This window comes from Kitasatospora sp. NBC_00039, from assembly GCF_045160625.1.
In the GTDB taxonomy this organism is placed as follows: domain Bacteria; phylum Actinomycetota; class Actinomycetes; order Streptomycetales; family Streptomycetaceae; genus Kitasatospora.
This window is the reverse complement of the sequence record NZ_CP108289.1, coordinates 1,585,532-1,642,396: the sequence shown is the minus strand read 5'-3', so window position 1 is coordinate 1,642,396 and position 56,865 is coordinate 1,585,532. Positions and strand designations below refer to the sequence as shown.

General features: G+C 73.5%; 46 protein-coding genes, 3 pseudogenes and 2 riboswitches (2 of these 51 only partly in view). Of the genes and pseudogenes, 28 read left to right on the top strand and 21 right to left on the bottom strand.

Going from position 1 to position 56,865, the window contains the following annotated elements:
- Positions 1-699, top strand: the 3' end of a protein-coding gene (locus OG286_RS07455) for a DNA polymerase IV (RefSeq protein WP_396322587.1). Its footprint begins 699 nt before the window's first position; 699 of the gene's 1,398 nt are visible here — the last part of the coding sequence; its start codon lies off the left edge, out of view; its stop codon occupies positions 697-699.
- A 142-nt stretch (positions 700-841) separates the two neighbouring features.
- Here OG286_RS07455 and OG286_RS07450 read toward each other — a convergent pair whose 3' ends face one another.
- From OG286_RS07450 to OG286_RS07440, 3 genes and pseudogenes are all read right to left on the bottom strand, one after another.
- Positions 842-2,332 (bottom strand): MFS transporter, encoded by a 1,491-nt coding sequence (locus OG286_RS07450; RefSeq protein WP_396322586.1) that lies wholly within the window; start codon positions 2,330-2,332, stop codon positions 842-844.
- Between the two features lie 192 nt (positions 2,333-2,524).
- On the bottom strand, positions 2,525-3,490 hold the full coding sequence (locus OG286_RS07445) for a DUF2382 domain-containing protein (protein ID WP_396322602.1): 966 nt from the start codon (positions 3,488-3,490) through the stop codon (positions 2,525-2,527).
- A 21-nt stretch (positions 3,491-3,511) separates the two neighbouring features.
- Positions 3,512-3,886, bottom strand: a pseudogene (locus OG286_RS07440) (PRC-barrel domain-containing protein); the annotation flags it as partial.
- Between the two features lie 223 nt (positions 3,887-4,109).
- Positions 4,110-4,213, top strand: a riboswitch (glycine riboswitch).
- Positions 4,214-4,453: 240 nt separating this feature from the next.
- Between OG286_RS07440 and gcvP the strand changes: the two are divergent.
- A complete protein-coding gene (gene gcvP / locus OG286_RS07435; RefSeq protein ID WP_396322585.1) occupies positions 4,454-7,354 on the top strand; it encodes an aminomethyl-transferring glycine dehydrogenase in 2,901 nt (966 codons plus the stop codon).
- Between the two features lie 119 nt (positions 7,355-7,473).
- Here the strand turns inward: gcvP and OG286_RS07430 are convergent, their stop codons facing one another.
- Together OG286_RS07430 and OG286_RS07425 are read right to left on the bottom strand one after the other, a co-directional pair.
- Complete coding sequence (locus tag OG286_RS07430) at positions 7,474-7,665, bottom strand: DUF5999 family protein (RefSeq protein ID WP_396322584.1); 192 nt, start codon at positions 7,663-7,665, stop codon at positions 7,474-7,476.
- Positions 7,666-8,071: 406 nt separating this feature from the next.
- Positions 8,072-8,644 carry a hypothetical protein gene (locus OG286_RS07425; protein WP_396322583.1) on the bottom strand — a complete coding sequence of 191 codons (573 nt, stop codon included), beginning with the start codon at positions 8,642-8,644 and terminating at the stop codon, positions 8,072-8,074.
- A gap of 367 nt (positions 8,645-9,011) precedes the next feature.
- Here OG286_RS07425 and OG286_RS07420 point away from each other — a divergent pair, with 367 nt between their 5' ends.
- Both OG286_RS07420 and OG286_RS07415 read left to right on the top strand, forming a co-directional pair.
- The gene (locus OG286_RS07420) at positions 9,012-10,517 is read left to right on the top strand and encodes a glutamate--cysteine ligase (RefSeq protein WP_396322582.1); all 1,506 of its coding nucleotides are present in this window, start codon (positions 9,012-9,014) and stop codon (positions 10,515-10,517) included.
- 93 nt (positions 10,518-10,610) lie between these two features.
- Positions 10,611-11,399 (top strand): CPBP family intramembrane glutamic endopeptidase, encoded by a 789-nt coding sequence (locus tag OG286_RS07415; RefSeq protein ID WP_405362609.1) that lies wholly within the window; start codon positions 10,611-10,613, stop codon positions 11,397-11,399.
- Here the strand turns inward: OG286_RS07415 and OG286_RS07410 are convergent.
- The 6 genes from OG286_RS07410 to OG286_RS07385 form a co-directional block, all read right to left on the bottom strand.
- Positions 11,377-11,910, bottom strand: coding sequence for an HAD domain-containing protein (locus OG286_RS07410; RefSeq protein ID WP_396322580.1), 534 nt, complete (start codon positions 11,908-11,910; stop codon positions 11,377-11,379). The two genes, OG286_RS07415 and OG286_RS07410, sit on opposite strands and share 23 nt — an antisense overlap.
- 100 nt (positions 11,911-12,010) lie before the next feature.
- A complete protein-coding gene (locus tag OG286_RS07405; protein WP_396322579.1) occupies positions 12,011-13,288 on the bottom strand; it encodes an MFS transporter in 1,278 nt (425 codons plus the stop codon).
- Positions 13,289-13,349: 61 nt separating this feature from the next.
- Positions 13,350-14,051, bottom strand: coding sequence for a dienelactone hydrolase family protein (locus OG286_RS07400; RefSeq protein ID WP_396322578.1), 702 nt, complete (start codon positions 14,049-14,051; stop codon positions 13,350-13,352).
- A gap of 64 nt (positions 14,052-14,115) precedes the next feature.
- Positions 14,116-15,621 carry a sugar porter family MFS transporter gene (locus OG286_RS07395; protein ID WP_405362612.1) on the bottom strand — a complete coding sequence of 502 codons (1,506 nt, stop codon included), beginning with the start codon at positions 15,619-15,621 and terminating at the stop codon, positions 14,116-14,118.
- 25 nt (positions 15,622-15,646) lie between these two features.
- On the bottom strand, positions 15,647-16,279 hold the full coding sequence (locus tag OG286_RS07390) for an FMN-binding negative transcriptional regulator (RefSeq protein ID WP_396322576.1): 633 nt from the start codon (positions 16,277-16,279) through the stop codon (positions 15,647-15,649).
- 13 nt (positions 16,280-16,292) lie between these two features.
- Positions 16,293-16,955, bottom strand: a complete 663-nt coding sequence (locus OG286_RS07385) for a pyridoxamine 5'-phosphate oxidase family protein (protein WP_396322575.1) — start codon at positions 16,953-16,955, stop codon at positions 16,293-16,295.
- 34 nt (positions 16,956-16,989) lie between these two features.
- On the opposite strand from OG286_RS07385, the gene OG286_RS07380 reads away from it, so the two are divergent.
- A complete protein-coding gene (locus OG286_RS07380) occupies positions 16,990-18,327 on the top strand; it encodes an aminotransferase class I/II-fold pyridoxal phosphate-dependent enzyme (protein ID WP_396322574.1) in 1,338 nt (445 codons plus the stop codon).
- Positions 18,328-18,483: 156 nt separating this feature from the next.
- Positions 18,484-19,692: a GDSL-type esterase/lipase family protein gene (locus OG286_RS07375; RefSeq protein WP_396322573.1), complete on the top strand. Its 1,209-nt coding sequence runs from the start codon at positions 18,484-18,486 to the stop codon at positions 19,690-19,692.
- Positions 19,693-19,835: 143 nt separating this feature from the next.
- Here the strand turns inward: OG286_RS07375 and OG286_RS07370 are convergent, their stop codons facing one another.
- Complete coding sequence (locus tag OG286_RS07370; RefSeq protein ID WP_396322572.1) at positions 19,836-21,194, bottom strand: NAD(P)/FAD-dependent oxidoreductase; 1,359 nt, start codon at positions 21,192-21,194, stop codon at positions 19,836-19,838.
- 319 nt (positions 21,195-21,513) lie between these two features.
- On the opposite strand from OG286_RS07370, the gene OG286_RS07365 reads away from it, so the two are divergent.
- The 5 genes from OG286_RS07365 to purB all read left to right on the top strand — a co-directional run bounded on the left by OG286_RS07365 (position 21,514) and on the right by purB (position 25,653).
- The gene (locus OG286_RS07365) at positions 21,514-22,269 is read left to right on the top strand and encodes a HipA family kinase (protein ID WP_396322571.1); all 756 of its coding nucleotides are present in this window, start codon (positions 21,514-21,516) and stop codon (positions 22,267-22,269) included.
- Positions 22,266-22,685: a DUF3037 domain-containing protein gene (locus OG286_RS07360; protein WP_396322570.1), complete on the top strand. Its 420-nt coding sequence runs from the start codon at positions 22,266-22,268 to the stop codon at positions 22,683-22,685. The genes OG286_RS07365 and OG286_RS07360 overlap by 4 nt, the downstream gene beginning before the upstream one ends.
- Positions 22,686-22,767: 82 nt before the next feature.
- Positions 22,768-23,223 (top strand): MarR family winged helix-turn-helix transcriptional regulator, encoded by a 456-nt coding sequence (locus OG286_RS07355; RefSeq protein ID WP_396322569.1) that lies wholly within the window; start codon positions 22,768-22,770, stop codon positions 23,221-23,223.
- Between the two features lie 33 nt (positions 23,224-23,256).
- Positions 23,257-24,198 (top strand): hypothetical protein, encoded by a 942-nt coding sequence (locus OG286_RS07350; protein ID WP_396322568.1) that lies wholly within the window; start codon positions 23,257-23,259, stop codon positions 24,196-24,198.
- 24 nt (positions 24,199-24,222) lie between these two features.
- Positions 24,223-25,653, top strand: coding sequence for an adenylosuccinate lyase (purB, locus tag OG286_RS07345; protein ID WP_396322567.1), 1,431 nt, complete (start codon positions 24,223-24,225; stop codon positions 25,651-25,653).
- A 57-nt stretch (positions 25,654-25,710) separates the two neighbouring features.
- On the opposite strand, the gene OG286_RS07340 is transcribed toward purB, so the two are convergent.
- The gene (locus OG286_RS07340; RefSeq protein WP_396322566.1) at positions 25,711-27,249 is read right to left on the bottom strand and encodes an MFS transporter; all 1,539 of its coding nucleotides are present in this window, start codon (positions 27,247-27,249) and stop codon (positions 25,711-25,713) included.
- A gap of 311 nt (positions 27,250-27,560) precedes the next feature.
- Positions 27,561-27,720: riboswitch (cyclic di-AMP (ydaO/yuaA leader) on the top strand.
- Positions 27,721-27,724: 4 nt separating this feature from the next.
- Between OG286_RS07340 and OG286_RS07335 the strand changes: the two genes are divergently transcribed.
- The gene (locus tag OG286_RS07335; RefSeq protein WP_396322565.1) at positions 27,725-28,777 is read left to right on the top strand and encodes a peptidoglycan DD-metalloendopeptidase family protein; all 1,053 of its coding nucleotides are present in this window, start codon (positions 27,725-27,727) and stop codon (positions 28,775-28,777) included.
- A 390-nt stretch (positions 28,778-29,167) separates the two neighbouring features.
- Here the strand turns inward: OG286_RS07335 and OG286_RS07330 are convergent, their stop codons facing one another.
- On the bottom strand, positions 29,168-29,887 hold the full coding sequence (locus OG286_RS07330; RefSeq protein WP_396322564.1) for a DUF2470 domain-containing protein: 720 nt from the start codon (positions 29,885-29,887) through the stop codon (positions 29,168-29,170).
- Positions 29,888-30,082: 195 nt separating this feature from the next.
- On the opposite strand from OG286_RS07330, the gene OG286_RS07325 reads away from it, so the two are divergent.
- A complete protein-coding gene (locus OG286_RS07325) occupies positions 30,083-31,330 on the top strand; it encodes an MFS transporter (protein WP_405362620.1) in 1,248 nt (415 codons plus the stop codon).
- A 147-nt stretch (positions 31,331-31,477) separates the two neighbouring features.
- Here OG286_RS07325 and OG286_RS07320 read toward each other — a convergent pair whose 3' ends face one another.
- Genes OG286_RS07320 through OG286_RS07310 form a run of 3 tightly spaced genes read right to left on the bottom strand, consistent with a single transcriptional unit; the run spans position 31,478 to position 33,819 of the window.
- Positions 31,478-31,894, bottom strand: a complete 417-nt coding sequence (locus tag OG286_RS07320; protein ID WP_405364907.1) for a RidA family protein — start codon at positions 31,892-31,894, stop codon at positions 31,478-31,480.
- A 27-nt stretch (positions 31,895-31,921) separates the two neighbouring features.
- Positions 31,922-32,674, bottom strand: a complete 753-nt coding sequence (locus OG286_RS07315; RefSeq protein WP_396322561.1) for an IclR family transcriptional regulator — start codon at positions 32,672-32,674, stop codon at positions 31,922-31,924.
- Positions 32,671-33,819: a sugar kinase gene (locus tag OG286_RS07310; protein WP_405362623.1), complete on the bottom strand. Its 1,149-nt coding sequence runs from the start codon at positions 33,817-33,819 to the stop codon at positions 32,671-32,673. The genes OG286_RS07315 and OG286_RS07310 overlap by 4 nt, the downstream gene beginning before the upstream one ends.
- A gap of 128 nt (positions 33,820-33,947) precedes the next feature.
- On the opposite strand from OG286_RS07310, the gene OG286_RS07305 reads away from it, so the two are divergent.
- The 5 genes and pseudogenes from OG286_RS07305 (at position 33,948) to OG286_RS07285 (ending at position 40,162) form a co-directional block, all read left to right on the top strand.
- Entirely contained in the window at positions 33,948-35,261 is a 1,314-nt protein-coding gene (locus OG286_RS07305; protein WP_396322559.1) for an amino acid deaminase, read from the top strand.
- A 59-nt stretch (positions 35,262-35,320) separates the two neighbouring features.
- Positions 35,321-36,992, top strand: a pseudogene (locus OG286_RS07300) (amidohydrolase family protein).
- Positions 36,989-37,636: a bifunctional 4-hydroxy-2-oxoglutarate aldolase/2-dehydro-3-deoxy-phosphogluconate aldolase gene (gene eda / locus OG286_RS07295; RefSeq protein WP_396322557.1), complete on the top strand. Its 648-nt coding sequence runs from the start codon at positions 36,989-36,991 to the stop codon at positions 37,634-37,636. Before OG286_RS07300 ends, eda begins: the two are co-directional and overlap by 4 nt.
- A gap of 287 nt (positions 37,637-37,923) precedes the next feature.
- On the top strand, positions 37,924-39,546 hold the full coding sequence (locus OG286_RS07290; protein ID WP_405362625.1) for an alpha-amylase family glycosyl hydrolase: 1,623 nt from the start codon (positions 37,924-37,926) through the stop codon (positions 39,544-39,546).
- 82 nt (positions 39,547-39,628) lie between these two features.
- Entirely contained in the window at positions 39,629-40,162 is a 534-nt protein-coding gene (locus tag OG286_RS07285; RefSeq protein ID WP_396322555.1) for a hypothetical protein, read from the top strand.
- Between the two features lie 16 nt (positions 40,163-40,178).
- Here the strand turns inward: OG286_RS07285 and OG286_RS07280 are convergent, their stop codons facing one another.
- Positions 40,179-41,405, bottom strand: coding sequence for a CaiB/BaiF CoA transferase family protein (locus tag OG286_RS07280; RefSeq protein ID WP_405362627.1), 1,227 nt, complete (start codon positions 41,403-41,405; stop codon positions 40,179-40,181).
- Between the two features lie 563 nt (positions 41,406-41,968).
- The gene (locus OG286_RS07275; RefSeq protein ID WP_405362629.1) at positions 41,969-43,168 is read right to left on the bottom strand and encodes an IS110 family transposase; all 1,200 of its coding nucleotides are present in this window, start codon (positions 43,166-43,168) and stop codon (positions 41,969-41,971) included.
- A 213-nt stretch (positions 43,169-43,381) separates the two neighbouring features.
- Here OG286_RS07275 and OG286_RS07270 point away from each other — a divergent pair, with 213 nt between their 5' ends.
- Positions 43,382-44,341: a hypothetical protein gene (locus OG286_RS07270; protein ID WP_396322553.1), complete on the top strand. Its 960-nt coding sequence runs from the start codon at positions 43,382-43,384 to the stop codon at positions 44,339-44,341.
- Positions 44,342-44,968: 627 nt separating this feature from the next.
- The gene (locus OG286_RS07265) at positions 44,969-45,766 is read left to right on the top strand and encodes a FadR/GntR family transcriptional regulator (protein WP_396322552.1); all 798 of its coding nucleotides are present in this window, start codon (positions 44,969-44,971) and stop codon (positions 45,764-45,766) included.
- 158 nt (positions 45,767-45,924) lie between these two features.
- Here OG286_RS07265 and OG286_RS07260 read toward each other — a convergent pair whose 3' ends face one another.
- Complete coding sequence (locus OG286_RS07260) at positions 45,925-46,653, bottom strand: (2Fe-2S)-binding protein (protein WP_396322551.1); 729 nt, start codon at positions 46,651-46,653, stop codon at positions 45,925-45,927.
- Between the two features lie 512 nt (positions 46,654-47,165).
- Between OG286_RS07260 and OG286_RS07255 the strand changes: the two genes are divergently transcribed.
- The 3 genes from OG286_RS07255 to OG286_RS07245 all read left to right on the top strand — a co-directional run bounded on the left by OG286_RS07255 (position 47,166) and on the right by OG286_RS07245 (position 50,073).
- Positions 47,166-48,548 (top strand): sensor histidine kinase, encoded by a 1,383-nt coding sequence (locus tag OG286_RS07255; RefSeq protein ID WP_405362632.1) that lies wholly within the window; start codon positions 47,166-47,168, stop codon positions 48,546-48,548.
- Positions 48,549-48,804: 256 nt separating this feature from the next.
- Positions 48,805-49,224, top strand: a complete 420-nt coding sequence (locus tag OG286_RS07250; RefSeq protein WP_396322549.1) for a hypothetical protein — start codon at positions 48,805-48,807, stop codon at positions 49,222-49,224.
- A 153-nt stretch (positions 49,225-49,377) separates the two neighbouring features.
- Positions 49,378-50,073, top strand: a complete 696-nt coding sequence (locus OG286_RS07245; protein WP_405364905.1) for a response regulator — start codon at positions 49,378-49,380, stop codon at positions 50,071-50,073.
- 446 nt (positions 50,074-50,519) lie between these two features.
- Here the strand turns inward: OG286_RS07245 and OG286_RS07240 are convergent, their stop codons facing one another.
- The gene (locus tag OG286_RS07240; RefSeq protein ID WP_405364903.1) at positions 50,520-52,379 is read right to left on the bottom strand and encodes a helix-hairpin-helix domain-containing protein; all 1,860 of its coding nucleotides are present in this window, start codon (positions 52,377-52,379) and stop codon (positions 50,520-50,522) included.
- 558 nt (positions 52,380-52,937) lie between these two features.
- Here OG286_RS07240 and OG286_RS07235 point away from each other — a divergent pair.
- The 5 genes and pseudogenes from OG286_RS07235 to OG286_RS07215 form a co-directional block, all read left to right on the top strand.
- Positions 52,938-53,558, top strand: a complete 621-nt coding sequence (locus OG286_RS07235; RefSeq protein WP_396322547.1) for a hypothetical protein — start codon at positions 52,938-52,940, stop codon at positions 53,556-53,558.
- Between the two features lie 119 nt (positions 53,559-53,677).
- Positions 53,678-54,343 carry an ArsR/SmtB family transcription factor gene (locus tag OG286_RS07230; protein ID WP_405362636.1) on the top strand — a complete coding sequence of 222 codons (666 nt, stop codon included), beginning with the start codon at positions 53,678-53,680 and terminating at the stop codon, positions 54,341-54,343.
- Positions 54,344-54,417: 74 nt separating this feature from the next.
- Positions 54,418-55,674 carry an MFS transporter gene (locus OG286_RS07225; RefSeq protein ID WP_396322545.1) on the top strand — a complete coding sequence of 419 codons (1,257 nt, stop codon included), beginning with the start codon at positions 54,418-54,420 and terminating at the stop codon, positions 55,672-55,674.
- A 190-nt stretch (positions 55,675-55,864) separates the two neighbouring features.
- Positions 55,865-56,071, top strand: a pseudogene (locus OG286_RS07220) (acyl carrier protein); the annotation flags it as partial.
- Between the two features lie 147 nt (positions 56,072-56,218).
- Positions 56,219-56,865 carry the 5' portion of a thioesterase domain-containing protein gene (locus OG286_RS07215; RefSeq protein ID WP_405366038.1) on the top strand. It continues 193 nt past the right edge of the window, so the window shows 647 of its 840 coding nt (coding positions 1-647); its start codon is at positions 56,219-56,221; its stop codon lies off the right edge, out of view.

The following is a 56,865-nucleotide window of genomic DNA, read 5'->3' as shown; positions in this document are numbered from 1 at the left end:
GCCGGCGTCCACCAGATGTCGACAGGGGTGGACGACCGGCCGGTCGTCGCCGACCAGGACGCCAAGTCGGTGTCGGTGGAGGACACCTTCGAGGTGGACCTCGCGGACCGGGACCGCGTGCTACGCGAGGTCGATGTCCTGGCCGCGCGGTGCGTGCGGCGGCTCCGCGCAGCCGGCCGGTCGGGGCGGACGGTGGTGTTGAAGGTGCGGCGGTTCGACTTCTCCACGCTGACCCGTTCGGAGACGCTGCGCGGCCCGACGGACGACGAGGCGGTGATCACCGAGACGGCCCGGCGGCTGGCCTCGCAGGTGGACATCACCGGCGGGGTGCGGCTGCTCGGCGTCGGGGTCTCGCAGCTTGCCGACTACACCCAGGAGGACCTGTTCGCGCAGGCCGTCCGGGAGGAGGCCGCCGAGCACGAGGTGGTGGAGGGCGAGGAGGAGGACGAGCCGGAGCCGGCCGGGCCCGCGGTGCGGCACTGGATGCCGGGGCAGGACGTGCGGCACGGCGAGTTCGGGCCCGGGTGGGTGCAGGGCAGCGGGGTCGGGCGGGTGACGGTGCGGTTCGAGACGCCGTGGAGCGGGCCGGGCCGGGTGCGGACCTTCGCGGTGGACGACCCGGCGCTCGAACCCGCGCGTCCGCTGCCGTTGCGGGGCCGCGAGGGCGGGGGCGCAGACGGGGGCCCGGGGGAGGGCTGAGCGCACGAAACGGCCCCACCCGGCAGGGGAACCGGGTGGGGCCGTGTGAAGTGCCGGCCTCGGATGGTCGCGATGCCCTCGTCGACCGTTCGGGGACCGGTCCCCCGCGCCCTGTCCCTGGGCGCGGGGGGTGGACGCCTCGTCAGGCGTCGGTCTTGGCCAGCGCGGGGCTGGAGTTCAGGTCCGCGACCTCGTTGCCGGCGGCGACGGTGGCGGCCGGCTTGACGGAGCGGATCAGGAACGGGACGGCGCCGGCGATCGCGCAGACCACTGCGGCGGTCCAGAACGCGTGCTTGTAGGCGTCCAGGGTGGGCAGCGAGACCGGGATCGGCAGCTTCATGGTGTCGCCGGTCAGGATGGCGGCCATCACGGCGGTGCCGATCGCGCCACCGACGGTACGCAGCACGGCGTTCATGCCGTTGGCGATGCCGCTCTGCTCGACCGGGACGGCGCCGTTGATGTAGGCGGGCATCGCCGAGAAGGCGAGGCCGATGCCCAGACCGAAGATCGCCGAAGCGGTGTAGATGTCGGCCTCGTGGCTGTGGCGCGCGGCCAGGTAGGCCATCGCGATCGCGCCGAGCACGCCACCGAGGACCAGCGGCAGGCGCGGGCCGCGGCGGGCGATGAGCAGGGCGCCCAGCGGGGCGGCGACCATCGAGCCGATGGCGGACGGCAGCAGCATGACGCCGGCGTGCAGCACGGTGGCGGTGAAGCCGTAGTGCGTGAACTTCTCCGGGGTCTGGGCGAAGTTGCTGATCACCATGAACGAGCCGTACATGCCGAAGCCGATCAGCAGGCCGGCCAGGTTGGTGAAGGCGACGGCCGGGCGGGACATCATCTTCATGTCCACCAGCGGGTGCTTCACCTTGACCTCGATGACGCCCCAGATCAGGGCGACCACGGCGGCGACGGCGAACAGGCCGAGGGTCTTGGTCGAGGTCCAGCCCCAGTTGTTGCCCTGGCTGACCGCGACCAGCAGGGCGGAGAGCCAGCCGGCCAGGGTGATGGCACCGAGCGGGTCGGCGCCGCCGTCCTTGTCGGTGACCGGGTCGCTGGGAACGCGCAGGGCGACCAGGGCGACCGCGATCAGGCCGAAGACCAGGCCCATCCAGAAGATCGACTTGTAGCTCCAGTGCTCCAGCAGGAGACCGGTCGCCACCAGGCCGAGGCCGGAGCCGACGCCCATCGAGGCGCTGATGGCGGCGACGCCGCCGGTCACCTTCTGCTTCGGCAGCTCGTCGCGGACGATGCTGATTGCCAGCGGCAGCACGCCACCGCCGGCGCCCTGCAGGACACGGGCGACGACCAGCCAGGTGAAGGAGTGGGTGCTGACCGCCAGCGCGGAGCCGGCCACCAGGCCGGTCAGCGAGATCAGCAGCATCGGCTTGCGGCCGCGCAGGTCGCCGAAGCGGCCCAGCAGGGGGGTCAGCACGGCGGCGGAGAGCAGGTTGGCCGTCATCAGCCAGGTGATGTTGGAGCCGGAGACGCTGAGCTCCTTGGCCAGCGAGGGCAGGATCGGGACGACCGCGGTCTGCACCACGCTGAACGACAGCATCGCCAGGATGAGGGCCGGCAGGACCCGGGCGCTGCTCTGCTTCTCGGCCGCGGTGGTGGGCTGTGGTGCCTCACTCACGGTTGCTTCCTCCCGTACATAGTGAATGAACTGAAATAACCATGCAGGGAGATACTTCAGTGTGTCAAATATCGATTGGTGAAGCTTTGGCAAAGTCGAAGGACCGCGGCCCCGAAGGCCGGGGTCGCGGGGTGGAAAACACGAAGGGCCCCGGGCCGTGGGCGGGCCCGGGGTCCTCGGTGAGCTGCTCTGTCAGGCGAGAGGCCTGAGGGGGGCCGGGCGGGACGGCTCGTCGGCCGATGCGGGGGTGTGGGCGTAGGCGGGCGGCGTTGCGGGGGCCGGGGTCGGGGTCGGGGTCGAGGCGGTGTTGTCGTGGACCTCGACGTGCTCGCGGCGCAGCTCGTCGCGGATCACCTCCTCGGCGGTGTACCGCTCGACCACCAGGCGCACCCGCTCGATCGGGGCCAGGTACTTGCGGACCACCGGGTGCTCCTCGCGCAGCGTGACCTCCTCCACCGCCTCGGCGATGTCCTTCTCGCTCAGCGAGGCCCGCTCCGCCTCGCCGACCGGCATCCGCTCCACCCGCACGCGCTCGCGGACCACCGGGACGCGGCGCTCGACCGGCTCGCTGGTCACGTACTTGCGCAGCTTCGCTGTGCCGAGGACGTGCCACTCGGTGGTGATGTCCAGGCGCTCCTCGCGGCAGGTGATCTCCACCGGGCCGCTGGGCGCGGACGAGGCCGGCGCGGATGTGGAGGCGGCCGGGGTGGACGTGGAGGAGGCCGGGGTGGACGTGGGCGTGGCCGGGGTGGACGTGGACGTGGCCGGGGCGGCAGGGGCGGCCGGGGTGGACGTGGACGTGGCCGGGGTGGACGTGGAGACGGCCGGGGCGGCAGGGGCGACCGGGCCGGTGGTGGCCGGCGCGGCCTGGGGGCGCGACTCGGGGGTGACCGGCGCCGTGGGGGCGGCGGGTGCGGAGGTGCTGAGGGTCCGCACGTTGGCCTCCGTGGCGGGTTCGGACGGCTTGCCGAGGTCGGCTGCCGGGGTGGTGCGGGGGGAGGCGGCCGGGGTGTCGGCCGAGTGGAAGGCGAGCGGCTTCGCGACGGGCGCGGCCGGTCCTGCGTTCGGGGCCGCCGGGGTGTCCGCGGGCGCCGGCGCCGTGTGCGTGGCCGCGGCCGCCACGGTGCCGGCGGCCGCCACGGTGCCGGCGGCCGCCATCGGGGCCGCCGCCGGGACGGAGCCGAAGTCGTGGTCGGCCGGATCGGAGCCGGAGCCGTCGCCCGCCGACGGGCGGCCGTCCATCGGGGTGTCCAGCCCGTAGTAGCGGTACAGCTGGAGCTCCTGGGCCGGCGACAGGTGCTGGCCGACGCCGAAGTCCGGCGACTCCTTCACCAGTGACTTGTCGTACGGCACCCGCAGCTCGTCGCCGGAGAACTCGCTCGTGGTCAGGGGGACGAAGGCGTCCCGGCCGAAGATGCCGGTCCGGACGGCCGCCCATTCGGGCTGTCCGGTGGCGTCGTCCAGGTACACCTCGTCGACCGTCCCGATCTTGTCTCCGTTGCGGTCGACCGCCTTGTGGCCGATGAGGTCCCGGGGGTCGATATCGGTCTGCACTCTTTCCTCCAGTGCGCTGCGCCTGCGGAACTCCCGCAGGCCGACGGCCGGCCCGCCCGTTCCATCCGCCACTTCACACCAAAAGCCATGAACCGGACGCCCGCGACCGGGGCGGGGCCGGACGGGCCCGGTGCTGCGCCGTCCGGGTCACGGGGCCGCCCCGGGATCGACCCGACGCACCCGTGATCGAAGGGCCTCCCGCTGGTACCCTGGGCGCGACCGCCGAGCCCGCTCGGGAGAGTCCCCGACAGCGAAAACCACTGGTCGGGGCGCCGAAGGAGCAACTCCTCCCCGGAATCTCTCAGGCATCCGTACCGTGTGGGATAGGTCACTCTGGAAAGCAGGGCAGGACTGCCGGCGAGGGAGCCGGTGGCCACCACCCTCACCGACGGTGCAAGCCGGCGGCGCGCCCACGGCGTGCCGCGCGGGCGAAGCTCTCAGGTCCCGATGACAGAGGGGGAGGCCTGTTGGGTCCGCCCGCCCAGGCCCTTCCGCTGTTGTCCACAGCGGTGGAGCCGTACGGCGTGCGTACCCCCGCCGGTCCGTGACCAGGAGGCCTCGACCACCATGAACGCCCAGCCGAACGAGGGACGCCCCACCGGCGCCCCGACCCTCACCGAGCTTGAGCTGGCCAGTCCCTTCGAGAACCGCCACATCGGCCCCGACGCCGCTGCGCAGGAGAAGATGCTGGCCCAGGTCGGCTACGGCTCGCTGGACGAGCTCGCCGCCACCGCCGTGCCCGAGGCGATCCGCTCCATCACCGGCCTGGACCTGCCCGCCGGCCGCAGCGAGGCGCAGGTCCTCGCCGAGCTGCGCGAGCTGGCAGGACGCAACCAGGTGCTCCAGCCGATGATCGGCCTGGGCTACTACGGCACCTTCACCCCGCCGGTGATCCTGCGCAACGTCCTGGAGAACCCGGCCTGGTACACCGCGTACACGCCGTACCAGCCGGAGATCTCGCAGGGCCGCCTGGAGGCGCTGCTCAACTTCCAGACCCTGGTCTCCGACCTGACCGGCCTGCCCACCTCCGGCTCCTCGCTGCTGGACGAGGGCACCGCGGCCGCCGAGGCGATGGCGCTGGCCCGCCGCGTCACCAAGGTCAAGGGCGGTGTCTTCCTGGTCGACGCCGAGACCCTGCCGCAGACCATCGCGGTGATCGAGACCCGCGCCGAGCCGACCGGTGTCGAGGTCGTCGTCGCCGACCTCTCCGCGGGCATCCCCGCCGAGATCGCCGAGCGCGGCGTCTTCGGTGTGCTGCTGCAGTACCCGGGCGCCACCGGTGTGGTCCGCGACCTCGCCCCCGTCATCGAGCAGGCCCACGGCCTCGGCGCGATCGTCGCCGTCGCCGCCGACCTGCTGGCGCTCACCCTGCTGAAGTCCCCGGGCTCGCTCGGCGCCGACATCGCCTGCGGTACCTCGCAGCGCTTCGGTGTGCCGATGGGCTTCGGCGGCCCGCACGCCGGCTACCTCTCGGTGCGTGCCGAGTACGCCCGCTCGCTGCCCGGCCGCCTGGTCGGCGTCTCCGTCGACGCCGACGGCACCCGCGCCTACCGCCTGGCGCTGCAGACCCGCGAGCAGCACATCCGCCGCGAGAAGGCCACCAGCAATATCTGCACCGCCCAGGTGCTGCTCGCCGTGATGGCCTCGATGTACGCCGTCTACCACGGTCCGGACGGCCTGGCCGACATCGCCCGCCGCACCCACCGCTACGCCGCCGCCCTCGCCGAGGGCCTGCGGGCCGGCGGCGTCGAGCTGCTCCACGGCGAGTTCTTCGACACCGTCACCGCCGTCGTCCCCGGCCGCGCCGCCGCGATCGCCGAGGCCGCGCGCGCCCACGGCATCAACGTCCACCAGGACGGCGAGGACCGGATCTCGGTCTCCACCGACGAGACCACCACCCGCGAGCACCTGGCGGGCGTCTGGGCCGCGTTCGGCGTCGAGGGCGTGGAGGCCGCCGAGAGCGCTGACGCGCTGCCGGCCGCGCTGCTGCGCGAGGACGAGTACCTGACCCACCCGGTCTTCCACAGCCACCGCTCCGAGACCGCCATGCTGCGCTACCTGCGCCGCCTGTCGGACCGCGACTACGCGCTGGACCGCGGCATGATCCCGCTGGGCTCCTGCACCATGAAGCTCAACGCGACCACCGAGATGGAGCCGGTGACCTGGCCCGAGTTCGGCCAGCTGCACCCGTTCGCGCCGATCGAGCAGGCGCAGGGCTTCCTGACCCTGATCCGCCAGCTGGAGCAGCAGCTGGTCGAGGTGACCGGGTACGACGCCGTCTCGATCCAGCCGAACGCCGGCTCCCAGGGCGAGCTGGCCGGCCTGCTGGCCGTCCGTGCGTACCACCACGCCAACGGCGACACCCAGCGTGACGTCTGCCTGATCCCGTCCTCCGCGCACGGCACCAACGCGGCCTCCGCCGTGATGGCCGGCATGCGCGTGGTCGTGGTGAAGACCCTGGTCGACGGCGACGTCGACGTGGACGACCTGAAGGCCAAGATCGAGCAGCACCGCGACCAGCTCGCCGTGCTGATGGTCACCTACCCGTCCACCCACGGCGTGTACGAGACCGAGATCACCGACATCTGCGCGGCCGTGCACGAGGCCGGCGGCCAGGTGTACGTGGACGGCGCCAACCTGAACGCCCTGGTCGGCCTGGCCAAGCCGGGCAAGTTCGGCGCGGACGTCTCGCACCTGAACCTGCACAAGACCTTCTGCATCCCGCACGGCGGCGGCGGCCCGGGCGTCGGCCCGGTCGCGGTCCGCGCGCACCTCGCGCCGTACCTGCCCAACCACCCGCTCCAGGCGGAGGCCGGCCCGGCCACCGGCGTCGGCCCGATCTCGGCCGCGCCGTGGGGCTCGGCGGCCATCCTGCCGATCTCCTGGGCGTACGTCCGGCTGATGGGCGGCGAGGGCCTCAAGCGCGCCACCCAGGTGGCGGTCCTGAACGCCAACTACATCGCCAAGCGCCTGGCCCCGCACTTCCCGGTGCTCTACACCGGCCCCGGCGGCCTGGTCGCCCACGAGTGCATCATCGACCTGCGCCCGCTCACCAAGGAGACGGGCGTGACGGTGGACGACATCGCCAAGCGCCTGATCGACTACGGGTTCCACGCGCCGACGATGTCCTTCCCGGTGGCCGGCACCCTGATGATCGAGCCGACCGAGTCCGAGGACCTGCACGAGATCGACCGGTTCTGCGACGCGATGATCGAGATCCGCGCCGAGGTCGACAAGGTCGGCTCGGGCGAGTGGACGGCCGAGGACAACCCGCTGCGCAACGCCCCGCACACCGCCGCCACGCTGGCCGGCGACTGGGCGCACGGCTACTCGCGGCAGGAGGCGGTCTTCCCGGCGGGTGTGAACCCGGCGGACAAGTACTGGCCCCCGGTCAGCCGCATCGACGGCGCGTACGGCGACCGCAACCTGGTCTGCTCCTGCCCGCCGCTGGACGAGTACGGCAACTGAGCGAGCCGAGCTACGGCAGGGCCCCGGCGGAGCTCTCCCAGCCTTCGGCTGGGAGGTGCTCCATCACCGGGGCCCTGCCCGTTCCTCGACGTCTGTCGGCGGCTGCCCCCGCCTGCGGGTCAGGCCGCGTGGGCGACCGGGCGGCGCGGGGCGATCACCCGGCCGTCGGGCAGCAGTTCGCCGGTGTCCTCGAAGAGCAGGACGCCGTTGCAGAGCAGGCTCCAACCCTGCTCCGGGTGGCAGGCCACCGGTACGGCCGCCTCGCGGTCCTCGGACTCGGCCGTCGGGCATTCAGGACGGTGCTGGCACATACGTACCCTCGCTTCGCTCTGCGATCCTCCCCGTGGTGCGGCGCCGTCGGATGCCCGTCGGGAGCCGCCGCGGTAGTCGGATCCTGTCCGGCGCCGGACAGGTGTAGACCGGCGCTCAAGTGGGTAGGACAGGTGGTCCTTCCACGCTGGTTCCCAGTGTCGGCATCCCGGGACGATCGCGCAGCAATTTGGTGACATGCGCCACAACCCGAGGGCAGAGATCACCCGTTCAGGCGGCTGCGGCTCGGAAAAGCCCCCGGACGGGCCATCAGGCGGCTGGCCTTTCAGGGCCATGCCCGATGGCCCGTCCGGGTGGGGCTGGCAGATCGGTGCCGGCGCGGAGCGCGCCGGCGGGGCGATCGGTGAGGGAGCGGCCGGCGAGGGGAGCCGGCCGGCGGGGGAGGGCTCAGGACGAGCCGAGCAGCAGCGCCCGGCCCAGCGGCGCCCGGGCCAGCACCGGCAGCAGGTCGGCGGCCGGGTAGGCGCGGTGCGCGGTGACCCCGAGCGGGGCCGGTGCCAGCGGGATCAGAAGGTCCGCCCCCGGGTCGGCGTCCGGACTGTGCAGCCAGAGCGCCGTCGCGTACTGGCCCGGGAAGGTCAGCAGCCGGGGCTGCCGGCGGGCTCGTGACGTCTGGGTGAGCTGCCAGGCCTGGCGCAGCGCCCGGACGGTCGAGTCCAGGTAGGGCCCGGCGGTGAAGTGGGAGAAGGTGTGGCCCTCGACGCCCTGCACCACCTCGGCCGCGGCGGCCACCTCGGTGCCGTCCTTGATCAGGAAGCGCCAGCCCGTCCGCCGGGCGGCGGTGAGCTCGGGGCGCGGCCCGTCCAGGACGTGGACCGCGAGCGGGTGCGCGGGGAGCAGCGGTCCGGTCGGATGACGCAGCGCTGCGGCGGCGGGCTGGCGCAGCGCGTCCTCCGAGTCGAGCGCGGCGAGGACGGCGCGCAGGGCACTGGGCGGGGGCTGGGGGGTCTGCAGAGTCATGGCGGGGTCGCCTCTCCGTGCGAGATCGGCGTGCGAGTGCGGCATACCGGCATGGCGCGGTGTGTCGTCGGTGACGGGACCTGGCCATGTCCGGTTGTGCATGATCGCGGTGCGGGTGCGGCCGCCGCCGTCGACGAGGGTTTCGGAGCGGCAGCGGGCCGGCCTGGGCGCAGTGCGAATTCTATCGAACAGGTGCGCAGGGTGACCTGTTTATCACAGGCGGTGGCGCCGGGCAAGTCGGCGGATGTGCTGAAAGGCCGTCAGTTTCCTTGCATTGCAAGCCGTTCGAAGCAATCGGGTATCGATCTTCGAGGTGGGCATGATGCATGCACGGTCGCTCGGCCGGGCGGCTCAGGAGGAGGGGATCATGGGCGAGAAGGTCGTGGCGACGCGCGCGGACCTGTCGGACCGGCAGCTGTACCGCCGCAAGCTCCAGTCCTGCCTCGACGCGCTCGGGCGGATGCTGCGCGAGGACCGCTTCGACCGGCCCCGGGCGGTGATGGGCCTGGAGATCGAGCTCAACCTCGCCGACGAGCAGGGCCTACCGGTGATGCGCAACGCCCAGGTGCTCAGCGCGATCGGCTCCAGTGACTTCCAGACCGAGCTGGGGCAGTTCAACATCGAGGTCAACATCACCCCGCACCGGCTCTGCGGCCACGTGTTCGAGGAGCTGCGCGAGGAGATCGACACCGGGCTGCGCTACGCCGACCGCAGGGCCGCCGAGGCCGGTGCGCGGATCGTCATGGTGGGCATCCTGCCGACCCTGGAGCACGACCACACCGGGCTGGACGCGATGTCCCACAACCAGCGGTACAGCCTGCTCAGCGACCAGATCCTGGCCGCCCGCGGCGAGGACATCACGCTGGACATCGAGGGCGTCGAACGCCTCCAGCTGGAGTCGATCACCATGGTCGCCGAGGCCGCCGCGACCTCGTTGCAGCTGCATCTGCAGGTCACCCCCGAGCGGTTCTCCTCGGTCTGGAACGCCGCCCAGGCGATCTGCGGCCCGCAGCTCGCACTCGGCGCCAACTCGCCGTTCCTGTTCGGGCGCGAGCTCTGGCGGGAGACCAGGCCGGTGCTCTTCCAGCAGGCGTGCGACACCCGTTCGGCGGAGCTCAAGGCCCAGGGCGTGCGCCCGATCACGTGGTTCGGCGAGCGGTGGGTGGACTCGGCGTACGACCTCTTCGAGGAGAACCTGCGGTACTTCCCGGCGCTGCTGCCGATCTGTGACGACGAGGACCCGGTCAAGACGCTCGCCTCCGGGGGCGTGCCGCGGCTCGCCGAGATGCGGCTGCACAACGGCACCATCTATCGCTGGAACCGGCCGGTGTACGACGTCAGCGACGGCGTGCCGCACCTGCGGGTGGAGAACCGCGCGCTGCCGGCCGGCCCGACCGTCGCCGACACGCTGGCCAACGCGGCGTTCTACTACGGCCTGGTACGGGTGCTGGCCGAGCAGCCGCGGCCGATCTGGAACAGGCTGCCGTTCGAGCGGGCCGACGAGAACTTCCGGCAGGCCGCCCGGTACGGCATCGACGCGGTCTTCCAGTGGCCGCGGCAGGGCCGGGCCGGTCGCGGCGGCGGGCTCACCACCGTGCCCGCCGTCGACCTGATCATGAACGAACTGCTGCCGATGGCCCACCAGGGGCTGGACGAGTGGGGCGTGGAGCCCGCCGACCGGGACCGCTACCTCGGCATCATCGAGCAGCGCTGCCTGCGCCGGGTCAACGGCGCCTCCTGGCAGAGCGCCACCTTCCACCGGCTGCGCGAGCAGTTCGGGATGGACCGGCCGGCCGCGCTGGCGGCGATGACCCGGCGCTACGCCGAGTACATGCGCGGTGGCGAGCCGGTGCACACCTGGCCGGTGGGCTGAGGGTCCGACCGCCCCTTCACCGCCCCTGTGGAAGGATGACCGCTCCGGCGGTCGGCCGACGGCCGGAGCGATGCCGGACCGCTGGAGCACGCCGTGACGACCGCCTCGACCGAACCGGAGACCGCGAAGCCCACGCGCCGGCTGCTCGGCGTCGAGCTGCTGACCGTTCTCGGCCTCTCCCTCGGGGCCAGTGGCATCGGCGCGCTGATCAGCTTCACGGGATCGCTCACCGAGACGCTCAGCCTCGGCCAGCAGGTCGCCACCCTGAACTCCTCGCGCGCGCCCGGCCGGCCCTGGCTGGACCTCGCCTGGCAGCTCTACTACATCGGGCGCGGGCTGATGCCGGTCGTCCTGGTCGGCTACCTGCTGGTGCGCGAGGGCACCTCGCTACGGGTGATCGGCTTCGACCTCGGGCAGAAGCTGCGCGACCTGGGCCGCGGAGCCGTCGTGGCCGCCGCGATCGGAGGCTCCGGGCTGGCGCTCTACCTGCTCTCGCAGGCGGCCGGGTACAACCTGACGGTGGCGCCGTCCGGGCTGCCGGACGTCTGGTGGCGGATCCCGGTGCTGGTCGCCTCCGCCTGGCAGAACGCGATCCTGGAGGAGGTCGTCGTCCTCGGCTACCTGCTGCGCCGGCTCGGGCAGCTGGGCTGGTCGTGGCAGGCGGCGCTGGTGGCCAGCTCGGTGCTGCGGGGCTCGTACCACCTGTACCAGGGGGTCGGCGGGCTGGTCGGTAACATGGTGATGGGCGCGGTGTTCTGCCTGCTGTACCGGCGGTGGGGCCGGGTGATGCCGCTGGTGGTGGCGCATGCGCTGATCGACACGGTGGCCTTCGTCGGGTACGCGCTGCTGTCCGGGCACGTCAGCTGGCTGCCCACCGGCTGACCAACGGCGGGACGGCGAGCGCGCGGGGCGGGCGGGCGAGCAGCCGGTCGACGTGCGGGCGCTCCAGGCCCTGGCCCGGGTCGATCGGGAGCAGGAGGCGGTCGCGCCGCCAGAGCGAGTTGCGGACCAGGCGGCCGGGGATGACGTCGTCGACCCAGGCGAAGGGCCGGCCGGCGGCGTACCGCAGCAGTGGGGCCCACTTGTGGGCGGAGAACAGCTCCATCAGCGACACCTTCGGGTCGCCGGGCTGCGGGACGTAGCCGGTGAAGCGGACCACCGGCAGCTCGGGCAGGCCGATCGCCGGGGCGATGTGGGCGTTGGCCTGCTCCTCCCAGGTGGTGGCCCAGACGAGCTCGTACGTACCGGCCAGCTCGCGCAGCCAGGTGCCGTGCCGGGCGGAGAGCAGCACGGTGTAGCCGAGCAGGGTGTGGGCGTCGAAGTCGGCGTCCGCTTCGGGGCAGACCGGGTTGAGCACGCCGTCGACGTCGAGGAACAGCAGTGGCTTCGGCATCGGGCGCCCCCCAGGTCTGACTCCGTCGTCACCTGGTCGGACGAGCGGCGCCCGCCGGTGGTTGCCCACGGGAGGGCGCACGCGGGGCGCACCGGGCGCGTCAGCGGGTGGTGGCGGGCTCCGCGAGCGGTGCGGACGGCCGGTCGGCGGTACGCCGGGAGAGACGGCGGACCTGGGGTTCCAGCAGGACGACGGCGCTCAGCAGCAGGCAGAGCGCCGCACACGCCCAGAGTGCGCCGGAGAGGCCGAGTGCGTCCGCTGCGGGGCCGGCCAGGGCGGTGCCGACCGGGGCCAGCGAGAGTGAGCCGAGCTGGTCGTACGCCGAGACCCGGGAAAAGGCCTCGGCCGGGATCTCCTGCTGGAGCGCGATCATCCAGTTGACGCCGAAGACGGTGACCCCGGCGCCGGACAGGAACATCGCCACCACCAGGGCCGGCAGCGGCACGGCCAGGGCGAGCGCCAAGGCGGGCAGGCCGAAGAGGAAGACGCCCCAGTTGCCGATCAGCAGGATCCGGCGCGGCTGCCAGCGGACCATCACCAGGCCGGTCACCACCAGGCCGATGCCGTGCGCGGCCAGTGCCAGGCCCCAGTCGCGGGCCCCGTCGAGCCGCTGCTCGGCGACGATCGGCCCGTACACCGCGTCCACGGCGGTGATGCAGGCCATCAGCACGGCGAACTGGAGCACGATCACCCAGAGCCAGCGGCGGGAGGCGAACTCCTGCCAGCCCTCGCGCAGGTCGCGCAGCATTCCGCCGCCGGGCTCGGCCGGAGCGGCCGGCTCGGCCTCCAGGAGGAAGCGCAGCGAGGCGGCGAGCAGGAAGCAGCCGGCGTCCAGCGCGAGCACCCAGCCGGGGCCGACGGCGGCGGTGAGGGCGCCGCCGAGCGCCATGCCGCCGATCTGGGCGGAGTTGAGCGCCATCCGGAAGACCGAGAAGGCCCTGCCGGCGTGTTCGGCCGCCACGCTCTGCATGATGATGCCCTCGGATGCGGGGGCGTAGAAGGCGTGGCCGGCGCCGCCCGCCGCGGAGAGCAGCATCAGCTGCCAGAGCTGGACGTTCCCGGCCAGCACCAGGGCGGCCAGCACGGCCTGCGAGACGGCGCTGAACAGGTTGGCTGCGACCATGACGTGGTGGCGCGGCAGACGGTCGGCGAGCGCGCCGCCGACCATCAGCAGCAGGACCACCGGGACCAGCCGGGCGGCGGTGACATAGCCGACCTCGGCCGTGGAGCCGCCGTTCTCCATGACGGCGAACGCGGTGGCGATCGGGGCGCCGGCATTGCCGAGACCGCTGATCACGGTGGCGGCGGTCTGGATGCGGTAGTTGCGGCCGGCCCAGGGGAAGCGGCGCCGGTGCGGGGGTGGGGGTTGGCTCTGCACCCGGCGACTATGGCCGGGGAACTGTCAGCTGTCCAGCGCGTTTCGGCCCTTACGGCCTCCGTCAGCCGAGATGGCCCCAGAGGAAGCTGAGCGTCCGCCGCCAGGCGATCCGGGCCTGGAGCGCGTCATGGGTGCCGAGCAGGTTCTCGTCGTTCATGAAGGCGTGCCCGGCCGGATAGAAGTGGATCTCCGGGCGGACGTCGGTGGCTTCGCCGATCCGGATCGCCGCCTCGTCCACGGCGGCCATCGGGATCGAGCGGTCGTGCTCGGCGTAGTGGCCGAGGACGTGGGCGGTCAGGCCGCGGTAGTCGAAGTCCGGGTCGGGCGGCAGCCCGTAGAACGGGACCACCGCGGCCACCCGGTCGCCCTCGGCGGCGGCCAGCAGCAGGGCGAAGCCGCCGCCCATGCAGAAGCCGACCACGCCGACGGCGTCGCCGACCACGCCGTCCAGCCCGAGCAGGAAGCCGACCGCGCCGCGCAGGTCCACCACGGCCTGCCCGACCGGGAGTTCGCGTTTGAGCCGGGCTGCCTCGGCGGCGTCGTGGGTGGTCGTACCGCCGAAGAGATCCGGCGCGAGGACGGTGAAGCCGGCGGCGGCGAAGCGGTCCGCCATCGCCGCGACGTGCGAGGTGAGGCCCCACCACTCCTGGACCACCACCAGCCCGGGTCCGACGCCCTGCGGCGGCCGGGCCAGGTAGCCGTGGGCCTCGCGGCCGTTGCTGGGGAAGGTGACGTTCTGCCGGGAGCCGCCCTGCTCAGGCATGGCTTCCTCTCGGTGGGACGGGCCGCGCGCGGCGGCGTGGACGGCGGTGCCGCGGACGGCGGGCTCAGCCCATCTCCTCCAGGGCGCGGCCCTTGGTCTCCTTGATGCAGAAGACCACGAAGGGGATGGAGAGCAGCGCGAAGACCGCGTAGATCACGTACGTCGCCGACAGGTTCCAGTCGGCGAGGTCGGGGAAGCTGACGGTGATCGCCCAGTTGGCGATCCACTGGGCCGAGGCGGCCACGGACAGGGCGAGCGCCCGGATCCGGTTGGGGAACATCTCGCCGAGCAGGACCCAGACCACCACGCCCCAGGAGAAGGCGAAGCAGAACACGAAGACGTGCGCGGCGACCAGGGCGACGGTGGCGTGGGCATCGTCCAGGGTGGCGGTGTCACCGGTGCCTTGCCGGTAGGAGAACGCCCAGGCGGCGGTGGCCAGCGAGAGCGCCATGCCGGCCGAGCCGGCCAGTGCGAGCGGCTTGCGGCCGATCCGGTCGACCAGCACCATCGCGACCACCGTGCCGATCACGTTGACGATCGAGGTGGAGAGGCTGATCAGCAGCGAGTTGGCCTCGTTGATGCCGACGGACTGCCAGAGGAACGAGGAGTAGTAGAAGATCACGTTGATGCCGACGAACTGCTGGAACACCGAGGCGCCGATTCCGACCCAGACGATCGGCAGCAGCCCGAACCGGCCGCCCAGCAGGTCCTTGGCGCGCGGCTTGTGCGTGGACTCCAGCACGGCGCGGATCTCGGCGACCCGGGCGTCGAGATCCACCTCCTCGCCCTCCACCTCCAGCAGCACCTCGCGGGCCTGCGCCTCGCGGTGGTCGGCGATCAGGTAGCGCGGGGACTCCGGGATGGCCAGCGCCATCAGCCCGTAGACCAGGGCCGGGATGGTCTCCACGCCGAGCATCCACTGCCAGGCCTGGATGCCGCCGAGGTGGCCGGTGGACTCGCCGCCGGCGGCCTGGTTGAGCGCCCAGTTGGCGAGCTGCGAGATGGTGATGCCGAGCACGATCGCCATCTGCTGGAAGGAGGCGAGCCGGCCGCGGTAGGCGGTCGGCGCGACCTCGGCGATGTAGGTCGGCGCGATGACCGAGGCGATGCCGATCGCGACCCCGCCGACCACCCGCCAGGTGGCCAGCACCTGGATGGTCGGCGGGAACATCGAGCCGATGCCGCTGATCGCGAACAGCACGGCGGCCAGCAGCATGGTCCGGACCCGGCCCAGGTGGTCGGCGAGCCGGCCGGCGGCCACCGCGCCGGCCGCCGAGCCGAGCAGCGCGATGGCCACCACGAAGGCCGTCTCGCCGTTGCCCACCCCGAAGTGCTTCTGGATGCCGGTCACCGCGCCGTTGATCACCGCGCTGTCGTAGCCGAACAGGAAGCCGCCCATCGCGGCGGCCGCGGAGATGAAGACGGCGTGCCCGAGGTGCGCCTCACCGGCGGCCGGATGGGTGTGGGTTGTGGACACGCACGCTCCCCGAGTGGACGGGCCCGCCGGCACGGCCGAGTGGGCAGGACTCGTCTCACATTCGATCAGCGGCCGTGGTGGCCCGCCCGGCATCGGGGCCCGAACGGGTGACTTTGCGTCAGTGCCGCGACCCCGTACGGCGGGCGTTGCGCCGGAGCAGCTGGGCGCGGACGCCCGCGTCCAGGCCGTGCCCGCGCTCGGCGAGCCGGTCCGCGAGGGCGTACTGCTCGTCGGCGGGCTTCTTGTCGTCGTACTTGAACTTGGCCCGCACCTCGCGGACCGCCAGCCGCAGCCCGCGCAGACCCGGCAGGAGCGGGCCGAACGGGCGCTCGCCGGGGGCGACCCGGGTGTCCGGCGTCTCCGGCTGGAAGTGCGCCAGCTGACGGTTGAGGATCTCCGCCTTGCCGGCCGCGTCCTCGACGACCGAGGCCGTGCAGTGGAAGTGCACCGAGGCGTAGTAGCTGGTCGGCGTGCCCGGCTCGCCGCGCCAGTGACCGGGCGCGAAGGCGTAGTCGTCGGTCACCGCCAGGGTGACCGCGGGGTCGGCGCGGACGGCGGCGAGCAGGGGGTTGGGCGCGGCGAGGTGGAGCAGGATCTCGCCGGCCTCCGCGTCCAGCAGGAAGTGCGTGGGGACCAGCACCGGGCCCTCGCCGGCGCGGCCGTTGGCGGCGAGCAGACCGAAGTCGCGCCCCTCGGCGAGCCAGGCCTGCCACTCGGCCTCGTCGCCCCGGTCCCAGGACCTGATCAGCATCGCCGGGCCCCCGTCACCCGGTGAAGTCGCGCAGGTGCGCGGGGAGCGGCACGGTGGTGGACTCGTGCGGCTCGGGCGTGCCGTAGACCGTGGTCACCGGCACCACGCCGGCCCAGTGCGGGAGGCCGAGGTCCTCGTCGTCGTCGTCGGCGCCGTCGGCCCGGGTCTTGGCGGAGACCTCGTCCAGGACGAGGCGGATGACGGCGGTGGCGGCCAGCTCCTTGGCGTTGGCCGGGCGGACCTCGGCGGAGCGGCCGGGGACGGTCTGGTCGACCAGCGCGTCCAGTGCGACCGACAGCTCCTCGGGGTCGGTCACCTGGTGGGCGGTGCCGTGGGCGACCACCGAGCGGAAGTTGATCGAGTGGTTGAACGCGGACTTGGTCAGCACCAGGCCGTCGACCAGGGTGACGGTGACGCAGACCGGAAGCCCCTCGTCGCCCTTGGCGCCGCGCAGTGGCCGGCTGCCGGTGGAGCCGTGGACGTACAGGCGGTCGCCGACCCGGGCGTAGATGGTCGGCAGTACGACGGGGGCGCCGTCGGCTATGAATCCGAGGTGGCAGAGGTAGCCGCTGTCCAGAATGGCGTGAATCGTGTCCTGCTCCCAGGTCGCGCGGTCCTTGTAGCGGGTCGGGGTGGTGCGCGGGGTGCGGGAGTAGGACGCAGCGCTGTCTGACATGACAACCTCTATGTACTAGTGCATAATCTCTTTTGTGCTAGGAGACTATCCGATCAAGGGGCGGCGCGCCAGCGAAATCGCGGCCGACGTCGAGCAGGGCGTCAGTGCCGGACGACTCGCGCCCGGCACCCCGCTGCCCCCACTGCGTGACCTGGCCGCCGAACTCGGCGTCAACCCCAACACCGTCGCCGCCGCCTACCGGCTCCTCCGCGACCGGGGCGTCATCGAGACCGCCGGCCGCAAGGGCAGTCGGATCCGCCCGCGGCCCGCGACCACCCCGCGCGACCAGATCCGGATGCCCGTCCCGCCGCACGCACGGGACCTCTCCAACGGCAACCCCGACCCGGCGCAGCTGCCCGACCTCACCCCGGCCCTCGCCGCGGCCGCCGAGGCCGCCCGCCGCGACCCGGTGCGCTACGGCCGCGCCTCCGCCGACCCCGGACTGCTCGCACTGGCCTCCGAGGGCTTCCGTGCCGACGGCCTGCCCGCCGGGCCGGTCGCCATCGCCTCCGGCTCGCTCGACACCATCGAACGGATCCTCGCCACCCGGCTGCGCCCCGGCGACGTCGTCGCGGTCGAGGACCCCGGCTGGGGGAGCCTGTTGGACCTGCTGCCGGCACTCGGGCTGCGGGCCGCCCCGGTGCGGCTGGACGACGACGGCCCGCTGCCCGACGCGCTCGCCCGGGTGCTGGCGGACGGTGCCCGCGCGGTGGTCGTCACCAGCCGGGCGCAGAACCCGACCGGCGCCGTGCTCACCGCCGAGCGGGCGCGGGAGCTGCGCGCGGTGCTGGCCGAGCACCCCGGCGTCCTGCTGATCGAGGACGACCACGGCCACGGCATCGTCGACCAGCCGTACCATCCGCTGGCCGGCGCCGGGTCGGAGCACTGGGCGGTGGTGCGCTCGGCGGCCAAGGCGTATGGGCCGGACCTGCGGCTCTCGGTCGCGGTCGGGGACGCGGAGACCATCGGGCGGGTGCTGGGCCGCCAGCGGCTCGGCGCCGGCTGGGTCAGCCACCTGCTGCAGTGCACCGTCGCCGAACTGTGGCGCACCGACGCCGCGCCGGTCTCGCGGGTGGCCGCCGCCTACGGGGCCCGGCGTGGCGCACTGCTCGGCGAGCTGGCCGCGCGCGGCATCGAGGCGCACGGTGCGAGCGGGCTCAACATCTGGGTGCCGGTGCCGGACGAGACCACCGTGCTGGCTGCACTGGTGCAGCGTGGCTGGGTCGCGGCGCCCGGCGCGCGTTTCCGCCTGGACTCCCCGCCCGGCCTGCGGATCACCGTCGCGGAGCTGGACCCCGCCGACGCGCGGCGGCTGGCCGACGACCTGGCGGCCGTCCTGGGAACGGACGGTGCCGTCTCGCGACCGATCTGAACCGACCGGTAACACAGCGAGAAACCTGGTGCAGATACCTAGCGGTAACAAGTGCGGGCGTGTCATGTTCATCGCGCCACCGGCCGGCGGCCCACCCTCACCTACGCGTCTCCCCGCCCCCACAGCGCGGGCGAGACCGACCGCAGGAGTTCCGCCGTGCCCGAAAGCTGTTCGAGCATCACTCGCAGAACCACCCGCACCACCCGACTGACCCGATTCGCCCGCCGGCTGCTCGCCGCCGGGCTCACCCTCCCGCTCGGCGCGGCCGGCCTGCTGGCCGTCGCCGCCGCACCCGCCCGGGCCGCCGCCGGGACGGGGACGACCGCCAGCGTGACCCTCGGCGACAGCTACATCTCCGGCGAGGCCGGCCGCTGGAAGGGCAACTCGGTTGTCACCAGCGGCAACCGGGCCGGAACCGACCGGGCCTGGACCGGCAGCGCGTACGACCCCAGCCGGGTGTACGGCGCGACCGCGGCGAGCGGGTGCGACCGCTCGGACGTCGCCGAGGTCCGCAGTGCGCCCTCGGTGGCGCAGACCCAGATCAACCTGGCCTGCTCCGGCGCCGTCGCCGCCAACGTCTACCGCGCCGCCAACGGCGGCCAGTCGTTCAAGGGCGAGGCCCCGCAGGCCGACCAACTCGCCACCGTGGCCGGCCAGTACAACGTCAAGCTGATCACCCTCTCGATCGGCGGCAACGACCTCGGCTTCGCCGACGTGATCACCACCTGCGTCTCGGACTACCTCGTCTGGTACTCCTACTGCAACGACGACCAGCAGTCCGCGATCGACTCCCGGATGCCCGCCGCGGTGGCCGGTGTCGGCAAGGCGCTGGACGAGATCCGGGCGGTGATGTCGAACGCCGGCTACAAGACGGGCGACTACCGGATCGTGCTGCAGTCCTACCCCTCGCCGATCCCGCGTAGCGCCGAGATGCGCTACCCCGAGAGCGGCTGGAGCCGCTCCGACACCGGCGGCTGCCCGTTCTGGAACGGGGACGCCGACTGGGCGCGGGACTCGCTCGTCCCGCAGATCTCCCGGGCGCTGGCAGGCGTCGCCGCCGCGAAGGGCGCGCAGTTCCTGGACCTCGCCGACATGCTGCAGGGGCGTGAGGTGTGTGCGACGTCGGCCCGCCAGGCGACCTCGACCACGGCGCCGTCCGCCACCACCAGCGAGTGGGCGCGGTTCGTCGACGGCGGGCTCAGCTCCTCGCAGGGCGTCATCCAGGAGTCGATGCACCCGAACTACTACGGGCAGCAGGCCCTCGGGCAGTGCCTCACCCTGCTGTACGCGCGGCCCAGCGGTGACTACGCGTGCCGCAACACCGCGGGGAAGGACGCGAGCGGGATGTACCTGACCGCGAAGTAGCGGCCGGGGACGGGTCGGTACCCCTGCCGGGATCGGCAGGGGCACCGGTCGTGCTGCGTTCTTGCTGCGAGGTTGCCGGGGTCGTGCCTTGGGTCGTGTCGCGGTCGTGCCGGGGCCGGGTGGCTGGGCGGGCCCGGCGGTCGTCAGCCCTTGGCCAGCAGGGCCTGGGCGTGCGCCCTTACCTGATCCTTCGTCAAGTAGGCGTCGGTGTACTCGAAGTCGCGGAGCCGGGCGGGCTGGCGGGCCAGGAAGCCGGTCCGGACGAAGTCGTCGCCGGCGGTGGCGTTGAGCAGCCAGTTGGCGCCGACCCGGAACTTGGCCGCATTGGTGCGCATCGCCATCAGGTGGTAGCCGCGTGCCACCAGCTGGGCGGGGACGCCGCGCAGCTCGACACCGAGCGGCTTGGAGACCGCGTCCTTGCCGCCGAGGTCCACCACCAGGCCCAAGTCCTTGTGGTAGTAAGGCTCCAGAGGCTGGTTGCGCAGCGCGGCGATCACGTTGTTCGCCACCGCCCTGCCCTGGCGGGCCGAGTGCTGGGCGGTCGGCGGGCAGACCGCGCCGTCACCCTTGGCGAGGTCCGGCACCGCGGCCGCGTCGCCGAGCGCGAAGACGCCCTCGAACTGCGGGACCCGCATCTCGGCGGTCACCGCGATCCGGCCGCGGACGGTCTCCGCGTCCAGGGTGGCGATCAGCGGGCTGGCCGCGACCCCCGCCGTCCAGATCAGGGTGCGGCTGGGGAGCACCCGGCCGTCGGTGAACTTGACCGACTCGGCACCGACTTCGGCCACCGAGACGCCGAGCGAGACGTCGATGCCGCGCCCGCGCAGCACCTCCAGGGCCGCGGTGCCGAGGGCGTCACCCAGTTCGGGCATCAGCTTCGGGGCGATGTCGATCAGGTGCCACTTGATCTGCCGGGAGTCCAGCCGCGGGTAGCGCTGGGCGGCCGCGGTCGTCAGACGCTGGAGGCAGGCGGCCGTCTCGGTGCCCGCGTAGCCGCCGCCGACCACCACGAACTGGAGCCGCGACTCGCGCTCCTTCTGGTCCAGGGTGGCCGAGGCGAGGTCGAGTTGGGCGATCACGTGGTCGCGGACGTAGGTCGCCTCGGCGAGCGTCTTCATGCCGCGCGCGTAGTCGGTGAGGCCCGGGATGTCGAAGGTGCGGGTCACGCTGCCGGGGGCGAGCACCAGGTAGTCGTACTTCTGCGCGACCACCTCGTCGGTGATCTTGCGGACCACGCAGACCTTGGAGCGCGGGTCCACGCCGATCGCGCCGCCCGGGACGATGTGGGTACGGCGCAGCGACCGGCGGAGCGAGACCGCGACCGACTGCGGGGTGAGCACCCCGGCCGCGACGTGCGGGAGCAGCGGAAGATAGAGCTGATAGCTGAACGGCGTGACCAGCGAGATCTCCGCCTCGGAGGGCGAGAGCTTGCGTTCGAGGCGGCGAGCGCACTCCAGTCCGGCGAAGCCGCCGCCCACGATCAGGATCCGAGATCGTTCCATCGCTCATCCTTACAGTGCAGGTCGTACCGCGCTGGGTCCGAGGCCACTACTGCCCGCCACACTCGCACGGCGCAGGGCGGGGTGCCACCGGGGCGGCGCGGATGGTGGAGGCGGGGGTGGTGGGGCCTTCGGGGGTCGGGTGGGGTCGGGGCGGGCCGGTCGGTGCGGGCCGGGCTGGGGTGTCCGGTCGGTGCGGCGTGGTCCGGGGTGTCCGGTCGGACGGTGCGGGGCTCGGGGCCTCCGGGCGGTGGGGCGGCGCGGTGGCTGGAGGTGGGTTGGGAGAGCCCGGGCCGTGCATATGCCCGATAGGCTGTCCGGCGTGCTCCCCGAGGTGACGGCGGTCCGTTATGTGACCCCACTGCGAGAAGGCGGCTCGATGCCGGGCCTGGTCGAGGCCGACGACCGGCGGCTGTACGCGCTGAAATGGGTCGGCGCGGCGCAGGGCCGCAAGGCGCTGGTGGCGGAGGTGCTGGCGGGCGAGCTCGGCCGCCGGCTCGGCCTGCCGGTGCCGGAGTTGGTCACCGTCGACCTCGATCCCGTCCTCGCCCGCAGCGAGCCGGACCAGCAGGTCCAGGACCAGATGCGCGCCAGTGGTGGTCTCAACCTGGGCATGGCCTTCGTCAGCGGCGCGCTCAACTTCGACCCGCTCTGCTTCGACGTGGACGCCGGGCTGGCCGGGCAGGTGCTCTGGTTCGACGCGCTGATCGGCAATGTGGACCGCTCGTGGCGCAACCCCAACCTGCTGGTCGCCACCGGCGGCCTGCGACTGATCGACCACGGCGCCAGCCTGATCTTCCATCACCACTGGCCCGGCGCCGCCGGGTGGGTCCGCCGTCCCTACGACGCCTCCGACCATGCGCTGCTGCGGGCCGAACCGGACCTGGTGGCGGCGGACAAGGCGCTCGCCCCGCTCGCGGAGGCGGCGATCGAGGCGGCGGTGGCGCAGATCCCCGACGTCTGGCTCGCGGACGAACCGGGCTTCGACTCGCCCGAGGCGGTGCGCGCCGCGTACCGCGCCCAGCTGACCGAGCGACTGGCCGGTCCGCGCGACTGGCTGCCGGAGGTGTCCGCATGACCGAGCCCGTGCTGCCGGCTGCCCTGCCGGCCGTCGCAGAGCTGCACGACTACGAGTACGCGGTGGTCCGGGCGGTGCCCCGGGTGGAGCGCGGCGAGTGCATCAACGTCGGTGTGCTGCTGTACTGCCGGCAGAGCGCGCACCTGGCGGCGCGGACCCACCTGGACCAGGCCCGGCTGCTGGCGCTGGACCCGGTGGCGGACGTCGCCGGAGTGCGGCGCGCGCTGCACGGGATCGAGGCGGTCTGCGTGGGCGGGCCGCCGGCCGGCCCGGCGGCGTCGGACAGCCCCGGGCAGCGGTTCCGCTGGCTGACGGCGCCGCGCAGCGCGGTCGTCCAGCCGGGGCCGGTGCACACCGGGCTGACCGCGGACCCGGAGGCCGAGCTGCGGCGGCTCTTCGACCAGTTGGTGCTCTGAGCCACGGCCTGGGCGGCCGGACCCATGACCTTGCCGTGGTCAAAGCTTGAGTTGCTGAAGCAGTCGGCCGTACGCTGGCTCCATGGGTTCGACAGCGACGACGACCGTACCGACCAACGCCGAGCTGATGGAGGCGTTGGCCGCCGTCGGCGCCGCCTACTTCCAGGACTTCGCGGCTGCGGCGGCCCGGCACGGGCTCTCCTCCTCGCAGGCGAAGGCGCTCGGCGCGGTGCAGGAGCCGGTGCCGATGCGGGCGCTGGCCGGGCGGCTCGGCTGTGACGCCTCCAATGTGACCGGGATCGTCGACCGGCTGGAGTCGCTGGGCCTGGCCAACCGTGAGGCGGCGGCCGGTGACCGGCGGGTCAAGATCGTCGTGATCACCGGGCAGGGCCGGGAGATCCTGGGCCTGATCCGCGCCGAGATGAGCCGCACCCACCAGGCCTTCGAGGCGATGACGGACGAGCAGCGGGTGTCGCTGCACTCGATCTGCTCCCAGGTGCTGCCGGTGCTGACCGGCCGGGCCGCCGGCGCGCAGTAGACCGGGCCTCCGCGCGGCCCGGAGTCGCGCAGCATGGGCCGCACAGCCCGGGTGTCCGGTGTGGGTCCGGGAAGCCGGGCGACCGTGCGCCCGGCGGCCGGCGCGGTCCCGGCGACCGTGGGGCGCTCGGGCCTCCGTGGTGAGGAGGCGGCCGGCCGAGGCGGCCGCCAGCTCCTCGGCGTGCGTCGGCGGCGCGGCGCCGGCGCGCAGGTGGCGTTGGACCACGGCGAGGGGCAGATCGACCACGGCGAGGGCGACGCGCTCGCCGTCCTCCGGCGTGGTGGCGCCGAGCCGCCGGGCCAGGGCGGCGACGGCCTCGCCCACCCGGGCGTTGCCGCGCGCCGCCCGTTCGGCCTGCGTGGCGGGCCACTGCGCGTGGCCGAACTCCTCCGGCCCGCGAAGCAACAGCGCGGCCCGCGCGGTGTTCCGCCGACTCCAGGCGACCACCTCGCGGGCCGCCGCCGCACCCGCCGCCACCGGGTCGCCCGCCGGGGCGAGGGCGTCGAGCCAGGCCGTCTGGAAGTCCTCGACGGTGCGCAGCCAGAGCGCGGCGAGCAGCGCGGGCCGGTGCGGGAAGCGGTGGCCGGGTACGTGCCCGGGCGGTGGGTGCGGTTCGCCTTCACCGGGCCGCACGGCTCCGACGGGTTCCACGAGTACACCGTCCACCGGCTCGACGAGGGGCGGACGGCGCTGCGGCACGCCCTGGCGATGCGTGCGCGCGGCCCGGCGCTGCTGAGCCGGCCGCTGCTCTACCGGCTGCTGCACGACGCGGTGATCGAGGACAGCCTGGACCGGCCGAGCGCCCCTGCACGGGCGCGGCCATCCGGCCGGCGCGGTGGAGTCCACTGGTCAGAGTGCTGCGGCGAGCGGTTCGGGCGGCGGGCCGTGGTGGAGCAGAATGAGCCGTCGCGGGGCGCGGGAGGCGGCCGTGCGCGCGTCGCGGCCGTCCACCCGGTCCGGCGCCGTTCCGCCTGACCTCGGCTGTTAGGCTTGCGAAGCGTGAGCGCGAAGCCCCAGATCCCCAATGTCCTGGCCTCCCGGTACGCCTCGGCGACCCTGGCCCAGCTCTGGTCCCCCGAGCACAAGGTGGTCCTCGAGCGCCACCTGTGGCTCGCCGTCCTGAAGGCCCAGCAGGACCTCGGCGTCGAGGTGCCCGCGGGCGCCGTCGCCGACTACGAGCGGGTGATCGACCAGGTCGACCTCGGCTCGATCGCCGCCCGTGAGCGAGTCACCCGCCACGACGTGAAGGCCCGGATCGAGGAGTTCAGCGAGCTCGCCGGCCACGAGCAGATCCACAAGGGCATGACCTCCCGGGATCTGACCGAGAACGTCGAGCAGCTCCAGATCCGCCAGTCGCTGGAGCACGTGCGCGACCGCACGGTCGCCGTGCTGGTGCGCCTGGGCCGGCTCTCCGCCCAGTACACCGAGCTGGTCATGGCCGGCCGCTCGCACAACGTCGCCGCCCAGGCGACCACGCTGGGCAAGCGCTTCGCGACTGTCGCCGACGAGCTGCTGGTCGCCTTCCGCCGCCTGGAGGAGCTGATCGCCCGCTACCCGCTGCGCGGGATCAAGGGCCCGGTCGGCACCGCCCAGGACATGCTGGACCTGCTCGGCGGCGACACCGACAAGCTCGCCGAGCTGGAGAGCCGGGTGGCCGGCCACCTGGGCTTCGACAACGTGCTCACCTCCGTCGGCCAGGTCTACCCGCGCTCGCTGGACTTCGAGGTGCTGACCGCGCTCGTCCAGCTCTCCGCCGCGCCGTCCAGCCTGGCCAAGACGATCCGCCTGATGGCCGGCCACGAGCTGGTCACCGAGGGGTTCAAGGAGGGCCAGGTCGGCTCCTCCGCGATGCCGCACAAGATGAACACCCGCTCCTGCGAGCGCGTCAACGGCCTGGCCGTCATCCTGCGCGGCTACGCGTCGATGACCGCCGAGCTGGGCGGCGACCAGTGGAACGAGGGCGACGTCTCCTGCTCCGTGGTCCGCCGCGTCGCGCTGCCCGACGCGTTCTTTGCCTTCGACGGTCTGCTGGAGACCTTCCTGACCGTCCTCGACGAGTTCGGTGCCTTCCCCGCCGTGATCGAGGCCGAGCTCGACCGCTACCTGCCGTTCCTGGCCACCACCAAGGTGCTGATGGGCGCGGTGCGCGCAGGCGTCGGCCGGGAGACCGGGCACGAGGTCATCAAGGAGCACGCCGTCGCCTCGGCGCTGGCGATGCGGGCCGGGGCCCGGGAGAACGAGCTGCTGGACCGGCTCGCCGCCGACGAGCGGATGCCGCTGGACCGGGCCGCGCTGGATGCGCTGCTGGCCGACCGGCTCTCCTTCACCGGCGCGGCCGGTGCACAGGTCGCCGAGGTCGTCCGCCAGGTCGAGGCCGTTGCGGCCGCCTACCCGGAGGCCGCCAAGTACGCGCCCGGCGACATCCTCTGACGGTTTCTCAGACGATTTCCTGACGATTTCCCAGCCGTACGAGGGCTCCGCTGCCGGTCAGGTGGCGGGGCCCTCGGGCGTTTCGGGGGCCCGCGGGGCGGACGCCCCGGCGGCGAGGTGGCCCGGGTCGAGCGGCGGGGCGTTGGTGGCGCAGGAGTAGCGGCAGTCCGGCTCGGCCACCGGGTGGTCCTCGGCGGCCAGGACGTTGCCCCGGACGGTCGTGAAAGCGGTGAGCCCGCCCGTGACCAGCAGCCCGGCGCAGATCAGCATCGCCGTCCGGAAGGCGGAGTTCACGGAGGAGGGCACCTGGTAGGCGTCGCCGCTGAGCCCGGCCAGTGCGGGCAGCGCGGCGACCGCGAGCAGGCCGGCCGCGCGGGCGGCGGCGTTGTTGACGCCGCTGGCGATGCCCGCGTGCCGGACCTCCACCGCCGCCAGCACGGTCGCGGTCAGCGGTGCCACCAGCAGGACCATCCCGCAGCCCATCACGGTGACGGCCGGCAGCACGTCCGTCCAGTACGAGGCCCCCGGGCCGATCCGCAGCATCAGCATCACGCCGGCCGCGCAGATCAGCGGGCCCACGGTGAGCGGCACTCGTGGGCCGATCCGCTTGCCCAGCCGGCCGGCCCGGGCGGAGAGCGCCAGCATCAGCACGGTGATCGGCACCAGGGCCAGCCCGGAGACGAGCGGCGAGAAGCCCGAGACGATCTGCAACTGCACGACCAGCAGGAAGAACACCCCGCTGAAGGCGGCGTAGACGCAGAGGGTGACCAGGTTCACCGCGGTGAACAGCCGGGAGGAGAAGAGGCCGAGCGGCAGCATCGGCTCCGGGGTGCGGCGCTCGACCACGACGAAGGCCGCGCCCAGCAGCAACCCGGCCGCGCCGGTCAGCCAGACCCCGGGGGTCAGCCCGTCGCCGGCCGCGGTCAGGGCGTAGGTGACGGAGCCGAGGGCCAGCGCGGCCAGCGCCGCGCCGAGCACGTCGAACCGGCCGGTCGCGCTCTCGTCCCGGCTCTCCGGCACGTGCCGGGACGCCACGGCCACGACCACCGCGGCCAGCGGGATGTTCAGCAGGAAGATCCACCGCCAGCCGGGGCCGTCCACCAGCCAGCCGCCGAGGAAGGGGCCGACCGCGGCCGACACCCCGCCCAGGCCCGACCAGAGGCCGACCGCCGTCGAGCGGTCGTCCGGGTGGTAGACGGCCTGAAGCATCGCCAGCGAGCCGGGGGTGAGCAGCGCCCCGCCGACGCCCTGGACCGCGCGGGCGGCGATCAGCACGTCGATGGTGGGCGCGGCGGCGCAGGCCGCCGAGGCGACGGCGAACCAGATGACGCCGAGCAGGAAGACCCGGCGCCGGCCGTAGCGGTCCCCGAGCGCGCCGCCGAGCAGGATCAGCCCGGCCAGGGTGAGCAGATAGGCGTTCAGAGTCCACTGCAGCGCGGCGAGCGGGGCCCCGAGATCGGTGCCGATCCGGGGCAGGGCGACGTTCACGACCGTGCCGTCGAGCATCGCCATGCTGGAGCCGAGCACCGTCGCCAGTAGTACCCAGCGGCCCTGCGCGGTGCCCAGGCGCAGGGTGCCGGCCTCGGAGTTGGTCACGGCCCGATCGTCCGCCCCGGGGGGCCGACGTGACAAGGGTCACCGGGGGTGTGTCGGTGAATGGCTTTCCGTAGGTGATCGCATGCGGACGGACACCGAAATCGGCGGAGCGTCGTGGATCAGTGGCGCGCGGTGAATCGATTGTGCACGTACTGTGCAGCCGATCATTCGGAGTGTCACCGTCATCCCGGCTTTTGTTGCCCGTTCAAGAGATCGACATTGCTTCACCCGATCGGATGGGCTTTAGTTCAGCGACCGCCCGGCGTTGGCCCGGGTGGCCACCGGGTGGAACGCCTAGTCCTGCCGCTGCCCGGTGGTACGAACTGAACTCTGTACGGCAGGAGCGGGGGACCCAAAGGTAAGTCGCCGGACCGGAATTCACGGTCCGGCTTGGGGTGAAGTCGCGCATGCGGCCGGGCAACTCCAGCCCGAACCCGACAGCTCACCTCGCAGGCGTCGGAGAGGAAATTCCCACATGCCCGCACAGGCTCGTCGTATCGCCCTGCCCCGCGCCGCCCGCATCGGTATCGCCACCGCCGTCACCGGCGCCGCGTTCGCCCTTCCGCTGGTGACCACCATCAGCGCCCAGGCCCACACCGCCCCGGCCGCGAAGCCCGCGCAGACCAGCACCTGGACCGGCGCCACCAGCGTCGACGCCGCCCCGGCCGCCGCTGCTCCGGCCGCCGCTGCTCCGGCCGCCGCCGAGGCCGCCAAGCCGGCCGCCGCCCCGGTCGAGGAGAGCTACAAGGTCGTCGGCGGGGACACCCTGTCGAAGATCGCCAACGCCAAGCACGTCGACGGTGGCTGGCAGGCGCTGTACGACCACAACCGCTCGGTCGTCGGCTCCAACCCGAACCTGATCTTCCCGGGCCAGAAGCTCGCGCTGGGCGCCAAGGCCGCCGCCGCTCCGGCCGCCGCCGAGGCCGCCAAGCCGGCCGCCCCCGCCAAGCCGGCCGCCCCCGCCAAGCCCGCCTCGCAGGACTCGGCGAAGCCGGCCGCCGCCCCGAAGCCGGTCCAGGCCGCCAAGCCCGCGCAGGCCCCGGCCGTCAAGCCGGCGCCCGCTGCCGCCAAGCCGGCTGCCCCGGCCACCACCCCGGCCCCGGCCGCGGTGGCCAGCACCTCCGGCTACGTCGCCCCCGTCGCCAACCCGAAGCTCGGCACCGCCTACGGCGTGGCCGGCTCGATGTGGGCCTCCGGCCACCACACCGGTGCCGACTTCGTCGCCTCCACCGGCACCCCGCTGCGCGCCATCGCGGCCGGCACCGTGGTGAAGGCCGGCAACGGCGGCGCCTACGGCAACGAGGTCGAGATCAAGCTCGCCGACGGCAAGTACGCCCAGTACGCGCACCTGTCCTCGATCGGCGTGAAGATCGGTCAGACCGTCACCGCCGGCCAGCAGATCGGCCTCTCCGGTGCGACCGGCAACGTGACCGGCCCGCACCTGCACTTCGAGATCCGCACCGGCTCGGAGTACGGCTCGGACATCGACCCGATCGCCTACCTGCGGGCGCACGGCGTCTCCATCTGACCTTCGGGCAGAGACCACCGCAGGGTGCGGGGCGTACGACCTCCCGGGATGGTCATGTCGGGTGACCGCTCGACCGGGTGATCGCCGCACCACCGGCGGAACAACGGGCGCGGGACACGCCCAGGCCGGCCCGGCTCGCGAAGCTACTTCGCGGGCCGGGCCGGCCGTTGTCGTTTTCCGGGGAGCTTCCTGTGCCGATGCTCGACCCGGTTTTCGCCGCCTCGGTTTTCGCCGCCTCGGGTCTCGACCGGGTTCTCGACGCGCTTCACGCCTCGGTTCTCGGCCGGGTGGCGGTCCGGTGGCGTTCGGTGGCGGGTCCGGCTTCCGGCCCGGTGCCGGGGGCCCGGGTCGGCCCGTACGTCGGTTCGCGCTGCCCGCCCGCCCGCCCGGTCAGAACCGGCGGGCGGGCAGTCCGCTGTGGGCGGCGGTCAGCAGCTGGTGCAGCCGGTGGCCGAACTCGTCGGCGTCGCGGGCCGGTTCGGGGAAGACCAGGCGGACGTCGCGGTGGCCGTTCGGGTGGGCGAGGCGGAGCACCAGGCCGTACCGGTCGAGCGCGAGGGGGCGGATCTCCGGGCGGCCGGCGAGGAGTCGGGGGTCGATGAGCCGGGTGAGCACGGCGAGCGCGTCGCGGTGGTCGTCGGCGAGGTGGGTGAGCAGGCCGGCCTCGTACGGGGCGAGCGGGTCGGGCACGGCGAGGGCGAGATCGGCGCCGGTGAGGGCACTGGTGCCGTGCGGGGTGGCGAGGACGGCGTGGGCGACGTCCAGGCGGAGGTGGACGCTGATGCCGTCGTCGGCGAGGTGGGCGAGGCGGAGCCGGCCGGCCAGGGTGAGGCGGCCGCGGACCCGGTCGCGCACGGCGACCGGGGCGATGTCGGTGAGGTCCAGGACGACGGCGAGACCGTCCGGTTCGCGGGTCACGGCGAGGGTGAGCGGCGAGTCGAGCGGTGCGCTCAGGCGCAGCCGGGAGCCGTGCACCGCGACCGGGGTGTCGAGGTCGTGATGCTCGCCGCAGGCGCGGACCACCACCGAGGAGGTGGCGCCGAGCAGGCTGCAGACCCGTTCGGCGGCGGTGGGCTCGGACACCTCGACGTCGGTGGGGCTGGGGCTCATGACGACCTCCGAGTTAGTTAGGTGAGCCTAACCTAATGAGTTTGCCGGATGGGGGCAAGGTGGGCGGGGCGACTTCGGGGTGAGTGTGCAAGCGGGTATAGGCCGCGCTTGCAACTATCTGCCGAGCGGCCGTATTGTCGACGCTGGTAGTTGCATACGCAACGTTCTCTGTTTGCTCCGGAAAGCGGTTCCCTCATGCCCCTCGCGCTCCTGGCGCTGGCGATCAGTGCCTTCGGCATCGGTACCACCGAGTTCGTGATCATGGGCCTGCTGCCCGAGGTCGCCGGAGACTTCTCGGTCTCCATCCCCACCGCCGGCCTGCTCATCTCCGGCTACGCGCTCGGCGTGGTGGTCGGCGGGCCGCTGCTCACCGTCCTCGGCACGCGCATTCCCCGCAAGGGGATGCTGCTGATGCTGATGGGCCTGTTCATCGCCGGCAACCTGGTCTCCGCCGTCGCCCCCGCCTTCGGGCTGCTGCTCGTCGGCCGGGTGCTCGCGGCCTTCGCGCACGGCGCCTTCTTCGGCATCGGTTCGGTGGTCGCCGCCGAACTGGTCGCCCCGCACAAGCGGGCCGGCGCCATCGCCCTGATGTTCACCGGGCTCACCGCCGCCAACGTGCTCGGCGTCCCGATGGGCACCCTGCTCGGCCAGCATTTCGGCTGGCGCTCCACCTTCTACGTCGTCGCGGCGCTCGGTGTGATCGGCTTCGCCGGGATCGCCGCGCTGGTGCCCGTCCAGCCACGCGCCGCGGACACCCGGCTCGGCCCCGAGCTGGCCGTCTTCCGCAAGCCGCAGATCTGGCTCGCGCTCGGCATGACGGTGCTCGGCTGGGGTGGCATCTTCGCGATGTTCACCTACATCACGCCGATGATGACCGAGATGGCGGGCTTCGCCGACTCCAGCGTCACCTGGCTGCTCTTCCTGTTCGGCGTCGGCCTCTTCGTCGGCAACCTGCTCGGCGGCTGGTTCGCCGACCGCGCACTGATGCGCAGCCTGTACGTGATCCTCGCGGTGCTGGCGGTGCTGCTCTTCGCCTTCACCTTCGCCGCGCACAGCAAGGTGGGCGCGATCGTGGCCATCCCGCTGATCGGCGTCTTCGGCTTCGCGACCGTCGCGCCGTTGCAGAAGCGGGTGATGGACCAGGCCGCGGGCGCGCCCACGCTGGCCTCGGCCGCCAACATCGCGGCCTTCAACCTGGGCAACGCGCTCGCCGCCTGGCTCGGCGGGCTGGTGATCTCGGCCGGGCTCGGCTACGACGCGCCGAACTGGGTGGGCGGACTGATGGCCGCCGTCGCCCTGGGCATCGCGCTGTTCTCCGGTGCGCTGGAGCGCGGGGCCGACGGCGTGGACACCGGCGGTGTCGGCGTCGGTGTCGGCGTCGGTGGCAAGGTCGTGGCGCGCGGTGGCACGGCGGCCGAGGAGACGGTCACCGCGGGGCGGTGAGCCGGTGATCCGGTGCGTGGTGCACGGCGTGGGGTGGCCCGTGAGCGCGGTGACCCGTGACCCGGTGGCCCGGTGCGGGGTGCTCCGGTGGGTGATGCGGAAGGGCCCGGACGGTCGGTCGTCCGGGCCCTTCGCGGGTGTGGCCGGTCAGCCGATCACGGCCTGCGCGTCGATCTCGACCAGCATCGGCTCCTGCGGCAGCTCTACGAAGATCGTGGTGCGGCAGGGCTTCACCCCGCCCGGCTTGATGTTCTCCTCGATGAACTCGGCGTAGACCTCGTTCATCAGCGGGAAGTCGGCCCGCTTGGTGAGGTAGACGCGGAACATCACCACGTCCTCGACGGTGGCGCCGCCGGCCTCGACGATCGCCTTGACGTTCTCCAGCGTCCGGCGCGTCTGCGCCTTCACGTCGCGGTGGTGCAGGTACTCGCCGGTGGCCGGGTCCTGCGGGCCCTGGCCGGAGACCTGGAGGATCGGGCCCTTGCGGACGCCCTGGGAGAACATCCAGGCCGGGGCGGGGGCGCCGTCCGTGCGGATCTCGGTCTTCTGGATGGAGTCGGTCATGAGCTTCCTCTGGTCGGCGGCGGGCGGTCAGCCGGCCGGGGGCGTCTGCCCGCAGTCGGCGGAGATGGCGCGGGTGGTGGCGAGCAGCTGCGGCAGCAGTTCCAGCACCTGTTCGTAGGGGAGGACGACGTCCGGGACGGAGATCGAGGCGGCCGCGACGACACGTCCGCCGGCGTCCCGGATCGGGGCGGCCACGCAGTTGATGAACGCCTCGTGCTCGGCGTGGTCCTGCGCCCAGCCCTGGGCGGCGACCTTCTCCAGCTCGGCCATCAGGGCCTCGGGGGTGGTCAGCGTCCGGGCGGTGTGCGGGGTGAAGTCGAGGCCCGCCACCACGCGGCGCCGCTCGACAGCCGGCAGGTCGGCCAGCAGCACCTTGGAGACGGCCGCGCTGTGCAGGGCCGCGCGCAGGCCGATCCGGGAGTACATCCGCACCGGGTGGCGCGAGTCGTACTTGTCGATGTAGACGACCTCGCCGCCCTCGTACGCGGCCAGGTGCACGGTCTGGCCGGTGGCGGCGTTCAGCTCGGCCAGGTGCGGTGCGGCGATCCGGCGGACGCCGCGCTGCTCCAGGGCGAGCCCGGAGAGTGCGAAGAGGCCGGCGCCCAGGTGGTAGCGGTAGGCCGGGTCGCGGTAGACGAATCGTTCCTCTTCGAGGCTCTGGAGCAGCCGCAGCACCGTGGTCTTGTGCACGCCGAGCACCTCGGCGAGCTGGTCCAGGGAACGCTCGCCCTCGCCGAGCTCGGCGAGGATGCGCAGGGCGCGGGTGACGGTCTGGCTCATGGGGCTCCAAGGGCCGGGGAAGGAGCCGGTAGCGGGTCTGTGCCCGCCCCGGGGCGTGCGGCTGCCCCCGCGGTCGTCGGCAGGACGGGCGACACGATGCCGTCCGCCGACACTCGGGTCGCCGCCCAGTCCGCGGTGGAGGCGGCCAGCAGGGCGTCGACCGCGGGCGCCGGCGGCAGCTCGGCGTGGTCGCCGTGGGCGGTCAGCGCACAGGCGGCGCTGAGGTGGCCGAGCCGCAGCCGGCGGCGCTGGTCCAGGCCGCGCACGGTGCCTGCCAGGTAGCCGGCCGCGAAGGCGTCACCCGCTCCGGTGGCCTCGACCACCTCGACGGCGAGGGCAGGCTCGGTGACGGCCGTACCGTCCCGGTCCAGCGCGGTGACCAGCCGGGCGGCGTCCTTCACCACCACGGTCGCCGGGGAGGGGAAGCGGCGGCGCAGCGCCCGCGGGTCGCCGGTGCCGAAGGCGGCCTCGGCCTCGTCGGCGCCGAGCAGCAGCACGTCGGCGGCGTCCAGCAGTGGCGGCAGTACGGCCGGGTCGCGGTCGCGCCAGAGGGCGGGGCGCCAGTTGAGGTCGAAGCTGACCAGCCGGCCCGGCCGGCGATCGGCGAGCAGGGCGCGCAGCAGGGACAGGCAGTCGTCGGACAGGGCGGCGGTGATGCCGGACAGGTGCAGCAGGCGGGCGCGGGTCAGCAGCCGGGCGGCCGCCGGGTCGGCCAGCAGGGCGGGCGAGAGCGTGGCGGCGGCCGAGCCGCGGCGGTGGTAGTGCAGGCGGCTGCGCCCGGGCCCGAGGTCGTGGCGGCTGCCGGTGGTGCCGCCGACCTCCTTGAGGTACAGCCCGGTCGGGCGGTACCGGTCCACGGTGACCGCGGAGACGTCCACCCCGCGGGCGGCGACCTCGGCGAGCAGGCGGCGGCCGAAGCCGTCGTCGCCGACCCGGCTGATCCAGGCGCTCGGCACGCCGAGCGCGGCCAGCGCGCCCGCCACGTTGGACTCGGCGCCGCCGACGGCGAGACGGAAGTGCTCCACCGACTCCAGCGGGCCCGGCCGGTCCGGCAGCAGCACCGCCATCGACTCGCCCACGCAGACCGCCGTCGGAGACGTGGGCCGCGGGGCGCCCGAGCTCGCGGCGGGATCCTGTCGGGGCATCAGCTGGGCTCCTCGCGTGCTGCGGCGGCCGTTCCGTTGACCTTGGTCCGGCGCCGATGCTAGAACCGTGCTGCCAGCATGTGCAACCCTCGTTGCACATGTTGCAACACGGTAGATGGAGGAAGACGGTGGACCAGACCTTCGCAGGCACCTTCGCAAGCACCGGCACCGGGCCGGCGATCGACACCGGCAAGGTGGCGGCCCTGGCCGACGAGGTGCTCGACTGGCGCTTCAAGGCGCTGCCGCCCGCCGCCTTGGGCCTCAGTGCCCGTGACTACCTCGCCACCGGGCCCACCCTCGCCGGGCTCGGCACCCCGCTGCTCACCCTCGACGGGGCCGCCGTCGACCACAACGTGCGGACCATGGCCGACTGGTGTGCCAAGGCCGGCGTCGCTCTCGCCCCGCACGGCAAGACCACCATGGCGCCCGCGCTCTGGCAGGCGCAGCTCGACGCGGGCAGCCACGGCATCACGCTCGCCAACCTGCCGCAGGTCAGGGTCGCGCGGGCCTTCGGCGTACAGCGGATCCTGCTCGCCAACACCCTGCTCGACCCGGCCGGGCTCGGCTGGCTTGCCGCCGAACTGGCCGCCGACCCCTCGTTCGCCTTCGTCTCCTGGGTCGACTCCGCCGAGAGCGTCCGGCTGATGGACGAGGCGCTGCGGGCGGCCGGAGCCGATCGCCCGGTCGAGGTGCTGGTCGAACTCGGCGGCCCCGGCGGGCGCACCGGCACCCGCGGCGTCGACGCGGCGGTCGAGGTCGCCGCCGCCGTGCTGCGCGCACCCACCCTGCGGCTGGCCGGCATCGGCGGCTACGAGGGCGCACTCGCCCACGACGCCGGTGCGGACGGTCTGGCAACCGTCCGGAGCTACCTGCGGGACCTCGCCGAGCTGCACGGGCGGCTCTCCACCGCCTACGACGACGCTGCCGCGCCGCTGGTCACCGCCGGTGGCAGTGCCTACTTCGACCTGGTGGTCGAGGAGTTGAACGCCCTCCCGGAGGCCTTCGTGGTGCTCCGCTCGGGCGCGTACATCGCCCACGACGACGGCTTCTACCGCGGGATCTCGCCGCTCGTCCGAGGCGCCGGCGACACGCCGTTCCGCGGCGCGCTGCACGGCTGGGCCCGGGTGGTCTCCCGGCCGGAGCCCCAACTCGCCCTGCTGGACGCCGGGAAGCGAGACCTGCCGTTCGACGAGGGCATGCCCGAGCCGCAGCTGGTCCGGGGAGGGGCTGATCTGACCGGCACGACGGCGAGGATCACCGCGCTCAACGACCAGCACGCCTTCCTGCGCGACGCCGGCGACCTCGCCCCGGTCGGCGCCGTGCTGCGGCTCGGCATCTCGCACCCGTGCACCGCCTTCGACAGGTGGACGCTGATTCCGGTGCTGGACGACGCCTCCGCGCCGGAGCCGAAGGTCACGGGCCTGGTCAGGACCTTCTTCTGATGGCTGCGGGCCGGACGCGTGGTGGTCCGGTGCGTGGTGGTCCGGTGCACGGCGGTCCGATGCGTGGTGGTCCGGTGTACGACGGTCCGACGCTTGGTCGTCCTGAGGGCGGCGCTCCTGCGAGTGGTGGTCCGCTCGTCTTCAAGGGCGCCACCGTGATCGACGGCAGCGGCGCCGACCGGTACCGGGCCGACGTCCGGACCGACCGGGGGCTGATCACCGAGATCGGTCAGGGCCTGGGCGCCGCACGGGAGGTGGACGCCGACGGGCTGGTTCTGGCTCCCGGGTTCACCGACATGCACGCCCACTCCGACCTCGCCCTCCTGCTCGAACCCGAGCACCCGGCCAAGGTCACCCAGGGCGTCACCTGCGAAGTCCTCGGCCAGGACGGCCTGTCCTACGCGCCGGTCGACGACACCACACTGCCGGCGCTGCGCCGCCAGATCGCCGGCTGGAACGGCGACCCGGAGGGCTTCGACTGGGACTGGCGGACGGTGGGGGGAGTACCTGGACCGGCTGGACCGGACGGGTGCGGGCGTCAACGCCTGCTACCTCGTCCCGCACGGCACGCTGCGGATGCTCGCCGTGGGCTGGGAGAACCGGGCGCCGTGCCCGGCCGAACTCGACCGGATGCGCGCGCTGTTGGGGGAGGGGCTGCGGCAGGGGGCGGTCGGGATGTCGAGCGGGCTCACGTACACGCCGGGGATGTACGCCGGCACCGCCGAGCTGGTCGAGCTCTGCCGGGTGGTCGCGCAGTACGGAGGCTTCCACGCGCCGCACCAACGCTCCTACGGGGCTGGCGCGTTGGAGGGCTACGCGGAGATGGTGGAGATCGCCCGGCAGTCCGGCTGCCCCGTCCACCTGACCCACGCCACCATGAACTTCGGCGTCAACCAGGGGCGGGCCGGCGAACTGCTCGACCTGGTCGACCGGGCCCTTGCCGACGGCGTCGACCTCACCCTCGACAGCTACCCCTACCTGCCGGGATCCACCACCCTGGCCGCCCTGCTGCCCAGTTGGGCCACCGAGGGCGGCCCGCGGGCCACCCTGGCCCGGCTCGGCGAGCCGGACGCGCGCGAGCGGATCCGGTACGAGGTGGAGGAGAAGGGCAGTGACGGCTGCCACGGGGTGGTCGCCGACTGGGCGACCATCCAGCTCTCCGGCGTCCGGAACCCGGCGCTGGCCGGGGCCGTCGGGCGGACGGTGGCCGAACTCGCCGCCGAGCGGCGGCAGAGCGGGACGGACGTCTTCCTCGACCTGTTGCGCCGGGACGAGCTCGCCACCACCATCCTCCAGCACGTCGGCCACGAGGAGAACGTCCGGGCGATCATGCGCCACCGCGCGCACACCGTCGGCAGCGACGGCCTGCTGGTCGGCGCCCGCCCGCACCCGCGGGCCTGGGGCACCTTCCCCCGCTACCTGGCCCGCTACAGCCGGGAGTCGGGGGTGCTCACGCTGGAGGAGACCATCGCCCGGATGACCGGCCGCCCCGCCGCCCGGCTCCGACTCGACCGGCGCGGCCTGATCGCCCCCGGCCACCACGCCGACCTGGTCCTCTTCGACCCGGAGAAGGTCCAGGACACCGCCACCTTCGAGCATCCCCGGCGGCCCGCCGCGGGCATCGAGCACGTCTACGTCAACGGCACCGCCGTTGTCCGGCAGGGCCGCACCACGGGCGCCCGGCCCGGGCGCGCCCTGCGCCGAACCGACCGAGGGACCCGAGCCGCATGAGCCCCACGCCCGCCGTCCTCGCCCGCATGCGCGCCGTGCTGGCCGCTTCGCCCGTCATCGCCGTGGTTCGCGCCCCCCGGATACCCGACGCCGTCGCGCTCTGCGCCGCGCTCGCGGAGGGCGGTATCAATCTGACCGAATTCACCTACACCACACCGAATGTGACGGAACATCTGCGCCACGCCGCGCGGGAGGGCTGGCGGGTCGGGGTCGGCACCGTGCTGACCGTGGAGCAGGCGGAGGGGGCCCTCGCCGCCGACGCCGCGTTCCTGGTCACCCCCGGGCTCCGGCCCGACGTGGCCCAGCGCGCGCACGCCGCCAGGGTGCCGGTGGTGCTCGGCGCACTCACACCGACCGAGGTGGCGCAGGCGGTCGAACTCGGCGCCGCGGCCGTCAAGATCTACCCGGCCCGGGCGTTCGGCCCCGGTTACTTCAGGGACCTGCGCGGCCCGTACCCGGACGTCCCGCTGGTCGCATCCGGTGGCGTCAACGCGGGCAACGCCGCGGAGTTCCTGGCCCAGGGCGCCCTCGCGGTCTGCGCCGGGACGGATGTGGTGGCGCCGGACGTCGTCGCGGCCGGCGACTGGGCGGAGATCACCCGGCGGGCGAAGGCGTTCACCGAGGCGTGCGGGGCGGCCCGCTAGCGGTACGGCGCGTTCCGGTCAGGGCCGGTGCCGGTGCCGGTGCCGGTGGCGGGGTTGGGGCTTGGCCGGGTCGGCCGGTGCCGTGCCGGGCCTGGTCGGGGCCGGGGAGGGGCAGGGGCCGGGGCGGGGTCGGGGATGGGAGAGGGGGGAAGCGGGCGGTCGGGTCGGTCGGGTCGGGGAGGGGCAGGGGCAGGGGCAGGGAGTGGTGGATGCGGGCTGTCCGGACGGCCGGGATTGGACGAGAATCGGTAGACCCGGCCCCCGGACCCGGCAGGAGGATCCACCCCATGACCTCGACCCGCCCCGGCCCCGACTGGCTGGCCGACGCCGTCCTCTACCAGATCTACCCGCAGACCTTCGCCGACTCCGACGGAGACGGCATCGGCGACTTCGCGGGCATCGCCGACCATCTCGATCACCTCGCCTGGCTCGGCGTCGACACGGTCTGGCTCAACCCCTGCTTCGCCTCGCCGTTCCGCGACGCCGGCTACGACATCAGCGACTACCTCGCCCCGGCCCCGCGCTACGGCACCACCGAGGACCTCGCGGCCCTGGCCGAGGCGGCCGGCCGACGGGGCATCCGGTTCCTGCTCGACCTCGTCGCCGGCCACACCTCCGACCGCCACCCCTGGTTCCTCGCCGCCGCCGAGGACCGGTCCGACCACCGCTACATCTGGTCCGACCGCCCGGTCGACGGCTTCGTCGCCTCGCCCGGCAGCCGCCCCGGCTGGTACCGGCCGAACTTCTTCGACTGCCAGCCCGCGCTCAACTTCGGCTACGCGCGCACCCGTTACGACGAGCCCTGGCGCCAGCCGGTCGACGCCGACGGCCCGCGCGCCAACCGCGCCGCGCTGCGCGAGATCATGGCTCACTGGCTCGGCCTCGGCGTCGCCGGCTTCCGCGTCGACATGGCCTCCTCGCTGGTCAAGGACGACCCCGGGTTCACCGAGACCGCCAAGCTCTGGACCGAACTGCGCGACTGGCTCGACCGGAGCCACCCGCAGGCCGCCCTGTTCGCCGAGTGGGGCGACCCGGCCACCGCCGTCGCCGCCGGATTCCACGCCGACTTCTTCCTCCAGTTCGGCGGCGCCGACCGGGGCCTGCCGCTGCGCTCGCTCTGGAACAACAACGCCGGCACGGTGGAGGAGTACTGGAAGCAGGGCCCCTGCTACTTCGACGCCGAGGGCCTCGGCACCCCGCAGGTGTTCCTGGACGCCTGGCGCTCCGCAGCCGAACTCACCGAGGGCGCCGGGTACATCGCGCTCCCCACCGCCAACCACGACTTCTCCCGGCTCGCGACCGGCCCGCGCACCGCCGCGCAACTCGCCGCCGCCTTCGCCCTCCTGCTCACCTGGCCCACCCTGCCCGCCGTCTACTACGGCGACGAGATCGGCATGCGCTACCTGCCGGACCTGCCCGACGTCGAGGGCAGCGTGCTCGGTCCGCAGTACAACCGGGCCGGCTCGCGCACGCCGATGCAGTGGGCGCCGGGCCCGAACGCCGGCTTCTCCACCGCACCGGCCGAGCGCCTGTACCTGCCCGTCGACCCCGACCCCCGCCGGCCCGACGTCGCCACCCAGCGGGCCGACCCGACCTCGCTGCTGCACACCGTCCGCCGGCTGATCGCGCTGCGCCGGGCCCACCCGGGGCTCGGCGCGGAGGGTGGAGTGGAGGTCCGGCACGCCGGGTACCCGCTGGTGTACATCCGGGCGGGCCGGTACCTGGTCGCCGTCAACCCGCGGCGGGAGCCGGGCTCGGTGCCGCTCGGGTCGGTCGTTGCGCGGCCGGGCTCGGTGGCGGCGGGGCGAGGGTCGGTCGTTGCGCGGCCGCTGGACGTGCAGGGGGTGCGGGTGGTCGACGGGGAGCTGCTGGCGGAGGGCTTCTCGTACGGGGTGTTCGAGCTGGGCTGATGCCCGGGTGGGCGGGCCGTGGTCCGGGGGCGGGCCCGGGGGGCCTTTCTCCGATCACAAAACGGTTGTACACTGCACCTAGATGGTCGGCGTGGCCGTCTCGCTCGTGGTGAGCGTGATCGGGATCGTCACCGCGGGGCCGCTCTTCCATGTCGTCGACCACGACCGGCTCGCCGTCTGGGCGCCCGGCTGGCTCTACTCGGCGGGCGTCATCGCCGTCGGCGTCGGCCTGCACATCTTCCTCAAGCGGTGGACCACGCTGGCCATGATGGTGCTGTTGGTGATGCTGAACTTCACCACCTCCGGCGGCATCTACCGCCCCGACCTGCAGAACGGATTCTTCGGTGGCCTGCACTCCTTCCGGACCGGTGCCGGCTTCCTGGAGGGCGCGCGCAGCATCCTGTACTTCGACGGCGGCGCCGGTCTCGGCGGGCACGTGCCGACGCTGGCGCTCTGGCTGCTGCTCGGCGGCGCGGTGATGGCCTGCGCGGCGCTCCACGAGAAGCGCGGGCGGGCGGCGGTGTGGCGGGAGGCCTCGGCTGGCGCCTCGATGCAGACGTCGGCGGAGGCCGTGGAGGAGATGGAGGAGGAGACGGAGGAGGCGGTCGCGGTCTGACCCCCGCGGGAGGGCTTCACCCGGCCTCACCGGCGCCAGGGGCGTCGGTGCCGGGTGAGGACTGGCGGTCCTCTGAGCGGTGGGGGAGTCGGCCGTCCAGCCAGGCTCTGAGCTCGGCGGTGTGCTCGCCCAGCCGGGGCGGGCGGCGCTCGTAGCGCGGAGGTGTGCGGGAGAGGCCGATCGGGTTGGCGACCAGGTCGAGCGGTTCGCCGTCGTCGGTGCCGTCCGGGCCGGTCAGTGTGGTGCGCGGTTCCAGGCCCAGGGCGTCGGCGAGTCGGAAGGCGCCGGCCAGGTCGTTCACCGGTCCGCACGGCACACCGAGCGGGGTGAGGAGGGCGCACCACTCGGCGGCGGTCCGGTGCCGGAGGCGGGCGGTGAGTTCGGTGGCCAGCACGTCGATGTGGGCCACGCGGTCCGAGTTGGTGGCGAACCGGGGATCCGTGGCGAGCTGCGGCACGTCCAGCCCCCGGCAGAGTGCGGCGAACTGGCGGTCGTTGCCGACGGCGATCACCAGCGGCCGGTCGGCGGCGGTGAGCACCTCGTACGGCGCGATCGACGGGTGGCGGTTGCCGAGGATGCCCGGGACCACGCCGGTCAGGGTGTACCCGGCGGACTGGTTGACCAGGCTGGAGAGCAGCGTGGAGAGCAGATTGACCTCCACCAACTGGCCCTCGCCGGTGGCGTCCCGCTCGCGCAGCGCGGCCAGCACCCCGACCGCGGCGTGCAGCCCGGCCAGCACGTCCACCAGGGCCACGCCCGTCTTCACCGGCTCGCCGGGCGCCGGTCCGGTCACGCTCATCAGCCCGCCGACGGCCTGCACCAGCAGGTCGTACCCCGGCAGTTCGGCGCCCGGGCCGGTGCCGAAACCGGTCACCGAGCAGTAGACCAGCCGGGGGTTGAGGGCCTTGCTCTCCTCGTAGCCGAGGCCGTACTTCGCCATCGTGCCCGGGCGGAAGTTCTCCACCAGGACGTCCGCGCGGCGGACCAGTTCGACCGCGCGGGCGTGGTCGGCCGGGTCACGCAGGTCGAGTGCGATCGAGCGCTTGTTGCGGTTGACGGAGAGGAAGTAGGTGGCCTCGCCCCCGACGTGCGGCGGGCCCCAGGCGCGGGTGTCGTCCCCGGTGCCCGGCCGTTCGACCTTGACCACGTCCGCGCCCAGGTCGGCGAGGAGCATCGTGGCGTACGGCGCCGAAAGGACGCGGCCGAAGTCGGCCACCAGGACGCCGGAGAGAGGGAGGTTCATGAGGTGCCTCCAGTGCTGGGGAGGGGGACGCATATGCGGAGGTACACGGTACGGGTGGTGGGGACCGCTCGTACCGGCGTCTCGCCGTACCGCTCGGCGCGGGAGGCGGTGGTCGCCGCCATCGCTGCCTGCCTGGTGAGCACCATCGCTCTCCCTCTCGCTCGTCCGGCTTTCCTGTCGTCCGGCTTTCCTGTCGTTCGGCTGCGTGTCGCCCGGCTGCGTGTCGCCGGGCTTTGTGTCGCCGGCCCGGTGCCGTCGCCCGGCCGGTCCGTCGGGTGCGGATCATTCTGCGCGGCCGGGGGCAGCCGTGCGCAGTCGACGCGATGTCTCGTGGAGTGCCCGGGCCGGATGGACGTTTCGTCGGGCGGGGTCCGTGGTGCCGTGTTCCCCGGACGGCGGTGGCCCGAGCGGGGGATCCCGTGGTGGCGCGGCGGCGCAGCGCGGGTGACGGGGCGGTGTGCGTGCTCTGCTGACAGGTGCGCGTTAAGCCCACCCACGTTCGGTTCTGAGTTCGAGTACGACTCCGAGTTCGACGTCGAGTTCGAGGAGTCTCAATGACTGAGTCAAGCCGCCTGCGCGACCGGGTCGGGAGTGAAGATCCGGTTGTCGCGCAGGAGGGCCCACAGGACGCTGACCCGGCGGCGGGCCAGGGCGATGATCGCTTGGACGTGCTTGCAGCCCTCGGCGCGCTTCTTGAGGTAGAAGTCCCGGTTGGGGCCGTCCTTGATGATGCTGGTCTGCGCGGACATGTAGAACACCCGTCGCAGGCGGCGGCTGTAGCGTTTGGGCCGGTGCAGGTTGCCGGTCCGGCGGCCGGAGTCGCGGGGGACCGGCACGAGCCCGGCCGCCGAGGCGAGGTGGCCGGCGTCCGCGTAGGCCATCAGGTCGCCGGCTGCGACGACGAGCTCGGCACCGAGTATCGGCCCGATGCCGGGCATCGACTCGATGATCTCGGCCTGCGGGTGGGTGTGGAAGGTGTCGCGGATCTGCTTGTCGATCCGCTTCAACCGGTCGTCCAGGGCCAGGATCTGTGCGGCCAGGTCCGCGACGATCGCGGCGGCGACCTCTTCCCCGGGCAGGACGGTGTGCTGGGCGTCGGCGGCCTCCAGGGCGGTGGCGGCCACCGCATCGGCGCCGCGGACGCTGCGGTTGGCCAGCCAGGCCGTCAACCGGGCCCGGCCACGGCGGCGCAGGGCGGCCGGGGTCTGGTAGCCGGTCAGCAGAACCAGGGCGCCCTTGTGGGAGGAGTAGTCGAAGGCCCGCTCCAGGGCGGGGAAGATGCCGGTCAGCACGTCGCGGAGCCGGTTGATCATCCGCACGCGGTCGGCGATCAGGTCCGTGCGGTGGGCGGTCAGCAGAGCAAGGTCGGCCGCGAGCTGGGCGGGTACCTCGATCGCGGTGAAGTCCCGGCGCTGGCGGGCGGTTTCGGCGATGACGTAGGCGTCGCGGGCGTCGGTCTTCGCTTCGCCCCGGTAAGCGCCGGACATGCGGTTGACGGTCCGTCCGGGCACGTAGACGGCCTGCTGGCCGTGGGCCGCGAGCAGGGCCAGCAGCAGCGCGGAGGCTGTGCCGGAGATGTCCACCGCCCAGTGGACCTGATCGGCCAGCTCCAGGATCTCGCCGAGTGCGGTCAGGATCGCCGTCTCTTCGTTCTCGATCTTCTTCGACCACAGCGTCGCGCCGGCGTCATCGACCACCGCCGCCCAGTGGTGACCCTTGCCTGCGTCAACACCCGCCCAGGCATGGGCAATTCGCTCGCTCACTCGCCCCTCCTCGCACCCGCCGTCATCCCGTTGGCCCGAGGGACACCCCGCCGTCGTCTCCGTAAACAGCGACCGCACATGGCGCGCACATCTCAATCAGCAGCCAGGGCGCCCCGGAGAGCCGGACGGCCACTCCTCGGGAGCCATTGAAGGCAGAAACCCATAAGCCACATCCGGCCCTCCCAGGCCGACTAACACCTTACGGAGACACCCATGACCCGCCCGCCCCGCCGGTTTGCCGGCCTGCTCGGCACCGCCGCCTCCACAGCCCTCGCCCTGCTGGCGGCCACCCCGGCCGTCGCCGTCGCGCCGCCGCTCTCGCAGCCCCGGATCATCGCCCACTTCAACCTGGACCTGGGCCTCCAACCGGAGAACATCGCCCTCGAACCGGACGGCTCGGCAGACCTCACCTTCTCCTTCGCCCGCAAGATCGGCCGGGTCGACCGGGCCGGAAACCTCACCGAGCTGGCCGTCCTGCCCGCGCCCGCACAGCCGGCCACCCCGCTGGTCGGTGCGGCCGTGGTGACCGGCATCGCCCGCGCCCACGACGGAACCCTCTACTTCGCCTACGCCACCGGCACCGAGGACCTCACCGGCATCTGGCGCCTCTGCCCCGGCGGCACCCCGGAACGCATCTCCGCCCTCCCGGTCACCAGCTTCCCCAACGGCCTCGCCCTCGACGAGCGCGCGGGTCTGCTCTACACCGCCGATTCGGCGCTCGGAGTCGTCTACGCCACCCCTCTGGAGGGCGGAGCCTCGACGGTCTGGTCCGACGACGCGCTGCTCAAGCCCAACGGCGGTTTCGGCGCCAACGGTCTCAAGGTGCACCACCACGCCGTCTGGGTCGGCAACACCGACACCGGCAACCTGCTGCGCATCCCGATCGACGGTGACGGCACAGCCGGGCCGGCCGAGACCCGCGCGACCGGCCTGGTCGGCATCGACGACTTCGCCTTCCTCGGGCACAGCAACAAGGTGATCGCCGCGATCAACGGCACCAGCGAGGCCGTCTACATCGCCGGGGACGGAAGCCACCACACGGTCCTCACCGGACAGGACGGCCTCTCCACCCCGACCTCGGTGGCCGTCCGCGGCGACACCGTGTATGTCCCGAGTGCGGCTTCCCTCACCCGGACCGACCCCAACCTGCTCCTCGCGACGTTGGAGCGGTAGCCGGTAGCCGGTAGCCGGTAGCCGGTAGCCGGTAGCCGGTAGCCGGTGGCCGGTGGCGGCTACGGATTCGTTTGCGGTCGCGGCGAGTCAGTGGACCCGGGTGGGGGAATCGGCCTCGCTCGGGCCACCGGTGGGGCCCCGGCGGGGGCAGGGGTGCGGGGGTGCGGGGGTGCGGGTGGGGGGCGATGAGTCGGTGTGACCCGTGGGGCTGCGCTGAGGACACGCTCACTGCCACTCAACCAGGTTGTGGGGCAGGTGAGTTCGATGCAGTCCACCCAGGTGGCCAGCTGGTCCGGGCTGCTCCGGCCGGCCCGTACCCACAGGCCGAGGCCCCGCCGGCCCACGAGCCAGACGACCGGGAAGGTCCGTAGCATCGGCGGGCCGGCGGTGGCGAGAGAGGTGGAGAGGGGTGTGCAGACGCCGACGACGGGGGAGAGATACGTGAACCTGAGGGAGACATTGGCCCAGAATTCATGTCGCGCCTGAACCGGGGGCGTGACGTGACGCTCGGGGCCAGGGCACGGGGAAACATACGAGAGTGAGTTTCCAGGGGCAAGGGGTCACGGCTGTCTGCGTTGTACGCTGCCGGAAACACTCGGCAGGACGGTGATCGGGGAGGGCCCGCCATTGACCACCACCGGGAGTACGACCCCGCTGCTCAGTGCCGTCCTCGCCCCGCTCACCGACCTCGGCCGGGCCGATGCCGTCGCCCGCCGGATCACCGAGGCGATTGCCCTCGGCCTGGTCGCCGACGGCGACCAACTGCCCAGCGAGAACGACCTCGCCGACCAACTCGGCGTCGCCAACGGAACCCTGCGCGAGGCGCTCGCCCTGCTCCGCGACGCCGGTCTGATCGAGACCCGGCGCGGCCGCAACGGCGGCAGCTTCGTCCGCACCCCGGCGGAAGGATCGGACCGCCTCCAGCTCGCCCGGCTGCGCGAACTCGGCACCGTCGAGTTGCGCGACCTGGGGGACGAGGAGCTGGCAGTCGCCGGAACCGCCGCCCGGCTCGCCGCCGAACGCGCGCCCGCCGACCTGGCCGTCCGTCTCACCCGGCTGGTCACCGCGCTGCGGGAGGCCCGCACCCCCGCCGAGCTGCGCCGTGCCGATGCCCGCTTCCACATCGAACTCGCGGTCGCCGCCCAGTCGGTGCGCCTCACCCAGCTCGCCGTCCGGCTCCAGGCCGAACTCGGGCCGCTGCTCTGGCTGCCGGCGCCCTACGCGCCCGACCGGGAGCGGTTCGCCGAACAGCATCGGGAGATCCTGGTCGCGGTGGTTGCCGGGGACGGGCCCGGCGCCCGCGCGGCGGCGGAGGCGCACACCGTCGCGTGCGTGCACCACCTGGTGCGGGGGCACCTGGAGCTGACGGACTCGACGCGGGTTCCTCGGCCGACGTCCTCGACCTTCCTGGCGGAGCGATCATGAGCGTGTCGGCCTCGTCCCCGGCCGGGGTGGCCTTCCGGCTGGGCATGCCGGGCCGGATGCGCGCTTGACCTTCGACCTCGGAGGTATCCCGTCCGGCTGTGGCTGTAGCTGCGCCTGTGGCCGGGTCGGCGGTGCCGTCAGTGGCGGTGGAGAGGTGCTCAGGTGCGACGGGGTGGCCGGGTGAAGCAGCAGTCGCCGCAGACTCCCGCGCCCGGGCCCACGCGGTAGTAGAGGCAGCAGCTGTTCCGCCGGAAGCCGGTGCCGCCCAGGATCCCGGCGCCGGCCAGCGGCGGCCGGTCGAGCAGCCCCGCGACCAGCGCCCTGGCCCGGCCGGGAGCCGCGTGGGGGCCGAGCATGCGCAACGCGCCCGCGAGTGCGGATGCGGCGTTGCCCTGGAGGAGCCGCTCCGAGAGCGGCACCGTGGCCCGGACGGCGGCGGCAAGCGGCGCCAACTGGCCCTGGACGAGAGCTCGGTGGAGGCGTTGGGCCAGGGCTTCTTCGTCGTTGGCCCGCGTGCCCTCCGACCGGGGTTCGTACGGTGTCCATAGATCGATCGGCCCCTGCTCCGGCACGCGTACGAATGCACTGCCGGGGTCCAAGGAGGGGACCACGCCGAGCAGGACGGCTGCGCCGAGGCTCACCGAGCAGAACCGGGCGGCCAGTCCGAGGTGCAGGATCGAGGCCGCCACCCGGGGTTCGCCGGTGCCGAGCCGTCGCGCGACCTCCCGCACGCGTGCGGGGAGCAACCCGTCCGGCCCCTCCGCGTAGAGCTCGTGCAGCAGCCGGAAGCCGGGAGGCGGCGTGTCGGTGGGCGCGGTGGCGGCGTTCAGCACGAAGTACGGGCCGATGGCGGCGAGTCGGCTGTAGTCGGGAGGGGTGGTGGTCATCGGGCGGCCGCCGGGTCCGTCGGGCCCGCCACCGGGTCCGCTGTGGGACCCGCTGTGGGACCCGCTGTGGGACCCGCTGTGGGGCCCGCTGTGGGGCCCGCTGTGACGCCTGCGCCGGACCGAGGGCGGGCGGCGCGGAAGGTGCGGCCGGCGGTCGGGCGGTGGTGGGGCATCGGGCGGTCCTTCGGGTCGGGCGGGTCGGGCGGTCGGCCCCGTACGTGACGTTGCCGTTGTCGGTACCGACGAACGGTACCGCGCCCCCGCGGCCCGGGATCGGGACGCCCCTCGACCCGGGTTGTGACCGCGCCGCACCCTTGGTGACGGCGGTGCCGCCGCTGCCCGGGAGTCGTGACGGAGGACGAGGGTGCATGTTCGGTGCCGGCGGATAGATCCGACGTTCAATCAGCACTTCTTCTGTGGTGGGGTGATGTGATTGTCTCGGGGAGGGTCCCGGCCTCCCCGGGCGTTCGGCCCGCGGAGTCCGGTGGGCGCCGCGCCATAGGCTCGGGCGCATGCGTTCCGAAATCCCGGCGTCGGACGGCCGGTCCACTTCGGCTGTCCCTCCCCAGCAGCCGGCCCCGCCCCGGCCGGCTCCGGATCGGCCGGCTCCGACCGGGCCCCCGGCCGCCGCCATTGCGGCGCGGCTTCGCCGGCCGCTGTCCGCCGTCGCGGCGCTCGGCATGCTGGCGCCGGTGGTGCTGGCGCACCCGGGCCAGCACGCGGCCGCGTTGCTCGTCGCCGCCATGGCCGCGCTCGCGGCGGCGGTGGCGCTCCTGCGGTGGCCGTCCCGCCGGGTGACGCCGGCGGCCGCGGCGGGTGCCGTTGCGGTCGCCTCGCTGGTGCTGGATGCGGGCTACTCGGGTCCGTACCGCCTCGCCGCGTTCTGGCTGCCGTTCGAGTGGCTTGCGCTCCTGATGCTGCTCGGCCGGGCGGCGCGGCGGGTGCGCGGCCGGTGGGCGGGGCCGGTCGGGGTGGCGGTCGGCCTGGCCGTGCTGTTGGTGCCGCTGCGCTTCACCCTCCGGGTACCCCAGGCGGGTTGGACCGGTTCGCTCGTCGCCCTGCTGCTCTCGCTCCTTCCGGCAGTCGGTGTGGCCGGGGCCGGCCTCTACCTGCGGGCCCTGGACGCCCGCCGGGAGCGGGCAGTGGCCGGCGCCCGCCGCGAGCAGCGGCTCGAAGTGGCCCGGGGACTGCACGACTTCGTCGCCCACGAGATCACCGGCATCGTGCTGGAGGCCCAGGCCGGCCAACTGCCCGGCCTGGACGCAACGGAGGCGGCCGCCCTGCTGCGCCGACTGGAGGAGGCCGGTCTGCGGGCGCTGGACTCGATGGACGCGATGGTGGGCGCGCTGCGCGACCCGCAGGCGGACGAGGTGGCGGAGGGTCGGGCGGTCGGGGCCACCCGGGTGCACGGGCTGGCCGACCTGCCGGAGTTGGGCGGGCGTTTCTCGGGGCGCGGTTCGACCCGGGCCGCCGTCGAGCTGGCGCCGGAGGCCACCGGGCTGCTGTCGCGCGAGGCCGAGGCCACCGCGTACGCCGTCGTGCTGGAGGGGCTGACCAACGTGCGGCGGCATGCGCCCGGTGCGGCGGAGGTGATCGTGCGGGTGGCGGTTGTGGGCGGCCCGGTCGGGTCGGCGGGTCCGGGTGGGTCCCACGACTCGGGTGGTTCGCGTCATGGGGGCGGGGCTGCGGCGGTGGCGCTGTGGTCGGTGGTGGTGTCGGTGACGGACGACGGTGGGAGCGGGGGTGGTCCGAAGGGGCTGCTGCGGCTCCCGGGCAGCGGCGGCACCGGACTGGCCGGCCTGGCCGAGCGGGTGGGCGCCCACGGCGGGACGCTCGTCGCGGGTCCGCACCGGCCGTCGGGCTGGCGGATCAGCTGCGAGCTGCCGGTGCGGTAGTTGCAGCTGCGAGAACCGGTGGGGAGCCGGTGGGGTGGTCGGTCGGTAGGCCGTTCGGCAGGGGTTACCGGCGGAATCGGGGCTGAGCGTGGCGAATTCGGGGCCGGAAATCTGCCGAACGGCAGATGGCAGCTGCGCGCGGAACGGCGAAGCTCGTAGCTGTCACCGCCACTCCTTCACTCCCACCATCACCACCCTCCTTCACCTTCACCTTCACCTTCACCGCCGCCGTCGATTCCCCGGGAGGACCCTTCCCATGACCGCCACGCCGGCTGTGCCGGACACGCCCGTCCGCCAGGTGCTTGCCACCGTGGTCGCGCTGGTCGCCCTCGCTGCGCTGGTGGCTGTCACCGGTTGCGCGAAGGCCGACGAAGCCACCCCGGAGGACAAGACCTTCGGCTATCACGGCACCACTCTCGACGTTGTCTCGCTCCACCACGTCCCGACCGATCCGGTGATGGCGGACCGTCAGGACATCAAGGTCACCCGCTGGTTCAAGACGGACGTCATCGGAAACCAGAGAAGCAGCTGGGCGTTGGACGACGACACCCTCACTCTGGAAGCGAGTTGTAGCGGAATCGCCAACTGTGACGCCCGGTTCCGCGTCGAAGTCCCGCCGCACATAACCGTGCTGCGCGACGGCAGGGCGACGGAGCTCAAGGGCGACGCCGCCTGAGCCGCTGGGCGCGGGGTGGAGGGCGGTGCGGGGCATGCGAGACTGCTCCCCGTGACGAGTCCCCATCCGGAGCGCAGCCCGAGGAGTCCGGTGTCTGCTGCGGCGCGTGCAACGCTACCCGCTGCGGTGCCGCCAGGGGTCGCGTCCTCGACGGTGGCCGGCGCGGAGTCGCCGGAGGCCGCCCAGGCTCCGATCCGCACGCTGATCGCGGACGACCAGGAGGCGGTCCGCCGGAGTGTGCGGCGGATCCTGGAGGTGCAGCCCGACATCACCGTGGTCGGCGAGGCCGCCGACGGCGCCGCCGCGCTCGAACTCGCCGCGCAGCTGCGCCCGGACGTCGCGCTGGTCGACATCCGGATGCCCCGGATGGACGGCCTGGAGCTGACCCGACGGCTGGCCGGGCCGGGTGCCGTCACGCCGGTGCGGGTGGTGGTGCTGACCACCTTCGACCTCGACGAGTACGTCTACCCGGCTCTTCAGCACGGGGCGTCGGGCTTCCTGCTGAAGCGGTCCGGACCCGCCCTGCTGGCCGAGGCGGTCCGGGCGGCGGCGAGCGGGGAGAGCCTGATCAGCCCGTCCGTCACGGTCCGGCTGCTGAAGCACGTGACGGCGCCCCGGCGTCCGGAGAGCCGTCGTGGTCTCGTCGTGCCGCTCACCGAACGGGAGGTGGAGGTCGCCGGTCACGTCGCAGCGGGCCGGACCAACGCGGACATCGCCGCCGAGCTGTTCATCTCACCGGGCACGGTGAAGACGCACGTCGCCAGCATCCAGCGGAAGCTGGGCGTGCAGAACCGGGTCGGCATTGCCGTGCACGCCTGGGAGATGGGGTACGCGGCCCCGACCGCGTAGTGGCGCCGCGTAGTGGCGCTGAGTCCCTCGCACGTTGCCCGGCCGTTCGACGGGGAGCGCGGGGGAGAGCGGGGGATGGGGGGAGAGCGCCGGGGATGCGGGGAGGGGGCATGGGGAACCTGCGAGGCGGGGGTGGCCTCCGGACATCGTGTCCTCCGGCCTCACAGTTCGATCGTCGACCGAGGTACCAGCGGCAGACCCTGATCCGTCTCGATCTGTCGCCACTGCCTCCTGCGGTCGAACTCCCTCATCTACCTCGCAGGTCCACCTCCATAATGCTCCTCCCATGCCGGTTGCACCAGAGTCTTCCGGTGCGAAATCGGGCAAAGTGTGCAGGTCGGGCAGGGGTGGGAGGGCGCGAGGTCGAGAGACCGGCCCGCGGGGATGTCCGGGGGTGTCCGGGGCTGCTCGGGGGCTCCTCGGGCGCTGATGAGGATGGACGGCCGCTAGCGCAGGGCGTCCTTGCGCAGGAACCGCTTCAGCCGCTGCCACGTCCAGGTGTTGATCACGTCCTCGGTGGTCAGCCAGGCCCGCTGGGCGGTGCCGATCCCGTACCGCGGGTAGGCGAGATGGCCGGTGGCGTGGGCGTCGCTGTCGATCGAGAACTTCACTCCGTAGCGCTTCGCCCGCAGCACGTCCTCGTCGCGGAGGTCGAGCCGTTGCGGTGAGCTGTTGATCTCGATCGCGGTGCCGGTACGGGCAGCGGCCTCGAAGACCGCGTCGAGATCGACGTCGATCGGCCCGCGCCGGCCGATCCGGCGGGTGGTGAGGTGGCCGATGATGTGAACGTACGGGTTCTCGCAGGCGCGGATCAGCCGACGGGTCTGGGTGGCCCGGTCGGCGCCGAAGTGCGAGTGGACGGAGGCCACGCAGACGTCGAAGCCGGCCAGGAACTCGGCGGGCCAGTCGACTCCGCCGTCCGGGCCGATGTTGAGCTCGGTGCCGTGCAGCAGACGCATCCGCCGGTGCCGGCCGGCGAGTTCGCGCAGCTGACCGCGCTGGGCGAGCATCTTCTCGTCGGTCATCCGCTGCATGACCAGGTCGGGTGCGTGGTCGGTCACGGCGTAGTACGCGTAGCCGCGGGCGGCCGCCGTGTCGATCATTTCCTCCAGGGTGGCCAGACCGTCGGTGAGGTTGGTGTGCGAGTGCAGGTCACCGCGGAGGTCCGCCTCGGTGACCAGCTCCGGCAGTTCGCCGCGCAGCGCCGCCTCGACCTCACCCCGGTCCTCGCGCAGCGGCGGCGCGATCCATGGCAGCCCGAGCGCCGCGTAGACCTCCTCCTCGGTCGCCGACGCCACCTTCGCGCCGCCCGCGCCCGCGCCCGCGCCCGCGCCCGCGCCCGCGCCCGCGCCCGCGCCCGCGCCCGCGCCCGCGCCACGGTCGCCGGTGCCGGTGCCGGTGCCGGTGCCGGTCCGCTCCGCGTCCTCGGCTTCCTCGGTGTTCTCGGCTTCGAACAGCCCGTACTCGGAGAGCTTCAGGCCGGCCCGGACGGCCATGGTGCGGAGCTTGATGTTGTGGGCTTTGGAACCGGTGAAGTAGACCAGCGCCGCACCCCAGTCCTCCTCCGGCACCACCCGTAGGTCCACCTGGAGGCCCTTGGTCGTGCGCACCGAGGTCTTGGTCGGACCGCGCACGATCACCTCGGCCACGTAGGGGAGTTCGGAGAGTGCGGCCATCAGCGGCGCGGAGTCCTCGGCGGTGGCCAGCACGTCGATGTCGCCGACGGTTTCGCGCATCCGGCGCAGCGAACCCGCGTACGCGCAGCGGGTGCAGCCCGGCACGGCCGCGATCGCCGCGACGATCTGATCGGCCTGCTCGGTGGCCGCGTCGAGCAGCGTCCGCCCGCCGGACTGCCGCATCATCTCGATGCCGTGCAGGATCTTCTCGCCGCTGCGCTCGCCGAACCCGGCCACCCCGCTCAGCCGGTCCGCGCGGATCGCCTCGGCGAGCTGGTCGACCGAGGCGATGCCGAGATCGCGGTAGAGGGCGAGGGCGCGTTTGGGGCCCACGCTGGGGACGGCCATCATCTCGCGCACCCCGGGCGGGATCGCGGCGCGCAACGTCTCCAGCGCCTCCATCCGGCCGGTGGCGAGGTACTGGGCGACCTTCTCGGCGGTGGACTTCCCGACGCCGGGGATCTGCTGGAGGCCCTTGGCGTCCAGCCCGGCGACGTCCTCCGGGTAACCGCCCACGGCGCGGGCGGCCTTCTCGTAGGCGCGGGCCCGGAAGGCGTCCCCGCCGGTGATCGAGATCAGGTCGGCGTACTCCTGGAGCAGTTCCTGGACCTGGTCGTTGAGCCGGGTCATGGGGTCAGTCTAGGTTCGGCGGTCGGATCGGGCCGGGTGGGTGGGTGGCCGGGTGGGTGGGCGCCGGACGGCATTCCGGGCAGGCGGCGCTCCGACGGCGCGCCGTGGGCGGATCCGGTTGACCGGACCCGCCGGTCGGCCGGGCGGTACCCGCCGACCGGCGGGGTGCGGTGGCCGATTTGCGTCCATGAGCCGGATTGTCACCCGGGTGGCGGAGGCGCAGGCTTGGCGCAGGGGCCCGGAAAGCGGCCCCGTCCGGCCTGCTGCGCCTCCGGCAGTGGCGGCCGGTGACGTACGAGGGGCAGGGCGATGGCACGCGGGAAGCTCTGGGGCTATGTCGCGTCGGGAGGTGCCCGGGTACTCGGTGGGCTGGGCGCGTTCGGCGGACTCGGCGGACTCGGCGGACTCGGCGGCCCGGGCGGCTCCGGGGCCGCCGGGCGCGGGGGCGGCGGCCGGGACGGTGGATTCGGGAGCGGTTCGGACGGTGCCGCTGACGCGGGCCGGTCCGGTGGTGCCGGCTCCGGCTGGGCGGGCGGTCCGGGGTGGCCGCCAGGGGAGATGGCCGCACCGCGGGCACTCAGCAGGCCCGAACTGGAGCGGGTGCGGTGGACGGAGCGTACGGAGGGCTGCGATCCGCAGGCGCAGCACGTCCAGGTGGCCGAGGTGGTGCAGCGGGTGCTGCGGGGCGGCGGCCGGGCGGCGTCGGTCTCGGTGCGGATACCGGCCGGCCTGCCGGTGGTGGCCGTGGACGCCCGGCGGCTGGAGTCCGCGCTGGCGGGGCTGGTCGACCATGCGATCCGGCGCAGCCCGGCGGGGGACCGGGTGCTGGTCCGGGTCGACGCGGTGTCCGGCCGGAAGGGTTCGGGAGGTTGGGGCGGCGTCGGAGGCGCGCGCGGTCCGGGTGGGTCGGGCACCGTGGCGCGGGCCGTTCGTGGCCGGGAGCCGGGGCCGGCCGGTGCGGCGTCGGACCGGGCCCGGGTGGAGCTGAGGGTGGTGGACCGCGGGCCCTGTGAACTTCCGGAGGCCCGTGAGTGGCTGCTCGCCGGAGTGCGCCCGGACGGCCCGGTGGGCCCGGCCGGCTACGGGCTGATCCGCGCGGCCGGCGGGCGGCTGGCGGTGGAGCCGACCCCGGGCGGCGGCATCACCGTGGTCCTGATCCTGGCGGTGGCCGGCGACTGACCGCAACGGACGGCCACCCCGCGGTATCGAGCGGCCCGGCCCGGCACCCGGGAAGATCGCCAAGACTTCTTTGCAAATAACCCTTTGCAAAGAAGTGCTTGCGGTTCTAATCTGCTGCCATGACCGAAGAGCAGAAGTGGCCGCACGGTCCGGATCCGCAGACCGATGTCGTCGTCCTCGACGCCAAGGGCCTGCGAGCCCTCGCCCACCCCGTGCGCGTGCAACTGGTCGGGCTGCTGCGCCGGCACGGACCGTCCACGGCGACCAGGCTCGCCGAGCGGATGGGGCTGACGTCGGGCGCGACCAGCTACCACCTGCGCCAGCTGGCGGCCGCCGGCTTCGTCGCGGAGGACACCGAGCGCGGCAACGCCCGTGAGCGGTGGTGGAAGCCGCTCCACCAGATGACCTGGTTCGCCGACCGGGACTTGGCCGACGAGGAGCCCGAGGCCGCGTTCGCCTATCTGCGGTCGGTCGTAGCGGCCAACGCGCTGACCACCCAGCGCGCGCTGAACTCCTTCGAGACCATGCCGCGGGAGTGGCGGCACTCCTTCGACTTCAGCGACTGGTCGCTGCGGCTGACGCCGGAGGAGGCCCGCCGCCTCGCCGAGGAGGTGGCGGAGGTGGTCGCGCGCTACCGCCGGGCCGCGGGCCCCGAGTCCGAGTCCGAGTCCGAGTCGGAGTCCGAGGCGGTGCCGGCGGGGGCCGAGCGGGTGGCGGTGGTGCTCCAGGTGCTGCCCGACCCCGCGGGCGAGCCGGAGTCGGACGAATCGGAGGGGCGCACGTGAGCACCGTCCCGGCTGAGGCTTCCCGGTCCGCCGCTCCGCGCACCGTTCGGCCGCTGGCCGGAGTGCTCGGGGCGATGGCGATCTCCCTGACGGGGACGCGGGTCTCGGCGATCGCCCTGCCCTGGTTCGTCCTCGCCACCACCGGCAGCGCCACCATGACGGGCGTCGTCGCCTTCGTCGAGATGACGCCGTACGTTCTGGTCAAGGCGCTTGCCGGGCCGGTCATCGACCGGCTGGGCCCGCGGGTCATCTCCTGGACGACGGATGCGGTGAGCGCCGTTGCCGCCGGTCTGGTTCCGTTGCTGCACGGCCTGGGGGTGCTTCCGTTCTGGCTGCTGCTGGTCATGGTCGGGCTGGTCGGAGCGGTCCGCGGCCCGGGGGACTTGGCCAAGGAGGTGATGGTCCCCGAGGCGGCCGACCGTGCCCGCATCCCGCTGGAGCGGGCCACCGGGCTCTCCGGGGTCACCGAGCGGCTGGCCTCCACGGTCGGCCCGGCGATCGGCGGCGGGTTGATCGCGCTGCTCGGCCCGATGGCCGGTCTGACGGTCAACGCGGTCGCGTTCGCCCTCGGCTCGCTCGTCATCGCGCTCGTGCTGCCGCGCGGCATGGGCCGGGCGGCCACCGCGCCGCAGCCGACGGGGGAGAACGCGCCGGAGCAGGAGGCCGGCTACTGGCGGATGTTCCGGGAGGGCTTCACCTTCGTGCGCAGCGAGCCGCTGATGCTCACGGTGATCGTGATGATCGGTGTGACCAACCTGCTGGACGCCGGGTTCATGACGGTCCTGGTGCCGGTCTGGGCGCAGGAGTCCGGCGGGGGCCCGGCGGCCATCGGCCTGACCGGCAGCGCCTGGGGAATCGCCGCGGTCGGCGGCAGCCTGATAGCGGCGGCGTTCGCCCACCGGCTCCCGCGCCGGATCGTCTTCTTCGCCGGCTTCCTGCTCTGCGGGGCGCCGAGGTTCCTGGTCCTCGCCATGGACGCACCGATGGGCGTCGTGCTCGCCGTCTTCGTGGTGGGCGGGTTCGGCTCCGGCTTCCTCAACCCGATCCTCGGCGCGATGCTGTTCGAACGGGTGCCGCGCCACCTGCTCGGCCGTGTCGGTGCCCTCGGTGACTCCCTGGCCTGGGCCGGCATCCCCCTCGGCGGCCTCCTCGCCGGCGCCGCCGTCGCCCTCACCGGCCTGATACCCGTGCTGTTCGTCTGCGGTGGCCTGTACTTCGCGACCACCACGCTCGCCGGACTCCGCCCGGAGTGGCGGGAGATGGACCGCCTGCGCGGCCACGGCCCGGCGGGCGAGGTGCCGGAACCCACGCGGTCGGCGGCCTCGGCCTGACGCCGTTCCTCCGGACGTCGGGCTCGCTCGGAACGGACGCTGACCGGGCGCGCCCAGCATGCCCGGCACGCTGGATCCCGTGGGCGCCGGCCGAGGGTGTTTCGCCCGGGGAACGGGCGGACACCGATTGCCGGTCAGTTGCCCGTTGACTTGCCGATGACGGCTGCGGCGATCTCCTACTGTCCGTCAAGTGACCGGAGAAAATAAATCGTGTCGGGTGATCGAGCAAGAACTCTGTGACATCTGGGCGGGCGTCCTCGGCGTCACGGCCCAGCCGCACGACGATTTCTTCGATCTGGGCGGGAATTCGCTCAAGGTGGTCGATGTCGTCATCGCTGCACGGCAACGCGGAATATCCGTGCGGAGCTCGGCGGTGTTCCGGAATCCCACACCGGCCCGGCTCGCCGAAAGCCTGACGGTGGGCGGCGTCGGGTCCGTTGATCCGCCGGCCGGGATTCCGGTCCCGGCCGTGCTGACGGACTCCGCCCCCGCGCCTGTCTCCGGCAGCACGCCGGCGTCCGTCCCCGCGTCGGCCCCAGCCGCCGTGTCAGCTCCCACTCCCGCCCCCACTCCCGCCCCCGTGCACGGCGGGCCGGCCCTGACCGTGCTCGTCGCGGACGGTGCCGGGGAGCCGCTGTTCCTCGTCCTCTCGGAGCAGTTCTCCGACCTCGAGCGCGAGGCCGCGCGCGGCTGGGAGACCGGGCGCCCGGTGTACACGCTGTCGCTGGAGCACGACCCGGGTACCAATCCGGGTGCCAGTCCGGGCGTCGACCCGGGCGCCGACCCGGCTGCCGAGCCGTGGACGGCGACCGTCCCCGAGCTGGCCGAGCGGTTCGTCGGCGAGCTGCTGGCCGTCCAGCCGGCGGGCCCGTACCACCTGGCCGGCGTCGGCAGCGGCGCCGTGCTCGCCTTCGAGCTGGCGCGTCAACTGCGCGCGCACGCACGGGAGGTGGGCCGGGTGGTGCTGATCAAGCCACCCGCCCTGCCCGGCTCGCCGGTCGACTTCGACCTCGCGCTGCGCCGCCGGCTGGCCCTGGTGGTGAAGCGGTTCGGCCTCGGCGGCGAGGAGGACGCGGAGCAGGTACTCGCCCTGCTGAGCCGGGAGGGCTGGTACGGCGCGGACACCGGGGCGGCCGACCTGGCGCGGCTCCAGCGGGTGGCGGCCGGCCTCGCGTGGGCACTGAGCCGCTA

What these genes read in the sequence shown, in the direction of transcription:
- OG286_RS07335 (WP_396322565.1), top strand. Translation starts at nt 27,725, where the DNA reads ATGCCCGCACAGGCTCGTCGTATCGCCCTGCCCCGCGCCGCCCGCATC.
- OG286_RS07230 (WP_405362636.1), top strand. Translation starts at nt 53,678, where the DNA reads ATGACCGAAGAGCAGAAGTGGCCGCACGGTCCGGATCCGCAGACCGAT.
- OG286_RS07420 (WP_396322582.1), top strand. Translation starts at nt 9,012, where the DNA reads ATGGGCGAGAAGGTCGTGGCGACGCGCGCGGACCTGTCGGACCGGCAG.
- OG286_RS07390 (WP_396322576.1), bottom strand. Translation starts at nt 16,279, where the DNA reads ATGCTGATCAGGTCCTGGGACCGGGGCGACGAGGCCGAGTGGCAGGCC.
- OG286_RS07270 (WP_396322553.1), top strand. Translation starts at nt 43,382, where the DNA reads ATGACCCGCCCGCCCCGCCGGTTTGCCGGCCTGCTCGGCACCGCCGCC.
- OG286_RS07430 (WP_396322584.1), bottom strand. Translation starts at nt 7,665, where the DNA reads ATGTGCCAGCACCGTCCTGAATGCCCGACGGCCGAGTCCGAGGACCGC.
- OG286_RS07355 (WP_396322569.1), top strand. Translation starts at nt 22,768, where the DNA reads ATGGGTTCGACAGCGACGACGACCGTACCGACCAACGCCGAGCTGATG.
- OG286_RS07350 (WP_396322568.1), top strand. Translation starts at nt 23,257, where the DNA reads ATGGGCCGCACAGCCCGGGTGTCCGGTGTGGGTCCGGGAAGCCGGGCG.
- eda (WP_396322557.1), top strand. Translation starts at nt 36,989, where the DNA reads ATGAGCCCCACGCCCGCCGTCCTCGCCCGCATGCGCGCCGTGCTGGCC.
- OG286_RS07260 (WP_396322551.1), bottom strand. Translation starts at nt 46,653, where the DNA reads ATGACCACCACCCCTCCCGACTACAGCCGACTCGCCGCCATCGGCCCG.
- OG286_RS07330 (WP_396322564.1), bottom strand. Translation starts at nt 29,887, where the DNA reads ATGAGCCCCAGCCCCACCGACGTCGAGGTGTCCGAGCCCACCGCCGCC.
- OG286_RS07400 (WP_396322578.1), bottom strand. Translation starts at nt 14,051, where the DNA reads ATGCCTGAGCAGGGCGGCTCCCGGCAGAACGTCACCTTCCCCAGCAAC.
- OG286_RS07250 (WP_396322549.1), top strand. Translation starts at nt 48,805, where the DNA reads ATGACCGCCACGCCGGCTGTGCCGGACACGCCCGTCCGCCAGGTGCTT.
- OG286_RS07225 (WP_396322545.1), top strand. Translation starts at nt 54,418, where the DNA reads ATGGCGATCTCCCTGACGGGGACGCGGGTCTCGGCGATCGCCCTGCCC.
- OG286_RS07290 (WP_405362625.1), top strand. Translation starts at nt 37,924, where the DNA reads ATGACCTCGACCCGCCCCGGCCCCGACTGGCTGGCCGACGCCGTCCTC.
- OG286_RS07320 (WP_405364907.1), bottom strand. Translation starts at nt 31,894, where the DNA reads ATGACCGACTCCATCCAGAAGACCGAGATCCGCACGGACGGCGCCCCC.
- OG286_RS07235 (WP_396322547.1), top strand. Translation starts at nt 52,938, where the DNA reads ATGGCCGCACCGCGGGCACTCAGCAGGCCCGAACTGGAGCGGGTGCGG.
- OG286_RS07370 (WP_396322572.1), bottom strand. Translation starts at nt 21,194, where the DNA reads ATGGAACGATCTCGGATCCTGATCGTGGGCGGCGGCTTCGCCGGACTG.
- OG286_RS07360 (WP_396322570.1), top strand. Translation starts at nt 22,266, where the DNA reads ATGACCGAGCCCGTGCTGCCGGCTGCCCTGCCGGCCGTCGCAGAGCTG.
- OG286_RS07325 (WP_405362620.1), top strand. Translation starts at nt 30,083, where the DNA reads ATGCCCCTCGCGCTCCTGGCGCTGGCGATCAGTGCCTTCGGCATCGGT.
- OG286_RS07280 (WP_405362627.1), bottom strand. Translation starts at nt 41,405, where the DNA reads ATGAACCTCCCTCTCTCCGGCGTCCTGGTGGCCGACTTCGGCCGCGTC.
- gcvP (WP_396322585.1), top strand. Translation starts at nt 4,454, where the DNA reads ATGAACGCCCAGCCGAACGAGGGACGCCCCACCGGCGCCCCGACCCTC.
- OG286_RS07240 (WP_405364903.1), bottom strand. Translation starts at nt 52,379, where the DNA reads ATGACCCGGCTCAACGACCAGGTCCAGGAACTGCTCCAGGAGTACGCC.
- OG286_RS07285 (WP_396322555.1), top strand. Translation starts at nt 39,629, where the DNA reads ATGGTCGGCGTGGCCGTCTCGCTCGTGGTGAGCGTGATCGGGATCGTC.
- OG286_RS07445 (WP_396322602.1), bottom strand. Translation starts at nt 3,490, where the DNA reads ATGGCGGCCGCCGGCACCGTGGCGGCCGCCGGCACCGTGGCGGCCGCG.
- OG286_RS07315 (WP_396322561.1), bottom strand. Translation starts at nt 32,674, where the DNA reads ATGAGCCAGACCGTCACCCGCGCCCTGCGCATCCTCGCCGAGCTCGGC.
- OG286_RS07410 (WP_396322580.1), bottom strand. Translation starts at nt 11,910, where the DNA reads ATGCCGAAGCCACTGCTGTTCCTCGACGTCGACGGCGTGCTCAACCCG.
- OG286_RS07425 (WP_396322583.1), bottom strand. Translation starts at nt 8,644, where the DNA reads ATGACTCTGCAGACCCCCCAGCCCCCGCCCAGTGCCCTGCGCGCCGTC.
- OG286_RS07395 (WP_405362612.1), bottom strand. Translation starts at nt 15,621, where the DNA reads ATGCCGGGCGGGCCACCACGGCCGCTGATCGAATGTGAGACGAGTCCT.
- OG286_RS07385 (WP_396322575.1), bottom strand. Translation starts at nt 16,955, where the DNA reads ATGTCAGACAGCGCTGCGTCCTACTCCCGCACCCCGCGCACCACCCCG.
- OG286_RS07255 (WP_405362632.1), top strand. Translation starts at nt 47,166, where the DNA reads ATGCGTTCCGAAATCCCGGCGTCGGACGGCCGGTCCACTTCGGCTGTC.
- OG286_RS07310 (WP_405362623.1), bottom strand. Translation starts at nt 33,819, where the DNA reads ATGCCCCGACAGGATCCCGCCGCGAGCTCGGGCGCCCCGCGGCCCACG.